Origin of the sequence: Acidaminococcus intestini DSM 21505 (assembly GCF_000425045.1) — a bacterium.
Classification (GTDB): Bacteria; Bacillota; Negativicutes; order Acidaminococcales; family Acidaminococcaceae; genus Acidaminococcus; species Acidaminococcus intestini.
The window spans coordinates 1-57671 of sequence record NZ_AULA01000001.1; the positions used below are offsets into that span (position 1 = coordinate 1).

Consider the following 57671-nt stretch of genomic DNA (forward strand, 5'->3'; position numbering starts at 1 on the left):
TGTATTTACGAACCCATTGGTACAAAAGACTATAGCTCATACCATATTGACAGGCGACAGCCATCATTGACTGTCCGGCATTTACTTGTGAAACCAATTCAAGTTTCTCCTCTGGGGACCATGCCTTGTAATGTGCTTTGTGACACAATGCTCCCGGTCCGCCAGCCTGTTCGATACGATTCCAAGTACGAATCTTGTTACGAAAATTTGCTGTTTTAATTCCTTTAGGTGTTTTTACCCACTTACCTTGACGATAAAGTTCTACACACATCAGCTTAAATTCAGTCGTATAACGCAAAATGTACCCTCCTTACTGGGTGTCCAGTAAAGAGGGTACATTTCATTTTTTTTCACGGTCTTTTTTTATTTCATTTGATCATATCCAGGGACCAAATAATCGGTCAGGTACCCCACCTTGAATTTTCGGGGGTCGTCTTCCCGCAGCAGTTCATTCTGGGTGAGGACGATATCCAGCGCCTGCGGAGTGAAACGGGCTGTACCGCTCATGTGCATGATGATGATGGAACCCTTGCGGACCCTTTGCCGAGGCGTATAGATTCCTGCCTTGATGGCCCCCACCAATTGGGAAAGGCTGTGGGCGGCATAATCCTCGGTACTTTCATAGCCAGAGACCAAATAGGTATAGCCTGTGTTGAAAAGCGCCTTGGCTCCGTTCTCGCTTATGGCAAGGGTGGGCGGACGAAAAAGACGGGAAAGGCTATAGCGGCCGCCGACCTTGACATCCCCTACGGTTTCTGCCAATTTTCGATAGGCCTCAGCCACATTTTCCGCATAGGCTGCTGGATCTTGGGATTCTACGATTTTTCCCTTTTTATCCCGAAAGGCCATGGCGGCATGAAGGTCCGTATGGCTTCCAATGGTATGCCCTTCCTCTGCAATGGCCCGTAATAGATTCGGATTGCTCGGCATGTAGCGCGTAATGATGAAAAAGGTGGCCGGCACCTTATGTTTGCGAAGGACATAAAGCAGCTGATTGATGGTATTGTCCGTCCCCCAATCATCAAAGGTCAGGAAAATGGTCCTTTCAGGAGCCGTCTTGATGACGCCGCTTTTATCGGCTTTGCGGATCACATCCTGATCGAGGCCGTACATCCGGTCCTTATCGTCAACTTGCGGCGCGCCGATATAGTGGGACAAAAAGACCTTGGAAAAATTATGCTGGTCCACAGGGTAAGCAATGGTTCCCGGCTGGAGGGCCTCGGGAATCCGCTCCTTAGGAACGGGATAGGTCCAGCGCTTTGCCGTATCGCGGAGAACATCGCTGACGGAAAGGACTTCGTAGGACGAATCGTTCCGGGGATTTGCTTCCGGTTGGTCCTGGAAGGTTCGGTATGTATTGACGTCGACCTTTTCCTTATGGATCCTTGTCATGACTTTGCCGATAAGGGTGGGATCCGAAAGAAAATCCAGACGGAAATAGAGAATCTGTCCCCGTCCCAAGGAAAAGTCCCATTTTTTGAAGACAGCGTTCATGATTTCATCCGTTGACATGGCGTCTTTGAGCCGGGTCAGGACCACATTGCGTGTCTGTCCCACCAAGGTGAGGTTCATTTCACGAGCGACGTCCTCAACAATGGCTGAGGAAGGGCCATACATTTGCCGCACCACGGTCGGTGTCACGCCATATTCTTTTTGAAGACGCGTCCTTATGCGCTCCAGCTGCCCTTTGACCGCGTCCCGTGTAGGAGCGTCCCCAGGGCGCAGACCTATGCCAATTTCCTGGCCATGGTTCTTGATGAGGCGAATGGTTCCTTGATTTTCCCGCAGTTCACGCTCCGTCACAAAGAAGGTGCCCCGCAGCTTTTCTTCATCCATTCGCTGGAGTACATCGGCTACGGTTTGGGCGTTTTGCAGACCGCCAAAGGTAAAGATGACGGCCTGTTTGGTTGTTGGAATGATGGTTAGTGCCTTTCCGGCTTCGCTTAGGGAAGAAAAGCCAACGCACAGACAGAAAAGGTACAGCAAGATGAGTTTCTTCACGGTTTACTCCTTCCCTCCTTCCCCTGTACGGGAAGCAAGCTGTGAAAGATTGCCGCTGCCCCCGAGGGACCAGAGGAACACGTGGGGATAGCCAGCTTCCAGGGCCGCTTGGCTCCAGGCTTCAAGGGTCGTAACGTCAGCATACCAAACAGTCATGGTGTGTCCATCGGCTTCATAGGAAAAATGGAGGGCCGCGCTGGCTTCATCCCGCTGGGGAACCTTTCCATATTGTTCAGCAAGGGCCGCTGCCGCCTGTTCAGAAAGGAAACGGCCTTCTTTTCCGTCCTTCCAGATTGCGCCACCCATTGAAAAGGCAAGGGCGGCCTCCCCCCTGAGGGCATCCATCTTCTTCATCGTTCTGCGAATAAAGGCCAGATCGGCCTTGGGGCCGGGGCCATTATGGGGACCATGGAGGTTATAGGCCATGACGACATATTCAATGTTCTTCGGGAAAGGGGCACCAAATGGCGCCGACGGTTCCAGGATGACGCGGACCTTGAGATGGCGCCGTGCAGCCTGCGTTTCCAGTTCAGAAAGAAAACGCAGGAAGTGTTCCTGAAGACGGGTATCGCCCTTTTTCCAAAGGGTTTCATAGTCGATTTCGACGCCTGAAAAGCCGTGCTTTTCCGCAAGATCAAGAATGGATACAGCATGCTTTTTGCGGCTCTTTCCGGTTGCAAGAAGGCTGGCTAATTGTTCCGTATCCTTTAAGCGGCTCGTTCCATCTGGGAAAACCACATCATTGACAATGGTAAGATAGGCCCCGTCTGCAGAAATCGCTGGTTTTTGGAACCTTTCAGGGAAAACCAATTCCTTTCGGTCATTAAAATACGCGGCAAAATATGAAATGTCCTGGAGGCGGTCCTGAAGGACCTGGGCTTCTTTTTCCCCTTCTGCCCGGTTCCAATAGGGAATCCATGCCGAAAGGGACAAGTGAGCACTCATGCCTTCCCGGGTGGGACCTACTAGACTCAAAAAGACCATGAAGACCAGAAAGAAAGCCCAGCGGTGTCGATGAAAAGTGATCATAGGGCAGTAAATTCCCCTTTCTTTTAGATATAACGAAGGAACCAATTCAAGATGTCTTCCCAGTATTGCCCGGCTTCATACCGGAACCGGTCAAGGCCAGACAGCTTAAGAGAATAAAGGACCTGCTCCTTTTCGGGATCAAGGCCCGTTTGGGAATGGATAACAAGGTCTTCAAAAGTCGCGTCATACACACTTTCAGCCTGGTTCTTTTGGCTCCAGCTTTCATTTTTCCCCATGTCCGCCCCCAAAAATAGACAACCCGGATCAAGGATCAGGACGGATAGCGGATCAAGGGCTTTCCCATCGAGGGTGATGAGCAGCTGATCATCCTGAAGGGAAAGGGTGAGGCTGTGGCTTTCCCGGGCATTTCGTTCCAGCTTCGGTTCATAGGGAGCAGCCCCCTCCTTGACAGAACGGGCTGGTTTCGCCTTTCGTGCCGCTGCTTTTTGGGCATACCGCTCAGCAGCCTGTCTAGTCGGGGCATAACGGGCAAGTGTCTCATAGTCCTTGACTTCCGCTTCCTTCTGAGCTTCTTCAACAGAAAGACGGGGCCTATCAAGGAGCACATCCACATTTTCCTGCAGGAGCGGTGTATCTTTCCCATGGCGCCGTTCCGTGACGATGAGCCTGCCGCCGCTTAGTTCCACGATAAGGCATCGTGAAAGGTCTTCACTTGCCCGCAGGAACAGCTGCTGACGGCCAAAGGTGTTGCCCGTAAGACGAACGGATAAGCTGAAATTTTGATACGCTTTGCTGCCCAATAGTTCGGTCAGCCCAATGCCATAGGGAGCCGTCGTAAGGATAAGGGAATTGCCCGTGATTTCCGAGGCGCCAGAATAGCGTTTCCACGCTTTTTGGCGCTTTTCGTCACCTTCTTCAAAGGGAATCTTCCCCATGCTTTTCGTATCGGCGGCAACGCGCATCAAAAGGTGATTGACAGGCCATTTTGTACCCGGTTCCAGGCGGGTCAGGTCGTAAGGGCTGCTGTTATGGGCATTGAATGAACTGCCTTCCCGATTGAAATTGATGGTAAAGAGCCGGCGGATCCACTTTTCATTGACCGCGCTCACATCGTCCTGGTTGCCAAATTGGGTGGTGTTGGCATGCATGAGGGCGTAGGCTTCCGGGACAAATCCTAATTCTCGCTGGTACGTATCGCGAAGGTTCATATAATCAAAATCGATCCGCCGCACCATATGCTGGTAGCTTTCCCTTGCATAGCCATCCTTATCGCGGAGATAATCCATGAGGTAATGATTGTAATTGCGTCCCAGGCTGGAACGCAGCATGGAAAACTGCAGCGGCGTCAGCTCGCCCAGATAATTGTGGTAGCGGTCAAAGACGTTGATGAAGTGCAGCCGGTACCCATCACTTCCCATATCCCAGAAGGACGAATCCATGAGGGACTGCATGTCCCGCTTGCTAAGGAACTTGGGATCCTTGGATTCCAGTTTTTCCGCATAGGAAAACATGGTGGCATGGAAATTATATTTTTCCAAGCTCTTTTGGGCAAAAATAGCCGTATCCCGGCGCCCATCCTCAAACATCAAATACAAAGCCCGCGGCGGAAGGCGTTTTCCTTCATGATAATAGGCGGCCACGTCTTTACTGGTGACTGTGACATAGCCGGCTTTCCGAAGGGCCGCCAAATGGTCATTTAAAAGAGGTTCCCCAATAAGGTCCGAGGTTCGCCCCGTCCGGTCAACGCCGCCATAGGAAAGGGCAATGAATCCCGTATTGAGAGTGGAACTTTCCTCATCCTCAGCATAGGGCGTATAGGATTTAAGGAAAAAGAAGGCATAAAAGATCCCCAATAAGACCAAAAGGAGGATAATAAACTGGATCAGGACACGCCGTTTCTTGCGGCGGTCCTTGAGCACCGTATAGGCATGATCTCCAAGGCTCATGGCTTCATCTTCCCTCCTTTTTGGGGTCCTACGTCAGCAGGTGTGGGACGGGTCCCCCAATTGGATTTCCAGAAGGTGAACCAAGCCACGGGCATCTGCCAGAGCAGGACCAGCTCGTAATAGATACAGAACCACAGACCATAAATCCAGGTTGTACTCCGCCGCAAAAAAAGCTGGGCAAGACTCATCAGGGCCGCCATCAGGAACATCCCGACAAAAAAGCCCAAGGGGACAATTCGGTACATGATGGGGACATAGAAGACATTATAGAGCACAATGATGGGAGCAATAATGGGAACCAAAAATCCCATATAGAAGAAAATGGCGGCAAACGGTTCCTTTTTCCACATATAACGAGCCGCAATCAGGGATTCCCGCAGCCAGGACCGTTTCCAGCGCATCTGCTGCCGGAGGAACATGCGGTGGGTATTGGGGACAATGGTGGAACAGATAGCCGTATCCTGATAAGTTGTGCGATGTCCGCGGAGAATAAAGTTCGTCATGCTCCGGTCGTCCCCAAAGGTCGCTTTCTGTCCCAGGAACGTCTGGTGCAACCACGCCTCCTTATGGGCAAGGACAAGATCCTTGCGATAGCACGAAAGCGGTCCTGACAGGCAGGTCACGGCATCAAAGTAGCCTTCCGCCGCTTTCATGATGCGAAAGGCAATATAATAGCGGACAGACTGCATCTTGGTCAGGGAATTGGTATAGGTATTGGCCACGTCAGTCCTACCCGAAACGCCGCCCATCTTTTCGTCCTTGAAGGGTTGGACAAGATTCCTGACGGCATAAGGGTCAAGAAAGGAGTCTGAATCCACAAAGACGAGGAGGGGCTTTGTGGAAAGCTCAGCTCCGCGGGCCATGGCTTCCCTCTTGCCCATATTCTGAGGCTGACGGATCCAGCGGATCCGCTGGTCCGTGTGGAAAAGCTGATCTGATGCGGTCAGGGAATCAATGGTCTTTTGGATCACTTCACAGGAATGGTCCGTGGAATGATCATCGACAACGATGACTTCCAGCTGCTCAGGAGGATAATCTTGGTTGATGGCGCAAAGGATGGTCCGATCGATCCACGTCTCTTCGTTAAAACAAGGAATGATGATGGTGACCCCCGGCGTAAAATCGGGATCCACCTTCATAGGCCGGTAGAGCGCGCCAAAAAGGTAGCGTGATAACAGCAGGGTAGCGGCAATGATGCTATATAAATAAAGAGTCTTGTTGAACCGGAAATAAAGGACCGATTCAGCCCGCATCATGATGATGACAAAGACAACCACAAAAAGGAAAAACGAAGCAAGCCCCAGCATATAGCGGCCGCGTTTTTTATTGGCAAACTCGGCAAGCGTGTCCGCAAACTGCACGCCAATAAAAAGGCCCTCCGCATTCTCTTTATGGAACGATCTAACAACCGTGGCCCCTAGGTCCTTGATTTTCATTTCGTATCCTTCAGGCAGGGTTCCCGGGGTTATTTCAAAAGAAAGGGAAAGCGTTGTTCCTTCAGTCAGCAAGGATTCGTCACAGCCTAGCTCGGCATGAAGAAGCATGCCCGTTGTTGAGATGTCAAGGGCCCGTGCCTTGATACGGTCCTTTTCTACACGGACGGTAACTTCATAATCCACGAGATAGCGCCGTCCCGCAGCATCTTCCCTGATATAGGCACCAAAATCCTCAGGGCCCCGTCCGCCGCCGTTTCCTCTGCGGCGGTCCCGATGGCTGCGCACGCCCGATGCATCCGGCACATGGGATAACAATCGACGGTCTTTTTTCTCCCTCGTGAGGACATCACAATGTTCTTTCACAATCCTTCTCCTACAATCCAACAATCTTAAGGCCCCGCTGTTGAAGGGACTCAATCAAGACCTCTACTTTTTCCGCTAAACTGGCCCCGTCCGAAGCCGCTTTTTCGGGACGGTCCTTGACTGTGGGCGGGTGCTCGATGGGCCCATTTTTCCCGGTTTGGACCTTGGGCTTTTTAGGTCCGCCCACGACGGGAACGCCGCTTTCCACGGCAAGGATGCTCCCCCCACCCACGCCAAGGGCAAATGTTTTGACGTTGTCTTTGGTTGCCATCTGACTGGGGTAAAACAGGAGGGGTGTATCTACATATACGGGAAGACCAGCCGCGGCTGTCCTTACCAGAAGGTCGGCCGTAACCTTCGTTCTTGGGGCCCGCATATATTGCGGAGCTGACCCGGTAAGATCCGTTAGGGCCGTCTGGGCAGCCACAGCTTCCGCCATAAACTTAGCAAGCGGCAGGGTCTCTGCCTGGGCCTGTCCATGGAAGGTAAAGTTTCCCAGCAAATGACCTTCTCCTTTGATCTTGCGCACAAGCTCCTTGTCCATGGCCGCATTTTCCCCTTCTACAAAGAACAAGGCCTTCACCTGATGGCTGCGAAGAACCGCAAGAAGCCGCTCGGTATCCGTCTTGGAGGGCAGTCCATCAAAAACAAGGAGTACCGAAGAAGAGTCAGGACGAGCAAGGAGACGGGCCGGTCCAATGCCCTGTTGATAGCGTTCAACCGCCTTTTTGACGGCGTCTTCCGAAGCCTCGTAGGAAGCAGCCGGTTCAGCCATGAACCGCGTGATGTCCCGGGCATTGAGGTCTTTTACCATTCCCTTGATGACATACATTCCGCCCCCAAGGAAAAGACAAAAGACAAGGCCCAGTCCCACTTTTAGTTTGGTTTCACTTTTCATGGGCACTTCCTTTTATAGACTCCAGTAAAGAAATCCTTTTTCTTCAAAAGCTTTCCGTTCAAACATGCCCTTGACGTCAATGAGGACCTGTTTCTGTCCTGGTTTTGGCCGGCGGAACAAGCTTGCCGCCTCGTCGATCTGCAGCTTTCGGAAGACTTCATGCTGGACCAAAAAAACAATGCAGTCCGCATCATGAACAGCTTCCAAGGGCGTCAGTTCGAGCCCATAAAGACGGCTGACTTCTTCTTTATCGGCACAGGGATCGACCATTTTGGGAGAAAGGCCGCACTTGCGGAATTCCTCATAAACATCGTAGGACCGGGAATTTCGGACATCAGGGCAGTCTTCCTTGAAGGTCATGCCAAAAAGGAAAAGATTGGCCCTGCAGATATCGATCTTGGCCTGCAGAAGCCGGGTCAGGACCTGGCGCACCACAAAACTTGACATGCCATTGTTGATGCGGCGTCCGGCGGAAACAACCTGGGAATGATAGCCCAAAGTTTCGGCCTGGTAGACAAAATAGTAGGGATCGATGCCGATGCAGTGTCCCCCTACAAGACCGGGATAAAAACCCAGAGCATTCCATTTGGTATTCATGGCCTTGATGACTTCCTTGGTCTCAATGCCCATTTGGCTAAAGACCATGGCAAATTCATTCACGAGGGCAATATTGATATCCCGCTGGGAATTTTCGACCAGTTTGGCGGCTTCGGCGACCTTAATGGTGGGAGCGCGATAGATTCCAGCTTCAATGATGGATCCATAGACGTCAGCCACTGCATCCAACGTTTCCCCGTCCATTCCGGAGACAATCTTGACAATGTTGAAAAGCCGGTGCTGGCGGTCGCCCGGATTGATGCGTTCCGGTGAATAGCCAATCTTAAAATCAGGCCCGCAGGCAAATCCGCTTTCTCGCTCCAGGATAGGACGGCAGATATCTTCTGTCACGCCGGGATAGACAGTTGATTCATAAACGACGATACTGCCCCGGGAAAGATGGCGGGCCACAAGGGCCGTTGCCTCTTTGACCGCCGTCAGGTCCGGTGTATTGTCCCCATTGAGTGGGGTTGGGACAGCGATGACAAAAAAACGCGCATCTTTCAGCGCTTCTTCCTGGGCCGTAAACTGGCAGTCCGTTTCCTTAAGGGCTGCGTCCCCTGCCTCCCCTGTCACGTCAACGCCCGCCTTGTAGCGGGCCACCTTTTTTTCATTGGTGTCAAAACCGATGACGTCATAGTGTTTGGCAAATTGGACAGCCAGCGGCAGCCCCACATAACCCAATCCGACGACAGCCAGTTTTGATTTTCTGGCGGTCAGATCGCTGCATAGATCAATAGCATTCATCCTTATTTCCTCTTTTTCCTTTCACTTTGACAGACAAGGCCGCCAAAGACATTCATTTCGTTCCTTCCGTCTTATCCTGATCTTCAGGTTCCTCATTCCCGTAATTCTTGAAATAGTAGGAAAGGCCTGCCCAGAGGGTGCGGCTGCGCGTCCCGTACTGAAGGTCTTCCAAATCATCGTACTCAAGGCTCAGGACCCAGTCGCGGGTCAGCGTGTAGGACAGACCCAGTCCATAGCCCTTGAAGCCATGCATATAATCAGCCACCCCATTCATGGTATGTTCCACGTAAGTTGCCCGCGGCTGGTAGTAATACTTGGCATAGGTATAGAGGTTGCCCTTTTCCCAGCTGTTTTCCTCGCCGCGGCTCAAGGAAAAGACACCGCCGCTGCCGCCGGGCTCTGTTTCATCGTGTCCCAAAAGATACTGGGCTCCCACACGCCACCAGCCACCAAGAGGCATCTCATAACCAAGCATGCCGATGTTCCGGTTGTTGCCCCCATCCATGCGGAACCCGTAGGCCCCTAAAGAGAGTTTGTGCTCTCCTTTTTGGTAAATGGCAGTAAGTGCCGTAACTTCATCGGCCTCATTGACCTTGCCGAAAGCCCCTTCGTAGTACCAGGGATGATGATCGCCATAGGCGACTTGTATGCCCTTGAACCGGCTGTCATAGATATTTCCCTCTGCCAAGGTCTTACCGAAAGCACCGGCCATGACCATGACTTTTCCGACAGCCCCTTTCAGGTAGTACCGATCAAGATCAATGGTCCCGTTCATGCTGTCATCGCCATGGAGGGCCTTCTCGCTTTCAAGCATCCCGATAGCATGCCAGTTATTATCCAGGTTGTAATCCATGTAGATCCTGGCGCGCAGCCGCAGCCGGTCATCAGGGAACTGGATCCGCTTCCGTTCCGGATCGACGGCATGATGGTTGGACGTATCATTGTTATCAATCCGAAGTTCCCCATCAATCTTGAATCTTTTGGATAGATCGACGGCCGGTTCCGGCGTTTCAAGGACGGCGAGGTCCTGAGCGCGTTTTTCCTCATAATAGCCAAGGTCTGCCAGTTCTTCGGCATATTCAGCCTGTTTGCGGGATAGGTCCGTCAAGGTTTCCGTCGGGGCGGACGGGGCTTCTGCCAAATTTTTCCCTTCTTTCAAGATTGCCGCGTCAGTTGATGCAGGAGGAAGAACTCCCAAAGGCGCTTTTTTTGGCGACACAAGGCCTGCCATTTCATCCAGCACCCCATCCCTTCTTGCCGTCAAGGCTGCAAGTTGGCTTCTTGCCGGCTCGAGCCTTCTTTTGATGAGAGCAAGACGGACGCTGGCATCTGTAAGGATTTTTTCCCGATGCGAAGCTTCTTTTTCAAGGGGGGCCATCACTGCTTCATCGCCGCTTTGAAGGGACGCGTAGATCTTCTTTTTTTCCGTCTCTTCAAGCGCTTGCTGAGCTTTTTCATAGGCTGAATAGGCTCGTTTGTATTCCTTTTCAAGGACGCTTACCATGGCCGCTTCCCGGGCCGTAAGGCGCGACAGTTCAGAAAAGGCTGCCAGCTGTTTTTTCACCGCTTCCTGACGGGTCGGGGCATCCGCCTGAGAAAGGGCCAGTCCCACTTGCCGTGCCGTCTCTTTTCGAGTCGGTTCAGCTTCGGCAGCACGGGGCATCGCAAAAGGGAGGCTTAGGAGCACAATCCCCCAAAGGATTTTAGGATAATCAATTCGATATAACCTCACGTTAATTTCCTTCCGTGGTCACTAGGTATCCATAGGTAAGATCCTTCATTTTCTTACGTTTTTTCTTATCTTCGTACATCCGCTGATCAGCAAGTTCCTGCAGGGCATCCATGTCCTCTGTTTCCGAATAGCGGGCAATGCCCACGGATATTCCACCCAGATAGGACCTACCGTCAATGGACAGGGGCGCTTTGAGGGACTGCTGGATTTCCTGCTTGATCCGGCGGATGTCTTCGGATCCAACAATAGGCAGGAGGGCAATGAACTCATCGCCTCCCACACGGGCAACGACCCCATAATGGTTAAAGATCTTCTGCAAACGTTTGACCCCTTCCTGAAGGACCATATCGCCAAACCCATGACCATAGGCATCATTGCAGTGTTTAAAATCATCCAGGTCCATATAGATCAAGATGAAGTCAAGGTCCCACTTTTGATAATTATCCACAAAATGGGACTGTGTTTCCTTGAACCCTTGGTAGTTCAATGCGCCTGTCAAGGCATCTATAACGCTTTTTTTCTTGAGTTCTGCCTGGATCTGGGTGAAACGGGTCACATCGCGGAACCAAGAAAGACTGCCGACAATTCGTCCGCCTTCAATGAGGGGAATCTTGTTCATCATGACCGTGCGGATCATACCTTTGGCCATGCAGTGGACCTTTTCCTCCGAAATGACCGGAATCTGCCCAAGGAGCATTTCCTCTTCCCGGTAGGTGGGGTCAAATTCTACATTCCAGCCCAGTTCCTCTTCCGACTGACCGAGGATATCATCCAGGGAAGAAAGATTGAAATAATGCAAAAAAGCATCATTGGCCCCCAGGAAGCGGCCCCTGACATCTTTCCAGTACACGTTCATTTCCGGTAAATGGAGCATGGCTTCCCAGAGGACCTCTGGCAAAATGGCATCCATCTTATCCAGCTGGGGAGATGGGACCAGCTTGTTTCGCGCCAAAATAGGTTCCATGGGACGAGGCATCTGGACCCCCATGAAATGGCGCAGGTTGACCGTTCCGCAATAGACCTTGACATCAGAAGGCTCCCCTGAGAGCCAGACCAAATGGAGCTGCCAGCCATTGCGATTTTCCTGTTCACTGCTCGTGACCCTAAAAAAAGTGGAAAGATAGCCACATCCTGATTCATTGATGCGAGTGACCAAAGTGGCTAAATCATAAAACTGCAGAAAGCGCTTCCAATCTTCCGAGAAAACGTGCCGCCTTGCCCATTCCCGCAAAAACAAAGGCAGGGGCAGCCGCTCGATTTCATCGATCACGCTCATTCCCACCTTGATCCGATGGACGGTCTGGGTTGTCAGGTTAAGGGCAAAGAAGCTGTCAAAAAGGGAAAAAATCCCATTCATGATGCTCTGGACAGCCGCCTTTCGATCCTTGAAAGCCGACGTGCGGACACCGGTCAGGATGATGAGAAAAGCTTCCGCTCCATTTGACTCATTTTGGGCAATAGGGTCAATGCGCAGGGTACAGACTTCATTATGACTGAGGACCTCAATGGTGATGCCCATTTGCGTATCCTGACACTGCTTAATGGCCTGCAGAAGGTTCCTACGGTAAAAAGTCCCTGCCTGTCCCATATATTCATTGAAAGCCGCGGAATCACGAAATGCCAGCTGCCCTTCCCGCGCCGTAAAGGCCGCGTTCGTTTCAAGAAGGCTCAGCTTCCCCGCCTGATATTCGACGATGCAGGCAGGCAGGGAGGGAAGGACCAGCCGTTCGTCCTTGCCATGGGAAACCGGTTCCGGCATGGCCTGCACCATGTTGCAGCAGCCTACGGCATTGTAATACCGGCAATTGGATGCCGTTTCATCCGTATCCCAGATGGCAAGATCCAGCAGTTGGGCAAACGGGATGGGCCGGCTGTAGAGATATCCCTGCATCCGTTCACAGCCCACGCTTTGGAGATACTCCAACTGCGCTTCGGTTTCAACCCCTTCTACAAGAGTCTTCATCCCCAGCTGCTTGACCATGGCAATGAGGGCCCCGATGATGAAGTTTCCCCGGTTGATATGGGCACTGCCCACAAGAAAGCGCAAGTCAAACTTGACCAGATCCACATCCAGATCCTTGAGGAGACTCAAAGAGGAAAAACCGCTTCCAAAATCATCCATCCAGACTTCATAGCCATGATCCCGCAGATCCTTGATCTGGTCCTTGAGGACTGATACATCATCACAGAAATCACGTTCCGTAACCTCCACGCACAGAGCATGGTCCGGCACGTGATATTCTGCTCGGAGCCGGTCGAGCTCCCTGCGGATCTCACAATTCTGGAAATCACTGCGGGAAAAATTGATGGAAATGGGCAAATTGACATCGGGCCGGAGCTGAAGGTCCTCATAAAGACGGCAGACTTCTTCGGCAACATAAAGATCCAATTTGGTGATCAGCTGTGTAGCCTCAAGCGGTTTGATGAAGATAGAGGGCAGCAAATGGCCATACTGGGGGGCATCCCAACGAGCCAAGGCTTCTGCCGCACAGGCCTTACAGGTCAAGGTCCGGATAATGGGCTGGAAGAAAACCTTAATATCGTGGTTTTTCAGGGCCTCTTCCAAATGGGTCACCACATAGTGATCAATGGCCAAATGTTTTTGAAGGTCTTCGTCATATTCCCGGTAAACCGCCTGATAGTCCTTTTTGATATGGGCACAGGCTGCTTTGGCATAATCCGAAGCGGTAATGGGGCTGATCTGGGGATTGGAAACAATGAATATGCCTGCCTTTAAGTCAAGCTGATTGTTGCTGCGCAGGGAAAGCGCCTTCTTATGGAGATGGATCAGCCGCTCCCGCACATCCGGGACCCCGGTCACAACCGCAAACTGTATGGAGGCACCGCGCGTAATCAGGGCATCGGGAAAGGTCTGATGGATCAGGGCAGACACTTCCGTGAGCAAATGGGCCCCTTCACTGATATCCCCCTGCATATTGATGAATCGAAAATTTTCAAGATCAAGGAAAATGTAGCAGGCCTTCTTCCCCTGCTGGAGAAGTTCCTTTTGGAGCTGTTCGGCCTGCATCCAGAAATCACTGGTACTGTCCAGACGATTTCCCTGCGCTTCCTTTAATTTGGCAATGTCGTATGCTTGAACATTCATAGGAACACCTTCTTCTTCAAAGACACGGCACTTACTATTTCTGGCCGAGGGGCATCATGACGAGGGTCCCATAATAAGGAGACGTCATCTTCATGGAAATCAACATCTCTTCCTGGAGAAACTGGCTCTTGATGCGAAAGGTTACATTTTCCTTTTCATTGGCCATTTTATGGATATACGCCCACAGGGGCTGATCCGGAGCCTTGAGCAGCGGCATGATGGAACGATTGGTCCAGCGTTCAGGACGCATGTTAAAAAGGTCGGCAAAGGCCTGGTTCACGACCTTGATGCGAATGTTTTTAATTGCCCCCACGCTATCACGTTCCACGGCGAAGACAAAAAATGGCGAAGGCACGGTATCGCAGTTGATGCGAAGGGACAGTTCCTCCGCGCTGTTTTGATGGTATACGGGGGCCTCCTGTCCCATTTTTTCATAGAATGCCCTTTTCTCCTCGTACATACGGCGGTCGGCTTTTTCTTTCAAGACGGAAAAATCCATCGAAAACTGCGGAACCCATACAACGCCCACGGCAAGATTGATGCACCGGGACGCCATGAGCATACGGATTTCCCTGACCTTTTCCAGAAAGGACGCTTCCTTGATGCCATCATCGAGAATGATGAATTCATCCCCACCAACGCGAAACACCTGCTTTTTATCAAAGACCTGGATCAAGGTCCCCGTAACCCGGGTCAAAAGGTCATTGCCCGCCTCATGGCCATAATTATCATTGATCTTCTTAAGCCCCGAAACATCAGCAAAAATGACACCCAAGCTTGTTTCATCCGATAAATGGTCGAGGGCGGAAAGAAGCCGATTGAAATTGCCTACCCCGGTCAAGGGATCTGTATAACCGAGAACCTGGAGCCGTTCAATGAGCTTCCAATTGTAAAGAAGGGTCGAGACAAAAAAACCAAGCAGCCGAACCGATTGTGAACTGTCATGGTGCGGCTTATCCGGGTCCTTATCAAACCCGATGATGCCAATGATGTTGCCATGACGCTTCAAAGGGGCCGCATAGGCCTTTTCCGTCTCTACGACCTCTTGTGTCCAAATATGGGGAAAACGGGCTTCAATCTGGGAGGCCGTGAAGACTTGATGCATTTCCCGCTCTGAAACAGCGGAAACCTTCCATTCATAGGTCATAATAAAACTGTCAGGACCAATCTTTTCCAAAATATAGACCCGTTTTCCATCAAGATGCTGACTGAATTGGGTCATCAAGTTTTGGAAGGATTCCTCCGGACTGTTTCCATCATCATAGAAGGGATCCTGATTGATACTGACGCCATAAGGTGACCATATGTGGTTTTGTGAAGCCATGATGCCGTTTTCCTCGCTTTCTCCCCCACAATGAGGGTAAATAACCTAATCAATTGCTGTTTGTTGCCAATATTTCCCGCTCATTTCCATTAAAAACAAGCAATATAGTCGTATTATACATGATGAAATATCCTTATGACAATAAGGCTCATCTAGACGCTGCCAAGATAATCCGTTCCATCACAGGTTACATTTATAATCATTATTAAGTGGAAATTTTTGATAAATACCAATTCTTATTGGCGGAATTTTTTCTGATTTGGGATGAAACGGACCCTTTCCCATATAATGGGGACCTCACTTGATAGAGTACAAAAAATAAGACTATTTTCTTGAAAATTCTTTATTAATAAATGTTCTATGAAGACAGTCATTGTTTTTATCAAGAAATCATAAGGATGAAACAGATTGAAATTTTTCACAAAAATTTCACATTTTTCTTTCCCTATGGGGCTTTCCCCTAAGACACAGAAAAAGGACGGGAAGAAAGGCATTCCCCGTCCTTTTTGATGCATTATCCCTGTGCCGCAACCGGCGCATGGTTCATGATTTTTTCTCCTCCCAGAAGCCACTGGATACATTCCAGGAGGGTTTGGGTCATATTCACAACCCAAAATTCGCCTGCTTCCGTCAGGTCATATTGGATTCCATTAAAGTGCCATAATCCGTATTCTTCCCACAGGTCTCCCAAGTGGGAGAGGCTCACAAGACGCGGATCAAGCGCCATGAGGGCATCGAGATTTAGATGGCACTGATTCATCTCTCCTTGGACGCGGGCTTCATAGGCCGCAAAAGGGGAAACTTCAGAAAGGAACATAAAAGGTTTCACTCCCCTTGCCACCATACCTTCATAGGGCCCCAATACGCGGTGAAGCATGGTCGATACGCCGTCCACATGACCGCCGGCGCCGCAGCCAAAAGGAAACAGATGGGTTCCGCTGCGGGCAAGGGTATTGTACAGGCTCCGTTCCCGATTGTTTTTAGCCCAGTGGCAGTGGCTGATCCGCTTGCAGCCCCATTGGGCCATATAGCGTCTTCCTATACGGAACATCTCCGTCTGCATGAGGGTTGTGGCCGCCGGCGAAAGGCGACCTTCTTCGATGCGCTTATGAAGGTCGCTATTTTCAAAGACGTCAAGCTGGTAGAGGTCCGCCCCATCGACACCGCTTTCCACAAGATGGTGCAGGTCTTCCTGCCACACGTCAAGGGTCTGGTCTGGCAGGCCATACATGAGGTCAATGATGACGGCGCACTGATTGTAGGCGCTGAGCTTCTGGAGCCGCTTCATGACTTCTTCTCCCGTATCGATGCGGCCCACTTGCTGACGAACCTTCGTGTCAAAGGACTGGACACCCAGGGAGATGCGGTTGACGCCTTCTTCCATCCAGACATCCATTTTTTCTTCCACAAGGTCATGGACGCGCCCTTCGAGGGTAAGTTCATAGTCGTTGGCAAGGGGCAGGGTCTTACGGATAGCGCGCAATAAACGCCGGATGTTGGAGGGAGATAGACTTGTCGGTGTGCCGCCGCCAATGAAGACGGACTGGATGGGCGCACTTTGAAGCCTCGGTTTATCGGCATCCTGAGCAAGTTCCATAAGGAGATGGTCCACATAACGATCCTCGACGGACATATCCGTCCCGTTTTGAAAGAAGCCGCAGTACAGGCATTTGGTCTTGCAGAAGGGGATGTGAAGATAGGCCATTTGCAGCGGATTTCCTTCTACGGGACGCTCCATGAGGGCATTCCAACGCGCCTGAGCCTTATCGGGCGGAATCATGCGCCCCTTGAGGCCGGCGTGGACAACACGCTTATGGCGGAAAGCCCCTTGCAAGGGATCTGCCGCCTTTTTACCAAACTGCAGGATCCGTTCCTCTTCCGGCAGGGCTGCTATATAAGCAGCTAGATCTTTGACCGTCATTTCCGTCCCTCTTCCACCATGAGCTGGATTTCATGGGCAAAATGAGCGGCATCGCTCAAATCCTTTTCATCAGGATGGGTGGAGGCGGCCTTGTGACGGGCTTCATTTTTGGGATTCTTCCCATGGATATTGTCACTGGGGAACATGCGGTACATCGCTTCAATAAGCTTGGGATCTACTTTGCCCTGACAGATGAATGCGCCTAGGGGTTTTTTCCCATCCGGCAGACAGGCGGCACCCTGTTCCAAACTTTTCATAGCATGGGGGCTCTTAGGGTCGGCGCCCAAGGTTGCAAAAAGGGCAATATAGGGATTGTCAAGGCTTTTTAGGATAGTGCGGCTTGCTTCATCGGCGGTTCCCTTATCGACCCAGTAGCCCATGAAGACACAGTCATAGGAAGTGGTGCCCTCGGGCAGGCTTTCCTTGAGGTCCTTGATATCAACGCAGGGCGTGCCTTCCGGCAGGGCCTTTTGGATGGCTCGGGCCACCATGCGCGTATTTCCTGTGCGGGAGGAATAAAGTACAAGATAGTTCATGGTAAAACTCCTTTTCATCAGAAGGTCAATTCTACGCCCGCTCTCCAGATACGGCCGCAGATGGAGAAGTTGTCATCATTGGAGAAGTGTTTATCAAAAATGTTGTCCACACCGGCATAAAGGTGGGTGTTCTTGCCAAGGTCCTTGGTGACGACGAAGTTCGTCGTGCTGTAGGTGTAATTTTTCCCATCGCCGTTGAGATAATCCTGTACCACTGGTTATAACGTGTCATGGTCCAAGGATTATCCTTGCCCGTCGTATAGAAAAGTTCGGCGAGACCGTTCATGCGGGCATTGCCTGTAAGGCGCTTGGGTGAGCTCATTTTTAGCATCCAGATAGGTCATGGAAAGCTTGGCATGCCAATGATCATCGAAGCGGTAGGTCACTTCACTTTCAAATCCCTTCATGGCGTCCTTGTCAATATTGATGTACTGGTAGCGGACAGTCCGTCCGAAGCGGCCCTGGTACTGCGAGGAGATAAGGTCATCGATCTTGTTGTGGAAATAGGTGACCTTCGCCCCCGCCTTATCTTTTTCTGCCTCAAACCCGATATCGAAGGTCCTGGTTTTTCCGGGTCAAGATGTTCATTGCCCCAAACCTGGACCTGCATGCGGCCCATGTTGCGGTCCATATGGGAGTACAGCTCAAAGATGGACGGAGACCGGTAGCCGGCGCCATAGTTTGTCTTGATCCGGCTGTTTTTGCTCATGGCATAGGTAAGGCCCGTCCGCGGAGAAAGTTCCCCGCCAAAGCTGTCGTGATGGTCATAGCGAAGGGACGGGACAAAGAACAGTATATCCGTCAGGTTCCATTCGTCCTGTACGTAGAAGGCATAGCTTTTCACATCGGCCGAGCCATATGGCTTGGTCATGCCTAGATAGGTTTCTTCTGTCCGCTTCCCGGCACCTGTGCCAAGGCGCGTGCCGCCGGCCTTTTGTTTGCGGTACTCACCGCCATAGGTCACGGTATGATGCTCATCGACATGATAGGTATTCTTTGCTTCAACAACGTATGTTTCGTACTTGCTGTGGTCAAAGTCCCGCCAGACGCCGGGCGTCTTTTTTCGGGATTCCTTGCCCAAGCGGTTGTAGTCGTTCTGGAACTCATAATCATTTTTGCTGTGATAGCCGTCGTATTTGACGAAATAACTTTGGCGATTGTTATCATACCATTCCGTCATATCATCGCGGGCGGACGCGCTCATCGCCGTAGGATCACCTTCGGAAAAGCTCCCATACTGTTCCTTCATATAGGACGCCCCAAAAGAAAGGCCCCGCGTTTCATCAAACTGGCAGCGGCCCTTGAAATCGACATAGCGCCGCGGTCCATACATGTTGGAGTCGCCGTCCCGGTCCGATTTTCTTACTTCTGTAAGATTGTAATTGACGTCAAGGTTCAATTTCCCCACCTTGCCCGTCAACACACCGCCGTACAAAGCTTGTTCCCGACCGCCCAACCAAGTGCCGACATAACCGCCGGCTTTTTTGTTCTTTTTGATGATGATATTGATGACGCCGCCCATAGCATTGCTGCCGTAAAGGCCGGATCCAGCGCCGCGCATGACTTCGATGCACTCCACCTCATCAAGGCTCATGCGATTGAGCTCATACACATTCATGGTACTTCCCGAATCCTCTCCGGCAAGGCGTCTGCCGTCAATAAGGATGAGGGTGGACGAGGTTCCCATGCCGCGAATGGAGACCTGGTTTCCGGTCATGCCCGCTTCCATGACATTGAGCCTGGTAAGGGGCTTTAGCACGTCACGCACATTGTAAGCACCGCCCTTTTTGATGTCTTCTTCCTTGATGACCGATGTCGTCATGGGCACTCAAGCTTAGTTTTTGTCGCTGTAACGACCGTTTCCCCAAGGTCGTACGTGGAAAGGGGCTCCCCGCCTGCAAAGGCATTCGTTGTAATGCCCATGAAAAGGGCCAGGAGAACGCCTGCATAAACCTGGTTCTGTTTGTTTTTTCCCATATCTATAATTCAAAAATCCTTTCTCCTCAAGTATGTATCATTTCAAATCATAATACACTTCATGAAGTGTGCTTGTTTTATCCTTGGGCTGCCCTTCGTGCTGCGGCGACACAAGGTAAAGACGCACCCCGGGCCGGTGCTTCCTGACATAGGCTGCCGTTCCTAGGCCGTCTTCCATATGGAAGGAGCCTGTCACATGGAACATAACAGCATCAGGATAGGCGTCAAGGTAAGTCATGAGCGCTTCGGCCATCACGGCATCCTTGATGCACTGGGCTTTGTAAAAAGCCTCCTTTCTTGTCGTGCCAAGGGGCATAACGCCCGCGTTTTGCTTCATAACACGGCGGAACTTTTCCCGGTATTCCCCCGTTAACGGTTCAAGGTCTTTGGGCAGGTACTGGGCGTCTTCCAGAACCAGGCCGGTTGCACTGCCATGTTGGACCACATGGGAAGCGACGCGGCGCGGCACATTGGCCGCAAGGACGGGAAGCCCCTTCTTTTTGGCAAATTCCACAAGATGCCTGTAATCCCGCTCATAGTTGGGCCACGGCCGGCTGACTTTCAGGAACTCCATTTCCGTCATACGACCGGCAAGGTAGGCATCAAGAGACGCCTGCACGTCCTTTTCAAACATTTCCAACGATAGGACCAAGCGATCCGGAACAAGGCGGTAAAGTTCCGTCAAAAGTTCAAATTCCCGTTTGTGGGAAAGGGCATTTGTATGTTCTTCGCCAAAAAATATGATCCCGCTTTGGGCAGCTTCCTGGGCCACCGTGCCAGCCGGCAGGGCCATGCCCGCCTTGGAAAGGTAAAGACCAGGCGCAGCGTCGAGGTGGTGACTTGGGGGAATCCCCATAAGGAGCGGCAGAAAGCCAAGGACCATCATCCATTTTCTTTTCATAGGGTTCTCCTTAGTGTAGGGCAAAGACAAAGGTCTTCGAGGCATAACAGCGGACGGCATAGCCTTCCTTATAAGCCGGGGCAAAGGCATAAGTGTAGGCTGCCGACAGGGCCGCCTTATCCATAACGCCATAGCCGGAACTTTGGATGACCGATGCCGCTTCGACAGCGCCATCTTTTCCGACCACCATCTGGACAGTGACGCGTCCTTCGATGCCGCGGCTGCGCATGGCCTCGGGATAGTTGGGGGCGCTTCCGGAAAGAAGCGTCGGTGATACATCGGGCTGGATGGCGTCCGTATCAAAGGAAGGTCCACCGGAACCAGAACCGCCCGCTTCGCCTGCGCCGTCACCCGTGCCTTCTTCCATACCCGTTCCTGCACCGGAACCCTTCTCCGAACCTTCGCCGCTTTCCGCTCTGTCATTGGATACATCAAAAGAAGCAGAAGCATCCTTGGAAATGGACGGCTGCAGGATCTTTGCAGAAGGAAGGGCGGTACTTTTTTCTGTCACCATGTCATCACTTCTTGCCGGCAGGGGCGGAAGGTTCTTCGTGCGAAAAGGGGCAGCCGCTGGAGGCGCCCCGCCCTTTCTCCCACCGCTTAGGCCTACCATGTAGATGGGACCTTTTCCTTTTACATGAGTCATGAGGCCTTGATAGGAAAGGACGCTAAAAATGCCAAAACAAAAAAGGTGAATCAGGATTGACGCCATGAGGCTTCGGTCCTTTGCATAAAGCACCATGCTTATCTCCTTTCTGCCGCCATGCCAACACGGGTAATGCCCGCTTCTTTCAAGAGGTCGAGCACATCAAGGATCTTTTGGTAATTCGTTTTTCCGTCCCCGTAGACCACAACGGACACATTGCGGTCCTTGATTACGGCCTTGCGCCCCCACAGGAGAAAGGCTTCCTTCGTAAGGGGCTTATCTTCAAGGAAAAGTCTGCCATCGGGCAGGACCGTCACATGGTAAAGGCTCTTTGTATCGACTTCGACCTGGGAAGCTTGGGGCAGCTTCACAGGGAGGGTCTTCACTTCGTTCATGTTCATAGTACTGACGATAAAAAAGACGAGGAGGAGAAAACTCATATCAATCATGGGGCTGATCATGATGCCCACAGAAAGGTTCTTTCTTTTTTTCAGACGGATCATAGGGACCTCTCCTCTTTTCGCAGCACGCAGGGACATTCACATTTCTTGCGTACAGCCTCCAAAAGGGTGTTGCTCATTTCTTCGATGCTCAGCGTAATGCTCTTCATGCGCCGTTCGAAATAACCGAGAATGCAGACAGCAATGATGGAAATGACAAGGCCAAAGACCGTCGTAATGAGGGCCTCAGCAAGACCTGCCGTTACGGCCATGGGATCTTGACCGCGTTCAACAAGTTTGGAAAAGGACCCCATCATGCCCGTGACCGTTCCCAAAAGGCCTAGGACAGGGGCCAAAGTGATGATGATATTGAGCAAAGCCAAGTTCTTCTCAAATTTATCCATGGCACGTTCTGCCCGGTAAGAAATGAAGTTTTCCAGGTACTCGTAATTTTCATGCTTATCCATGACGATGGTAGCAAGTTTTGCGATTTCTCCTTCCGTACTATCGGCAAGCTTCTTGGCCCCTTCCCAGTCGTTATTTTCAACGAGGGTACAAAATTTTTCCGTAAAAACCTTTCCGCTGTCTTTTTTCTTAAAGAACAGATAGCGGTTGATGCCAACGGTTACGGCTGCAATGGAACAGACAAGGAGCGGGTACATGACCCAGCCTCCGCGAACAAAATAACTTAAACCGGATGCAAATGGCTGCATCGTTTCATCCCTTCTTTCCAAGATGCTGACGGGAACGGTTCCGCCGCTTTGGCTGCGGCTGGTTCTGTTCCTTTGTCCAAAGTTTCCAAAAAAGTCCTTTTTTCTCGATTAGGTTCTCCAGTGTACCTTCTTCCGCAATGCGCCCGCGTTTCATGACAAAGATCCGGTCTGCATGGCGGATCGTGCTCAGGCGATGAGCCACAATGAGGGTGGTACGCCCGCGCTGAAGACTCTCCATGGCCCGTTGGACCTGGGCTTCTGTCACGTTGTCAAGAGCGCTCGTTGCTTCGTCAAGAATGAGGATGGGCGACGCGCGAAGAAACGCCCGGGCAAGGGCAATGCGCTGCCGCTGCCCGCCGGAAAGGCGGACGCCCCGCTGCCCCACAGCCGTGTCATAGCTTTGGGGAAAGCGCCCAATAAAGGATGCGGCATGGGCCCTTTCGGCCGCTTTTTGAACGGCCTCCATACCAGCAAAAAGGTTCCCATAGGCAATATTTTCCGCAATGGTTCCGGAAAAAAGGAAGACATCCTGGGAGACAAAGGCTATGGCCTTGCGAATGCTGTCACGGGAATAATCCGCCACATCCTTGCCGTCAAGATAGATATGCCCTTTGGTAGGGTCATAAAAGCGCAGGAGAAGACTTAAGAGGGTCGTTTTTCCGCTGCCCGTTTCACCGACAAAAGCGATGGTCTCCCCTTTCCGGATCGTAAAGGACAAGTCATGGAGTACATCGGGCAGTCCTTTATAGTGGAAGGAAACATGGCGGAACTCGATGGTGCCATGCGGGGCTTCAAGGGGCGGGAGATTCTTGCCGCTTTCTTCTTCCACCCTGATGAGCTCATAAAAGCGGCGGAAGCCAGCCATGCTCTTTTGATACGCTTCAACAAAAAAGACGAGCTTCATGGCAGGCTTGATAAACACGCCCACATAAAGGAAATAAGCCACAAGGTCGGCAATGGTCATAGCACCACGGCGGATTTCAAAAACGCCCATGAGGAGGATGGCAAACTGGATGAGGTGCGTAAAGAGGCTGATGCTGGAACCAAAATAAGCACCAAGAAAAAAGGTTTGTTCCCGGGCCCTTAGGTAGGCATCGGCCACCTTTTGGAAAGCCTCGATGATATGATGCTCAGCACTGTAAGCGCGGATCATGCGGATACCGCTCAGGTTTTCTTCGCCCAAGGCGGACAGGTGTCCAAATTCCCTTCGGTTCCGTCCATATTGGTTCCGGAGCTTTCCGCTAATGACGATGGTATGGACGACCTTAAAGGCCATGAGGACAATGACGACAAGGCCCAAGGGGCGATTGAGATATAAGAGAAGGATGATCGTCCCTACGGCCGTCACAAGGCTCACGGCAAAATCGCCGGGAATGCGGCTTACAAGGTCACCGGCTTCACTGATGTCTCCCATGAGGGTTGCCATAAGTTTTCCCGTCCGGCTGTAATCAAAAAAGGCAAAAGATAAGTGCGTCAGATGTCGGAAGAGGGTCATACGCAGGTCATTTTCCACACGGGCGCTGAGCTTTCCCCCATAATAGGAACCAAGGAGGGAAAAGAGAAAGACCGCCCCTTCCACAAGGGCAAGAAAGCCAATCTTTCGAAAAAGAACAGGCCAGCTTTGCAGGAACACCCCTTCTTCAAGAAGGTCCCGAACCCCCAGAGGAAAGACAAGTTCCAAAAGACCGCCCAAAGCGGAAATAATGACAAGGAAGAAAAACCAGCCCTTATATGCCGTAAGAGAGCGAATAAAATAGACAATCACGATAGACTCCTTACAGCAGATCTTCGTAGACGAGGACGGGACAGGCTTTTCCTTTGATGGGAACAAGGCGGCAATCCACTTCATAGACGTCCTTCATCATTTTTTCCGTAATGACTTTTTGGGGCGGTCCTTCCGCGTATTTTTTCCTATCCTTCAGCACGACGATGCGATCGCTGACATTCATGGCCTGAGACAGGTCGTGAAGAACCATGACGACGCCCATGCCAAGGGTCCTGTTAAGTTCCTTTACAAGGCGCAGGATTTCAAGCTGGTAGGAAATATCAAGGAAAGTCGTTGGTTCATCCAAAAAAAGCAGATCCGGTTCCTGGGCAAGGACCATGGCAATCCAGACGCGCTGGGCTTCCCCACCGGAGCAGCTCACAAGAGGTTTATCCCGAAGGTCCCAAACGCCCGTTGCTTCCATAGCGCGGCAGATGGCCTTCTCGTCTTCTTCCGTAATCGTTTGGTGCCACGCCTGATAAGGCACGCGGCCAAAACTCACGAGATCCTTTACGACAAAGCCTGGCGGTGCGATATGGTGCTGGGGCAGGACGCCCACCATCTGGGCAAATTCGCTGTTTGGAATCTCATCAAGATTCTTGCCGCAGCAGGTGATGCGGCCCTTTTGGGGAGAAATGAGGCGAGTCAAGGTCTTTAAAAGGGTGGATTTGCCTGATCCATTAGGACCAACGAAAGTTGTGATTTCCCCCTTCCTTACGGTCATGTCAAAGTCCTTGAGAATAAGGCGCTCTTCATACCCAATATCAAGTTTGGTTCCACTGATAGCAAACATTAGAAACGTTTCCTCCGAAGCATGTATAGGAAAAAGGGTCCCCCTGTCATGGCCATGATGACCCCGACAGGGATCTCCATGCCCGGCACGAGCATGCGCCCCACCGTGTCAGCCAAAAGCAAGGTCACGCTTCCCATGACGGCCGCCACTGGCACAAGGTCCTTATAGTTCGGGCCGACAAGCATGCGGGCCATATGAGGCACGACAAGGCCAACAAAACCAATCATACCGGCGACAGCAACCGTAGCCGCCGCCAAAAAGGCGCCTAAGGCGGAAAGCAGGATGCGGGTCTTGTTCACATCGACGCCAAGGCTTCGCGCCACGTCATCACCAAGCTGCAGGAGGTTAGCCCCGCGTATGGCAAAAAAGGCAAGGACGGTGCCAATGCTCACGTAAATGGCCACCGTTTCCACGTGCCCCCAACTGCGTCCCGAAAGGCTCCCATTCAAAAAACCCAGAACGTTTGCAAGATTATCGGAATTCAGGAGCTGCAGAAAAGACGTATAGGCACCAAGAACGGTATTCACGGCAACGCCGGAAAGAACAATGCGCACTGGGTCGATGCCGCGGCGCCAGGCCATAAGGTAGATCAAGACGCAGGCAAAAAGGGCGCCCACAAAAGCTACAAGCGGCACAAGAGAAAGCCAACGGGGGAAAAGGAGCATGACCGACGTTGCAGCCGCTGCTGCCCCTGCAGAGACCCCGATGATGCCTGGATCGGCCAAAGGGTTTCTCATAACAGCCTGAAGCAGGGCCCCAGCAAGGGAGAGGGCCATGCCAATCATGATGGCCAGAAGGACACGAGGCAGGCGAAGCCCAACAACAATGACGCGGGCCATGCGATTTTCTTTAAAGAAGCCTTCGAGGATTTGTCCAGGCGGAATATAGGTGCTGCCAATTCCCAAGGCAAGAACGGCAAGAATGCCAAGTGTGATGAGAAGCGCCAAAAATACGAAACCAGTCCGTTTCTTCATTTGCCCGCTCCCGGAACTGCATCCAGCAGGCTCACAAGGTCTTTGATCTGTTCCACTTCTTCAAGGCCGCCAGAAACAGCAAAGCGGCGTGGTAAATAGACCAGCTGACCGTTTTTGACAGCACGGAATTCGTTCCAATAAAAGGGTCGGGCCGCAAATTCTTTTTCCATGAGGACTTTTGTCTCGTCTCCGCCGCCCATGGCGCTCACAAATACAATGAGATCAGGATCATAGCTCAAGGCTTCTTCTTCCTTCAGCGGAACCATGGGACCGGCGCCCTTACCGACGACATTCTTAAAGCCCAATAGGGAGAACATGGAGCCCACCGTGCCGGCTTCGTTCTGCACGTAAAAGCGAGGCGGTGCCCCTTGGAGGATGAGGACCTTTTTCCCGTCATAGCGACTGCGGGCTTCCTTCATCATTTCTTCTGCTTTTTCAAAGCGATTCCGGATGGCGTCCTTCTTGCCTGAACCATCGTCAAAAGCATTGGCCAGGATAAGGGTCATGGCCTTCACATCTTCATAGGTGACGGTCGGCCCGGCATCGACATAATAGACAGGGATCTTTTCTGCTTCGAGCTGCTTTCCATACGTATCTTTAGCATGGACGCCAACAATGACAAGATCTGGTGAAAGGGCGATGACAGACTCTAGGTCAATCTGGGAACGCATACCGGTTTGGAAAAGCGTGGCCTTTTCCTTGATTGCCTGGGGCCAAGCCAGGATCTTTGTATCAGGGACACCAACTTGGTTTACGCCCAGTTCATAAAGGGCAAGGACAGGAGAATTGGTCAGCGTCACAACCCGTTTGGGCCTCTTTTCAAGGCACAAGGCATCTGGAAAGCCTTGTTTCTGCAGGCTTTCCGGATAGGAAAGGACGAAGGGGGCTCTTCCGCTTGAGGATTCGGAAACGGATTCCTTTAAGGAGCAGCCAGCAAAAAGAAAGGTACAGAGGCAGCAAATGAGGGTTATGATTCGTTTCATTAATTAGTTTCTCCTAACTATAAAATGAATTAGCTCTATAATTATCAAATTCTACCTTGATTTTAAATTAGTTGTAACTAACTTAGGCTAGTATAGCATAGTCATTCAACGCTCGTCAACATTCACCGCGATGAGAAACAGGAAAAGGACCGGGAAAAGTCCCAGTCCTTTGGTCTTGTTAGAAGGTGAATTCCACGCCGGCCCGCCACGTGCGTCCATTGATGGAATAAGCATCCGTATCAGGGAACTGCTTGTCAAAGATGTTGTCCACACCTGCATAAAGGTGCGTGTTCCGATTAAGATCCTTGGTAACGACAAAGTTTGTTGTACTGTAGGTATAGTTCTTTCCTTCACCGCTTAGATAATCCCGATACCACGTATTGTAGAGGGTGGCACTCCAGGGTTTTTCCTTACCCGACAGATAGGTCAGTTCGACAATGCCATTGTTGCGGGCCCGGCCCGTCAGGCGGGTATTGGTTTCACTGTTTTTCGCATCGAGGTAGGTATAGGTTGCTCTGGCGCTCCAGTGATCATCAAAACGGTAATTGTATTCGCCTTCAATTCCATTCATTTCCATCTTGTTCACGTTGACGTATTGGTAGCGCGTGGTCGACCCAAAGCGCCCGATGAGCTGGGTATCGATGAGGTTATCAATCTTGTTGTGGAAGTAAGAGAGTTTCCCGCTGCTCTTGCCTTTTTCCGCTTCGATGCCAATATCAAAGGTGCGGGATTTTTCCGGTTCCAGTGCATCATTCCCCCAGACCTGATAGGAGAAGCGGCCGAAATTGTGTTCCATGCGGGAATAAAGTTCGAAGATGGTCGGTGCGCGGTAGCCGAGACCATAGTTCAGTTTGACCCGTGCCGCATCACTAAATTCATAAGTTAGGCCGGCCCGCGGGGAAAGTTGGGCGCCGAAGCTGTCGAAATGATCCCAGCGTACGGAAGGAACGAAGAAGAGCTTCTCCGTCAGCTGCCATTCATCCTGGAGGTAGGCGGCATAGGAATCCATGCTCTGTTCGGAGTAGATACTGGAAAGCCCCAAATAGTTTTCTACCCGGTTGTGACCTTCAATGGTGCCAAGACGCGTTCCCCCAACTTTCTGATGGCGGTATTCGCCGCCAAAGGTGATGGCATGGTCCTCATTGGGACGATAGGTGTTCTTTGCTTCCGTCACGGTCGTTTCATACTTGGCATGGTCAAAGCCCGTCCAATTGCCGCCCCGCGACGTGCGGGATTCCTTACCCAGCCGGTCATAGTAGACCTGGAATTCATAGTCGTTTTTATCATCAAAGCCAAAGTATTTCACATGATAGTCCTGACGGTTATTGTCGTACCAAGTCGTCGAATCAGGCGTCCCCGACGTAAAGGTGCGATACTGTTCCTTCAGGAAGGAAACCCCTGCTTCAATCCCGGAATGGTCGTCAAAACGATAGGTGCTGTTGAAATTGAGATACCGGCGCGGACCATACATGTTGGTGCTGCCGTCCGTATCGATTTTGCGTACATCGCGCACGTTAAAGTCCACATTCATATTGAACTTACCCACGTTGCCCGTGGAAACGCCGCCATAAACGGATTGTTCCCGGCCGCCCAAGTCCGTTCCGACATAACCGCCGGCTTTCTGGTTTTTCTTCGTGATGATGTTGATGACGCCGCCCATGGCGTCACTCCCATAAAGAGCGGAGCCAGAGCCGCGGACAATCTCAATGCGGTCAACGGAGTGGATGTTCATGCGGTTCAGCTCATAGACATTCATGGTTTGCCCTGAATCCTCACTTGCCAGGCGCCGCCCATCCACAAGGATCAGGGTGGCATTCGTACCCATGCCGCGCAGGGAAACATTGTTGCCGACCATGGCGGCTTCCTGCACGTCAAGCCCGTTTACGAGCTTTAACGCATCGCGGACATTATAAGCCCCTTTTTCTTTCATTTCTTCCTGGGTGATGACTTCCGTCGACATAGGCACTTTCTTTTCTTCAAGTTTGGTCTTGGTCGCCGTAACAACTGTTTCTCCTAGGTCATAGGTCGGCAGGGACTGACTTGCACAAGCCGTACGATACGTACCAAAAAGCAAGGAAAATAAGACGCCAAGGGTGAGTATCCGGTTCATTTTATACTGGTTCTGCATCAAAGGCTCCTCCATCCTGGAATGATTGTTCTTACCTGCTCCATCTTCCATCATCTGTAAAAGCGTTGCAGGTCGCGCTCGTTCCCTCTTTATAGGGAACACCAAAAAGGCATAGTTAGTTTATACTAATATAAGCCGATAAGAGTCTCCTTGTTTCCTCTCGTTTTACTAGCTGCATAGTTAGTTATAACTAACCTTGCATACTATAGCATGTCTTTTTCGTTCCGTCAACCATTTTTATGAAGAAATGATGAAAAAAAAGAGCCGCACGAGGCGGCTCCTTACGAGCTATCCGTTATTTCAGTTCATATCCGGCTTTTTCGATGACGGCCCTTGCAGCCTCATGGTCAAGCGGAGCAGAAAGGACAACTTGAACTTCACCCGTTTCATGGGAAGGCATGGCACTTACTACAGAAGGCAGGCTTTCGAGGGCTTTTTTCACCCGGCCTTCACAGTGGGCACACATCATGCCCGTTACATGAAGGGTCTCTTTTTCCTCTCCTGCACTCATGATTCCTCCATAGCGATAACCGGCCTTTATTACAGCTGCTTCGGCGGCTTTTTCGTCAAGGGGCGCCGAAAGTACAATATGGACCTTATTTTGCGTATGGTCCGCCACAGCACTTACTACGCCGGGCAGGGCTTCAAGAGCCTTTTTCACATGAGCCTCACAGTGACTGCAGGTCATCCCTGTCACGACAAGATCTTCTTTCAGGGCAGCGCTCGGCACTTGTTCCGCCGCTTTTTTCTTCTGGGAAGCGGCTTTTTGAACGGAGACAGGCCCCACTTCTACATGGTACTTTGCCTTATCTCCCGAAGCATCATGGATCTTCGTAAGGTTCAGACGCAAGGCATTCATGCAGACCGTAAAGCTCGACAGGCTCATAGCAGCGGCGCCCACCATGGGGTTCATCTTAATGCCGGGGATGAGACCCGCGGCAAGAGGAATGCAGATGACATTGTAGAAGAAGGCCCAGAAAAGATTTTCGTGGATGTTCCTGACGGTACTGCGGCTAAGACGCACGGCGGCGGAAACGTCGGTCAGTTTGCTGTTCATGAGCACGATATCGGCCGAATCAATGGCGACATCGGCACCGGCACCGATGGCAATACCAATATCAGCACGGGTAAGGGCCGGCGCGTCGTTGATGCCGTCACCCACCATGGCAACCCTGCCATATTTCTGGAGCTCACGGATGACCGTTTCCTTTCCATCGGGCAGCACACCGGCAATGACACGGTCCACACCGGCTTCGCGGCCAATGCTTTCTGCCGTCTTTTCATTGTCCCCTGTTAGCATGACTACGGTAAGGCCCATTTTCTGCAGTTCCTTGATGGCCTTGGGAGAATCTTCCTTGATGACGTCAGCGACAGCAATCATACCGATAACAGTCCCATCAAGGGCAAAAAGAAGCGGTGTCCGGCCTTTTTCGGCCAGCGCTTCAGCCTGCCTTTCCAAAGATGGATCCAGACGGGCACTTCCTTTTATATAGCTAAGACTGCCGCCAAGAAGGACAGAGTCTCCTTTTTTTGCCGTCAGGCCATTGCCGGGGAGGATGGAAAAGTCATCGACGGCTTCTGCGGCAAGCTTCCGGGAAAGGGCTTCTTCCACAACGGCTTTGGCAAGGGGATGTTCGGATTTTTGTTCCAGGTCATAGGCAAGCTGGAGGAGGGTCCTTTCCGTTACGCCTGCAGCGGGAACAAGGTCTGTGACTTTCGGCTGTCCCTTGGTAATGGTTCCCGTCTTATCAAGGGCCACAATGCTCACTTTCCCCGCGATTTCAAGGGATTCACTGGTTTTAAAGAGGATGCCATTTTTGGCGCCGACACCATTTCCCACCATGATGGCAACCGGCGTTGCAAGACCCAGGGCACAAGGACAGGCCACCACGAGAATGGCGATGCCGCGGGCAATCGCCTCTCCAAAGGAAGCTCCGACAAAGAGCCAGCCTGCGGTGGCAATCACGGCAAGGGCAATGATGGTCGGGACAAAGTACATGGAAACTGTATCGGCAATACGGGCTATAGGTGCCTTCGTCGCCGACGCGTCGCTCACAAGCTTGATGATCTGGGACAGGGTCGTGTCCTCACCGACGCGAGTGGCACGGCATTCCAGGTAGCCCGATTGGTTTGTTGTGGCCGTCTGCACCTTATCACCGGGCTTTTTGTCAACGGGCAGGCTTTCCCCCGTCAGGGCCGCTTCGTTGACAGCACTGGTCCCTTTGATGACATCCCCATCAACGGGGATGTTTTCCCCCGGACGAACAACAAAAACATCGCCAATCTTCACTGTCTCGATGGGAACGGTCGTTTCCTTGCCATCAATAAGCAAGGTGGCTGTCTTAGGCGCCATCTTCATGAGGCCCTTGAGAGCGTCCGTCGTGCGGCCCTTGGAAATGGATTCCAAGGTCTTTCCCACCGTAATGAGGGCAGGAATCATGGCGGCCGATTCGAAGTAAAGGTCCTGCATATAACGCATCATGAGTTCCTGCTGCGCCGCACCATGCGTGCCAAGGTACGTGATATCATACAGGACATAGAGGCTCCACAGGAAAGATACACCCGAGCCCAAGGCAACAAGGGTATCCATGTTGGGGGCCAGATGCTTCATGCTCTTGAAACCGCTGATGAAAAAGGCGCGGTTGATGAACATAACGATGAGAGCAAGGAGCAGCTGCGTAATGCCCATGCCGTAAAGGTTCCCATCAAGGAAGGCTGGCAGCGGAAAATGGAGCATATTGTGCCCCATGGTCAGATACATGAGGACGAGCAGAAAACCAATGGAATAGACGAGACGCCGCTTCAGTTTAGGCGTTTCCGTATCCTTTAAGGCGTCATCAGAAGCAGGCTTTGCGCTCGTACCGTCCGTCCCTTTGGGAGACGCACCATACCCTGCATCTTCTACAGCCTTGATGATGGCTTCATTCGTCGCGTCCCCTTCGACGCCCATGCTGTTTGTTAAAAGGGAGACAGACACACTTGTAACGCCGGGCACGCCGGCGACGGCCTTTTCTACGTGGGCCTGACAGGAAGCACAGGTCATGCCCTCGACCTTGAATTGTTTCATTGAGGATTCCTCCTTTGATTCTCATCTACTATACCCTACCATGGTATTGTTTTCATCCTTATCTTACTCGACAGGTCCCTATTTGTCAATGGGAAAGACTACTTTTTTGCTAGAAATTTGTCATGACTAACTAAAAGGAAAAGAAAAAGTCCTGCCAGGTCATGCCTGCAGGAGCTTTTCTTCATATTCCCCAAGGACGGCAAGCAGTGCCTCCTCGGTCTGGGCCTGATTGATGGTATTGCGGTAATAGGCGCTGTGCGGCAGCCCTGTTAGGTACATGGCACCGTGGTGCCGCATTTCCCGGACGCCGACGCGCTCGCCTTTAAAAAGAATGAGGTCGTGGAGGTGGCGGCGAATCATGGCAAAGCGTTCCTGAACGGAAACAGGAGAAATCGCTTTTCCATGCAAAAGGGCCTTCACGTCCCGGAAGATCCAGGGATTGCCTTCGGCGCCACGAGCAATCATGACACCGTCGCAGCCCGTTTCTTCCTTCATGCGCAGAGCATCTTCGGCGTGGAAGATATCACCGTTGCCAAGGACGGGAATCCCGACACTTTCCTTGACGGCGCGGATGATGTCCCAATCTGCCTTTCCTTGGTAGAACTGGGCCCGCGTCCTGCCGTGGACACAAACAGCGCTGACGCCGGCCTTTTCTGCCATTTGGGCAATCACAGCGGCATTTTTATGGGCCTCATCCCAACCGGCCCGGAACTTAACCGTTACGGGGATCGAAACGGCGTCCACAAGGGCGGCGAGAATGGCATAGACCTTGTCCGGGTCCTTCATGAGAGCGGACCCTTCGCCATTTGAAACAATCTTATGGACGGGGCAGCCCATATTGACATCAATCATATCGGCGCCGCGTGATTCAACAATCTTTCCTGCGGCGGCAAGTTCCGACGGAACGGAACCAAAAAGCTGAATCGCCGTCGGATGCTCCTTGGGATCGATAGTGAGCATGGCAAAGGTCTTTTGATTCTTATATAAAAGGGCCTTGGCACTCACCATCTCAGATACCGTATAGTCCGCCCCATTTTCCCGGCAGATGACGCGAAAGGGCAGATCCGTCACTCCTGCCATGGGCGCCAGGACGACGGGGAAAGGGGGCATTTTGAAAGAAAACATACCTTCCTCCATGGATAAAAGAAGCGGCGTTTCCGCTTATGGAAAAACGCCGCCAGAACTTGCTCTATTGTTTGCGGTTCATCTTGTGAAGGATCAGGAGTCCTTCCAAGGTCAGGAACGGTTCGACGACGTCGACAAGTTCCGATTCGGAAGCCATGAGCTTGCCAAAGCCGCCCGTGACAACGACAAAGGCCTGCCCGCCCAATTCTTTTTTCATACGCGTAATGATGCCGTCCATTTGGCCAACAAAACCAAAGATGACACCGCTGCGCATGGCATGGATCGTATCATGGCAAATGGCCATTTTCGGTTTGATCAGTTCAATGCGGGGCAGCTTGGCCGCTTTTTGGAAAAGGGCTTCCGTTGAAATGCCAATGCCCGGAGCAATGGCACCACCCAGATATTCCCCATCAGGACGGAGGGCACAGAACGTCGTTGCCGTACCAAAGTCAATAATGATGAGGTTGCCTTTATCGCCATACATATGGTGGGCAGCCACCGCATTGACGATACGGTCCGCACCGATTTCATTGGGATGGTCATAGTCAAGCTTAAGGCCCGTGTTGCAGTTACTGGTAACAACAAAGGGCGTAATGCCGAAATAGCGTTTGCACATATTGCAGAGAGGCACCAGAAGGGGCGGAACAACGGTGGAAACGATGATGTCCTTGACGGCCTTCATATCGACACCGCCAGCCTGGAACATGCTGCCTAGGATAATGCCGAATTCATCGCTTGTCCGAGAACGGCTGCTGGACAGTCTCCAGTGAGCAATCCATTCCTTTCCGTCGTGCACGCCAACGACGATGTTTGTGTTGCCAATATCCATTACCATTAACATGAGATGAGTTTCCTCCTTGGAAAGTTGCGGGTTTTGATGGAATTGTGCATATGGCAGCAGGGGTCCTTCACGCCGTACCGCCTGCCGCATAAACGACTACATTATACCAAAGATAAGGAACTTTGCAAGAAGCGATTCAGTGCCTTGGCAAAAACATAGGCAAAAGCGGCGCCTTTCGGCACTTGCTTTGCCTATCATTGTTAACCTCTTATTGATACTTGCCCTTTCCTTGGGCGGGGCGAATGGAAACATCACCGGCTAGGACCCGCTCCACATGCCCATTTTCGCGGCGCACCAAAAGGGCCCCTTCTTCATCGATGTCCTCAGCTTTTCCTGTATAGGTCGTGTCCGGGGCGATGACCTTCACCATACGTCCCAAGGTCACGGAATAGCGGCGCCATTCATCGAGAATGGGGCCAAAGCCTTCCTTGAGGACCGTCTCATAGCAAGTCTCCAGATGATCGAGGACCTTAGCCAAGAGGGCCACCCGATCCGTTGGTTTTTCTGCCACATCATCGATGGAAACGGCAGACTCCCGAAGGGCTTCAGGGACCATGCTTTGGGGAACGCAGACGTTGATGCCGATGCCAACGACAAGATAGTTGATGTGACCAAATTCAGCACTCATTTCCGTCAGGATGCCTACAAGCTTGCGTCCTTCAAGCAGAATGTCATTCGGCCATTTGATTTCGGCCTTGACGCCGCACAATTCACGCACAGCGCGGACCACCGCAACGGCAGCAAGAAGGGTCATCTTGGGGGCTTCCTGAGGCAGGAAGGTTGGTTTTAGCAGCAGAGAGAACCAAAGTCCCTTTCCATAGGGACTGAACCAGCCCCGAGCCAGACGTCCTTTCCCTACGGACTGTTCCTCAGCCACGCAGACCGTCCCATCAGGAGCGCCCTGAAGAGCCATTTTCTTTAAGAGATCGTTCGTAGAGGGAATGACGTCTTCATAGGCCATGTTTCGGCCGATAAACCGTGTATGGAGATGGCGGGAAATTTCCTCGGGAAGGAGCTTATTCGGAACGCTCACGAGAACATAGCCCTTTTTGGTATAGGCCTCGATTCCATAGCCCATTTTCTTGAGGCTCTGGATATGTTTCCAGACCGCCGTTCTTGTAATGCCAAAGTGATTGGCCAGGTCCTGGCCCGATACGGGCTGGGGTGATTTTTCCCGCAGAAGGTTCAAGATTTCACTGCGCATGCATCATCTTCCTTTCTATCTGACCCGTAAAGGAAAAGGCGCCTGCGGCGCCTCTTCCCCTGTTTCCGTCTATCAACCAAGGGGCTGGGAATCATCCTTGGGAAGGGGGCCTTCCTGACGAGCAGAAGGAGGATTTCCTTCCGGCAGTGTCTCCCCTTCCAGCTTTACAGGATCCATTGGGGAGCCCTCCTTTGAGGACGCCACTTCCCCTTTTTCAAGGATCCGGCCATATTCCACAAGTTCCTTGATTTCATGCTCTTCCAAGGTTTCCCGCTCAATAAGCGCCTGAGCAATGAGGTGAAGTTTATCGATATTATCTTGCAGGAGCTTGACTGTCCCTTCATAGGCTTCATCAATGAAACGGCGGATTTCACCGTCGATTTCGGCAGCAATCTTTTCGCTGTACATATTTTCATGACCAATATCACGGCCCAGGAAAACTTGTTGCTGGCGATGGCCAAAGGTGACAGCGCCCAGACGTTCACTCATGCCATATTCACAGGTCATCTGGCGGGCCAGTTCTGTAGCGCGCTGCAAATCATTGCTAGCGCCGCTTGAAATCTCATGAAGGACGAGGGCTTCCGCCACGCGGCCGCCCAAAAGGACCTTCAGTTCATCCAAAAGCTCACTGCGCGTAGCATAATAACGGTCTTCTTTCGGAAGGCTCAGGGTATAGCCGCCAGCTCTTCCACGGGGAATGATCGTAACCTTGTGGACGGGATCCGTGTGATCTAGGAGCATACCCACCAAGGTGTGACCTCCTTCATGATAGGCCGTAAGGCGTTTTTCATTGTCGCTGATGACGCGGCTGCGTCGTTCCGGTCCCATCATGACCCGTTCCGCCGCTTCTTCCAGGTCACTCATGGTGATGGTCATCTGGTTATGACGGGCTGCAAGAAGGGCCCCTTCATTGACGAGGTTGGCAAGATCTGCGCCCGTAAAGCCCGGTGTACGGCGGGCCAAGACTTCCATATCGACATTGCTGTCGATGGGTTTGCCTTTGGCATGGACCTTAAGGATGGCAAGACGGCCCCGAATATCAGGACGGTCAACAACAATCTGACGGTCAAAACGGCCCGGACGGAGCAGAGCTGGATCAAGGATATCTGGACGGTTTGTGGCGGCAATCATGATGATGCCTTCATTGGCACCAAATCCATCCATCTCGACAAGGAGCTGGTTCAAGGTCTGTTCCCGCTCGTCGTGACCGCCGCCAAGGCCAGCCCCGCGCTGACGGCCGACCGCATCGATTTCATCGATGAAGACGATGCAGGGTGCGTTCTTCTTGGCTTGGTCAAAGAGGTCACGAACACGGGAAGCCCCGACCCCAACAAACATTTCAACAAAATCAGAACCAGAAATGCTAAAGAAAGGCACGCCCGCTTCCCCGGCAACAGCTTTTGCAAGGAGCGTCTTACCGGTACCAGGGGGCCCATACAGGAGGACACCCTTGGGAATCTTGGCCCCGAGCTGGTTATATTTCTGCGGGGCCTTGAGAAATTCCACCACTTCCCGCAGTTCCTGTTTGGCTTCGTCAGCACCGGCCACATCCCGGAAGAGGACGCGGCTCTTGCCGTCGCCATAGAGCTTTGCCTTGCTCTTGCCAAAGCTCATGACCCGGCTGCCGCCGCCCTGGGCATTGTTCATCATGAAGAACCACAGGACGACAATGACGATCATGGGCAGGACACTGGTAAGGATGCTGCTCCAGAAAGAAGGCTGGGGCGGCAGTTCGGCCTTGATTTCCACATCGCGGCTGCGCAACGTGTCAACCATCTTGTCATCGCGGGGTGCAACGGTCGTAAATTCGGAGCCATTCTTGAGTCTCCCCTTGATAACGGAATTATCGACGATGGTGACGCTCTGTACATCATCCTGCTGGACTTCCTTCATAAAATTGCTGTAGCTCATATCGTTCTTCGGAGCATTGGATGCATTGTAGTAATCATAGATCCAAAGGCCGAGGATAAAGACGAGCAGGTAGAAAAAAATGTTTCTAAAGAATCTTGTCACGGTATCCTCCTCTCCCAAAAGATCTGGGATCTTCTGGGATCTATTTATTTTTCATAGACGGAACGCTTCAGGATGCCAACATAAGGAAGCGTACGGTAATCTTCATTGTAATCAAGGCCAAAGCCGACAACAAATTCATCGGGAATGACAAAGCCGTAATAATCAGGCACCATTTTCACAAGGCGCCGTTCCTTTTTATCAAGCATGGCCGCAAGGCGAATACTCTTGCAGTTACGGGTTCTGAAAAGTTCACGGACGGCTTTTAGGGTCAGTCCGGAATCGACCACATCATCAACGATGAGGACGTTTTTTCCAGCAAGGTTCCGGGACGTATCGAACTGGATGTCGACCTTCCCCGACGTGGACGTCCCTGACCCGTAGGATGAAACTTTCAGGAAATCAATCTGAGTGGGAACGCTCAAATGCTGCGTCAGTTCCATCATAAAATAGGAAGCCCCTTTTAACAGGCCAATGACGAGGAGTTCTTCCCCTTCATAATCCTTGCTGATTTCTGCAGCCATTTCGGCAATGCGCGTCTTGAGGGTCTTTTCATCGATCAAGACTTTTTCAATATTGGGATGCATGTCTTTGTTTCTCCTTTATCTCCAGTTTCTTTTCCCTTTGAGCGGCCCGATCAGTTTCATGGCGTCCGGCCATCAGGCGACCGTTGATATAGATGAGCCGTACATGACCGGGTACGTCAAGGCTCTTTCCGCTGATCCCCTTTTCAATGAGCCGCAGGATCTTTTTCACATGATCAAATCCCAGTTCCTCTCCACCGACACCTTTGACCGCCAGACGGATGACGCGGCTTTTGATGGCCAGATCAAGCTTGTCAAAGGTCGGTCCTACATCGATATCGTAGGTTCCAAAGATGTTGCGGGAAAAGGAGTCCAGATATTTTTGAGCCATTTTTTCAAGATAAGCCTCATCACTTTGGGCTACAGCAGCCGCCTGCACGAGGGCTGCCTTGATACGGGGATTTTTAGTTGCAAGAAGAGGCAAAAGCTCCAAGCGGACCCAGTTGCGCAAAAGGGCAGGATTACCGTTTGTCGAATCCGTTCGGTACGAAAGCCCTTCTTCCTTGCAGTACGTTTCCATGTCCTTCCGGGTTGCAGCAAGAAAGGGTCTGGCAATGTATCCGTTGACAGGCAGCATGCCTCTAAGCCCCCGCGTTCCCGTCCCTCGGACAAGATTCATGAGAATGGTCTCGGCCTGATCATCTTCATGATGGGCTACAAAAATTCCTTGGGCCCCTACTTTTTTACGGTAGGTTTCAAGTGCCTCATAGCGCAGACGCCGGGCTGCATCTTCCAAGGAGAGGCCCTCTTTTTCCTTGAGGGCCTGGGGATCGATATCAAATTGGGTATAGGATAAGTCCCTATCCTTGCAGAAAGCTGAAACAAAACGGGCATCTTCATCGGCTTCTTCGCCCCGCAGATGATGGTGGACATGGGCCACAAGGACCGTCACGTCATCTTCTTCCGCGGCTTTTGCCATAATATCCGTAAGCGTCAGGGAATCGGCACCGCCCGAGCAGGCGGCAATGACGGTTCCTCCTTCTTGCCATAGGCGAGAAGTCCGAACCATATTCATCAGGCTCTCTTCGAGCACACTCATTTCATCACCTCAAAACCAAAGAAGGGGCTGTCAAATAAGAACAGCCCCTTGAAACCCGCAACCGCTTCATGCAGTAAGGATCTCGGGTCTTTATCCAGGAAGCGCCGTTCAGTCACCTCGACGGGCGCCGCGGCCTCCCCTTTTGGATTCCGTATTCCGTTTTAAGTCCAGGAGACGATCATCACTTTCCTTGAGGAAACGGGACAACTTATCCTCGAAGCTCATCGGTCCCTGCGGACGACCTGCACCACCTGGGCGGCCTTCGAACTTGCGTTCCCCGCTAAAACGTCTTTCTCCTGGTTTTCTATCACCATGATGTTCACCCGGTTTGCGGCCTTCGAATTTACGGCCTTCAAACTTCCTGCCTTCCCCGCCATGTTCATTTTTCTGTTCCGCAGGGGGCATCAGGGCCTTCATGGACAGACCAATCTTACCTTTTTCATCAATAGAGACGACCTTGACCGTCACCTTCTGTTTCACCGTCAGGAAGTCATGCACGTCCTTGACAAAGACATTGGAGACCTCAGAGATGTGAATCAATCCTACTTTGTTTTCAGGGAGCTCCACAAACGCTCCAAAATTCGTGATACCGGTAACAATGCCGTCAACGACTGCACCTTTTTCCAAAGCCATAAGTCAAAGAAATCCTCCTTTAGGGTTGTGTTACGTTAACCATTATACCGTTGTTTGGAAAGTTCCGTCAAGTCCCTTTCTTCCTATGCTTGAGGCCTTCCTTCCCGTTAGGAAGCAAAAAAAGAAGGCCCCCATCCGTAAGCGGGCCCCCCTATTTTTTCTTTTCATCCACGATGAAGAGCGGAACTTCATTTTTCCCCACCATGTTATGTTCATCGCGGGCAACCTTTTCTACATATTTGGGATCATGGAGATTGCTGCGTTCTTCTTCCAAACGTTCATTGTCCTTTTCGATGGCCTTGATCTTTTCACTGCTCTTGACGGTCTCCTTGCGGACAAGGTAAAGGTCATAGGCTTGTTTTCCAAGCTGGTACAGAGAAATGACAGCAATCAGGATAATGACCAGTCCCAGCCCCCGAAGAGCCAATTCCTTGGCACTTTTCAGCTTTTTCCGTTTGCCTTCAGACATGGTGATGTCTCCCCTCGCGATTCCATACAAAAACGAGCCCGATACCAATCGGCATCGGGCAATCATGCAAAATTATTTGTTGACGGCGTCTTTGAAAGCTTTGCCAGCCTTGAAAGCAGGAACAGTAGCCTTCTTGATTTTGATGGTTTCGCCGGTGCGAGGATTCTTGCCGTTGCGAGCTTTGCGTACCCGAGCTTCGAAGGTACCGAAGCCAATCAGCTGAACCTTGTCTTTTTGAGCAATGGCTTCTTTAACGGTATCAATAAATGCGTTTACAGCCTTTTCTGCGTCTTTTTTAGGCATAGCAGTCTTGGACGCAACTTCAGAGATTAATTCACTTTTGTTCATAAGTAAGTCCTCCTCAATACTGATTGCGCCTTTCGGCGCTTTGGCTACCGTTATGGTATCACAAACAGTATGAAAATGCACGCTTTTTTTTGGAAAAAGCTAGATTTTTTCCCGTTTTACCGACTTCCAAAGCAAAATCATCTCGTCAAGGGATAAATTTTCCCATTTTTTATTTTTTTCGGAAAGAATTTCTTCCATTTTCCGAAAGCGTTTTTCATATTTGACATTGGCTCGGTGAAGGGCTGTCTCCGGTTCAAGTCCCAGTTTCCTTGCATAGACGGAGAGGGCAAAAAACAGATCTCCCAATTCCTCTTCTACATGGTCCTTATTTTTGGACAAAATAGCTTCTTTCAATTCGTTTTCTTCCTCTTTGACCTTCTCATAAGCGCAATCTGCATCGGGCCAGTCAAATCCTCTGCGGCTAGACCGTTCACTGAGCTTATAGGCCCGCATCAGGCTCGGCAGGTCTCGGGCAATGCCATCAAGGGCACTTTTGCGTTCCTTTTTCTCTTCTGCTTTGAGGGCATCCCAATTCTTGAGAAGCTCCTCCGCGCTTCCGACCGTAACCGTACCATAAACATGGGGATGACGGTGGATGAGTTTCCGGGACACATCCGTAATGACGTCCTGCATCGTAAAGGCCCCCACTTCTTCTGCCAGACGGGCATGGAAGACCACCTGAAAAAGGACATCCCCCAACTCTTCCCGGATGCCTTTTACATCGCCATCATCGATGGCTTCAAGGAGCTCATAGACTTCTTCCACAAGTTCCCGGCGCATACTCTTATGATCCTGGGCCTGATCCCAAGGACAGCCTCCAGGGCTGCGCAGCGTCCGTACGACATCCATAAGCGGTGTCAGGTCCATGACACCCTCTTCTTTTTTCTTATCCATGGTGTCTCCTTTTCTTTTTAAGCACGTGGAAGGGAACCTCTCTCAAAACCAGAAGCAGGAGCCCGTAAAAGAGGGCACCGGCATCAACGGCTCCCAAGGTGCTCGTTACGAGACCCAGCTTCACCAGTAGGGTCCTATTTACCCAAAGGACGGCGCCGCCCATCAAAAGGGACGCCAATAGAGCGCGCAGAAACGTCTTTACGGGCAAGACAATCCTTTCCAGTCGGTAGGCGGCCGCAAGATTCATCATGGCGGAAAGGGCAAGACCGAGGTCCGTTGCCAAAGCGGCGCCGATAACATTCCAACGAGGCTGTGCGGCAAGGACCCAAAGAACCCCAACCTTGACGGCAAGGCCAAGGAACATGTTCACCATCGGGATCTTAGGCCGTCCCAGTCCCTGCAGGATGGCGGCAGTCACCTGATGCAGGCCCAGGAAAAAGACGGACGGGGCCAGAGCGGAAACAACGGGGCCTGCTGCTTTCATTCCATAAAGAACCTGGGAAACGGGCGTCCCTAACAGGTACATACCCACGGCCGCGGGAAAGGTAAAAAGAATGAGGATGCGCAGTGCCGTACGGGCCTTGTTCCGTACAGCGTCACAGTCGCCCAGGGCATGCGCTTCCGAAATGGCAGGCACCGTTGACCAGGCAAGGGAATTGGTCGGAATGGTTCCCATATTGACAAGAGGCATGGCCATTCCTGTAAGATAGCCCAAAGCCGTCGTCGAAGCCGCCACCGTAAAGCCAGCTGCAAGAAGACGGTCCGGCACGAGGATGATTTCCACAAGACCAACAAGGGGAATCATCAGGGTAGAAAGGGTCACAGGAAGCGCGAGGCTGACCAGTTCACGGAGGATAAAAGGCACCGAAATGGGTTCCTTAAGGGTCAAGTCCCTGCCCTCCCGCTTCCAGGCATGCTGCTGGCGCCGGTAGCAGAAAAGAAGGAAGAGCAGCCCAATCAGGGCCCCCGGAGCTGCTCCAAAAATAGCCCCGCCTGCCGCCATGGCAAGGCCCTTCGGGAGCAGCCACACCGAAAGGACCAGCATAAAGGCGACGCGGAAGAATTGTTCCAAAATCTGGGAAAGTGCCGTAGGCCGCATTTCCTGAAAGCCCTGGAAATAGCCCCGCAACCCTGCAAGGGGCACGGTCAAAAACAGGGCAGGCACGCAAAATAGCATGGGGACGAAGGCCCGTTCATCCTTGATGAGACCCGCTGAAAATAGGCAGGGGATCAGGCCATAGGCGGCAAGGCTTACGGCAAGACCCAAAAAGACCAGGAAAGGAAAAGACACCGTGACGACGCGACGCACACTTCCCCACTCCTTTTGGGCCGCATAACGGGCCACGATCAAGCTCATGGCGGCAGGGATACCTGCCGCGACAATGCCCACAAGAAGATTATATAAGGGATAAGCGAGTTGATAGAGTCCGATTCCTTCCCCGCCCAACAGGCGGGACAAAAAGATCCGGTTTACGGAAGCGAGGATTTTGACCATAAGTCCTGCTGCCGTCAGGATCAGGGTTCCTTTTACAAAGCGATCGGCCATAGGGTTCCTCCTTGTCAGTTCAGCAGGCGGGGCAGGTTCTTTTCGAGAAAAGTCAGGGCGTCGCTGACAGGGCCTGTTGTCCGCAAAACGAGCTGAGGCACGGGGTTAAGGCTGAAAGTAAGACGCGGCACATATTCCTTCACAAGGTCACGAATGACATCGGGATTGGCCTTGCTGTGCGGGTTGAAGCGAATCGTCAGGGAACCGGGGCGTGCGGTGACGGCATCCACTACAAGGTCTCGGCACAGGGCCCGGATGGCAGCCACCCGCCACAGCGTCACGAGTTCCTTGGGCGGGGTTCCGAAACGGTCGATGATTTCATCCATGAAATCCTCCCGTTCTTCATACTTCATGCTGCCAAGACGGCGGTAGATTTCTAGTTTGTAGCGCGGGTTGTCGATGAAGTCATCCGGGATGTACGCATCAAGCTTCATATTGATGGTAGGGTCGTGAAGGACCTCTTCCGGACTCTTGCCTTCCTGGAGAGCTTTGATTGTGTCTTCCAGCAGGCGGCAGTAAAGAGCAAACCCTACACCGGCAATCTGGCCATGCTGCTCTGCCCCGAGAAGGTTCCCCGCGCCGCGGATCTCAAGGTCCCGCATGGCAATCTTGAAGCCAGCGCCAAGTTCCGTAAAATCGCGGATGGCCTGAAGGCGTTTTTGCGAGACTTCAGACAGGGCCTTATCCTTTTTATAAAGAAAATACGCATAGGCAAGGCGCGAAGAGCGTCCCACCCGTCCTCGCATCTGATAAAGCTGGGAAAGGCCAAAGTTTTCGGCCCCATCGATGATGATTGTATTGGCAAGGGGCACATCAAGTCCATTCTCGATGATGGTCGTTGAAAGCAGGACATCATAGTCCCCTTGGTAAAAGCCGACCATGACTTCTTCCAGTTCATCTTCCGTCATGCGGCCATGGGCTACACCAATAGACAGACCAGGAATCATTTCCCGCAGACGGTGGGCAATGCGGTCCAAGGCCTCAATCCGGTTATGGACATAGTAGATGCGGCCGCCACGGCGGATCTCCCGTTCAATGGCTTCTTTAACCATGCCATCATCGTATTCTGCCACATAGGTTTCTACTGGCAATCGGTCTTCCGGAGGTGATTCGATGACGCTCATATCCCGTCCCTTTACCAAGGCCAAATGGAGGGTCCGCGGAATAGGCGTTGCCGACAGGGTAAGGACATCGATGCCAGAACTCCACTGCTTGATTTTTTCCTTCTGGGCCACACCAAAACGCTGTTCCTCATCGATGATGAGAAGGCCCAGGTCCTTGAAGTGGACATCGGGCTGAATCAGGCGATGGGTGCCGATAACAATGTCAAGATCCCCTTTTGCAAGCTTATCCAGTGTATCCTTCTGCTCCTTACGGCTGCGGAAGCGACTCAGCATTTCAATTCTTACACCAAAGGCATCCATGCGGTTTTGAAAGGTGATGAGATGCTGCTGGGCAAGAACCGTCGTCGGGGCCATGACAGCCACCTGCTTGCCGTCCATGACCGCTTTGAAAGCTGCCCGGATGGCAACTTCCGTCTTGCCGTATCCCACGTCGCCGCACAAAAGACGCTCCATGGGAACAGGCTTTTCCATATCAGCCTTGATTTCTTGGATGGCTTTAAGCTGATCTGGCGTTTCCTCAAAAGGAAAACGGTCCTCAAATTCTTTCTGCCAAGGCGTATCCGGGGCAAAAGCATGTCCCGGCGTAATCTTTCGCTGGGCATAAAGGCGCAGGAGCTCCGAAGCAAGGATGGTGATAGCTTTTTGGGCCTTTTTCTTGGCTTTTTGCCAATCAGAGCGGCCCATACGGGATAAGCGTGGCGGCGTTCCTTCGCTGCCGATGTATTTATGGAGGAGCCCTACCTGTTCAACAGGCACATGAAGTTTGTCACCCTGGGCATATTGGAGCTTAAGGTAATCCCGATGGATGCCATCTATAACAATGGTCTCGACCCCTAAATAGCGGCCTATGCCCTGTGTATCATGGACGACATAGTCGCCTGCCTTGATATCCGTAAAATAAGTCAAGGCGGGACCGGCACCGCGAATTTTTTTCTTCTGCCGCCGCTCTTTGCGGGAACCGAAGATATCGGCTTCCGTTAGCAGGAGCCAGTTCTCATCCCAGAAATGAAATCCATGGGACAGGCCACCCTCAAAGACGGCTCCTCCCTTTTCCGGGATGAGGCTGCCTTTTTGGACAAAGGTCATGGGGAGCCCTTCATTTTGAAGATGTTGGGCCGTCCCAAACGCTTTGTCCCGGGTTCCCATCATGATGAGGGGATGGATGCCTTCTTTGATCCATCCTTTGAGATCCTTGATGAGAAGATCCCAGCTGCGGTTATAAGGCGCCGCAGCGCGCACCTTGATGGCAAGTCTGGGATAGGCCTGATAAAGGGGCTGGGAAAGGGCGCTCACAACAAGGAGATGACTCTTTTGGGAGCGCTCCAGCAGTTCCTTTTCCGAAAACAGCTGATCCTTGAATTCCCGGTTGTCAAGATAGGATTTCTTGGCTTCCTCAAAAAACGCGGAAGCTTCATCAAGGACAAGAAGCTGGTCAGGCGATACGTAATCAAGCAAGCTGGATTCCGCTTCCTTTTCGCCAGAAGCAATGGGCATGATATCAACCTTTGTGAGGCCGCCGATGCTGCGCTGGTCCTCCAAGGAAAAACGGCGGATGGCGTCGATGGTTTCATCAAACCATTCAATCCGGACCGGATCCTTGGCATTAATGGGAAAAATGTCAAGGATGTCACCGCGAACGGAAAATTGGCCCAAGGTTTCGACTTGATCCGTGCGTTCATATCCCTCTTTAACTAGGCGCTCTATGAGCTTGTCACGATTTTTTTCATCCCCATGGGTCAAGGTGATGCTGTCCCGCAGAAGGCCATCAGGCCTTGGCAGTTTCTGGATGGCAGCTTCTGCCGTGACAAAGATGATGGCGGCTTCTTTTTTGAGAATCATCTCAAGGGCAGCTGCCCGTTCTGCCATGACCTCTTCATTGCGTGTATCGATTTCACCATGGATGAGTCCAAGCGGATAAAGTTCACGCATGGCCTGATCCGGATAGAACGGGGTCAGTTCACGGCGCAAAAGACGCACGTCTTCCCTTCGAGGGGTCAGGATGATCAACGGATCCGAGGCCTTACCAAAGGTTTGAAGAGCGCACAAAAAGCCGGCTTTGATGGATCCTGACAGGCCGGTCACTGTCAAAGGGCCTGAGGCCTTTTGCCAAGCTTGGATTCCTTCTTTTGTTGTCTTTTCCCGCCCTAATAGGCGGATCAATTCATTCATCATGTTTGCTATCCATTTCCTACACAAAACAAGGAATCAAAACAAAGCGGGGCCGCACCGCATGACAGGGTCATGAGATGCCGCTCCCGCTTCTGGATTTCCTATAAGATTACAGTTTGATATTGATGTTGCTGCGATCAAAGGTGTGGACAGCATCAACGAAACGGACCGTGCCCGTTGCATAGCGCATGGAAATCGTATGGGTACGAGCGCCGTTTCCGAAGAAGTTGACGCCGTGGAGCAGATCACAGTTCGTGATTCCTGAAGCGGTGAACATAACGTCATCACCCTTTACCAGATCATCAATGGTGAGGATTTGCTTCACATCGGAAATGCCCATCTTATGGCAGCGTTCTTCCTGTTCTTCATTTTCCGGGCAGAGGCGGGCCTGCATATCGCCACCCAAGCATTTGAGTCCAGCTGCAGCAAGAACACCTTCCGGGGCACCGCCGCGACCGATGTACATATGGATACCGGTTCCTTCGATTCCTGCATTGATAATTGGATCGACGTCCCCATCGCTGATAAGACGGATCCGAGCGCCAGCTGCCCTCACTTCTTCAATGATCTTGCGATGACGTGGACGGTCAAGGGCAACAACCGTAAGGTCACCGACTCCGCGATTCAGGGCCTTGGCAACCCGTTCGAGGTTAGCGGAAACGGGATCATCGATGTTGATGCAGCCTTTGGCACGGGGACCGACAGCAATCTTGTCCATGTACATATCAGGCGCATGGAGCAGGCATCCTTTCGGAGCAATCGCAATAACGGCAATGGCACCGGGCTGTCCTTTAGCAACAAGGTTCGTGCCTTCAACAGGGTCGACAGCGATATCCACTTCAGGGCCGCCGGCACCGACATGTTCCCCAATGTAGAGCATCGGAGCCTCGTCCATTTCGCCTTCGCCGATGACGACGGTCCCACTGATGTTTACCGTATCAAACATCTTGCGCATAGCATCGACGGCCAGTTGGTCAATGCCGTTTTTATCCCCACGGCCAACGCCTCTGGCGCTCGCAATGGCTGCAGCTTCCGTTACGCGTACAAATTCCATGGATAATTCTCTGTTCATCATTACGCCTCCATTATCTTGTTGGGCTGGATTTTCTAACATCTGCCAGCCGTCTCCCTCCTTATGAGGGAACCTGCTTCATGGGGTGCAGCCTGCCGCATCCCCTCTTATCACAACAGGAGGGCAGGAAAGGATTTTCCTGCTTCTGTCATAAACTCAATGCTTCTGGTTTTTCAAGGCAGCCGCAATGAACGCTTTAAACAGCGGATGCGGATTGGTCGGACGGGATTTCAGTTCCGGATGGAACTGGACCCCAACATACCAAGGATGTTCGCTTTCCGGCAGTTCGACAATTTCCGTCAGTTTGCCGTTAGGCAACGTCCCAGCCTGAACCAGTCCATGGGAGAAGAGTTCTTCCTTAAGGTCGTTGTTGACTTCATAGCGATGACGATGGCGTTCGCTGATGAGGTCGGTTCCATAAGCTTCTTCGGCATGGCTGCCGGCAATGAGCTTACAGGGGTACTTCCCAAGACGCATGGTTCCACCCTTGATTTCAACGCTCATCTGTTCCGGCATGAGGTAAATCACAGGATACGGCGTAGCTTCATCAAATTCCGTGCTGTTGGCCTTCTTCATACCGCATACGTTGCGAGCATATTCGATGACAGCGCACTGCATGCCAAGGCAGATACCAAAGAAAGGAATCTTGTGTTCCCGGGCATACTGGGCAGAACGAATCATGCCCTCAATTCCGCGGTCACCAAAGCCGCCGGGGATAAGGATCCCATCAATGCCCTTGAAGATTTCGTCAAGATTTGCTTCCGGGCTTTCCACATCAACCGCATTGATGTATTCGATTTCCACATCGGCATGGTTGTAGAAGCTGGCATGCTTCAAGGCTTCGACGATACTGATGTAAGCATCGGGCAGTTCGACGTATTTTCCTACGACGCCGATTTTCGTCTTGTCCTTGTGGGGGGCCATGATCTTGTCGACCATGTCCTTCCATTCCTTCATGTCGCAGGGACGGTCTTCCATGTTGAGTTTCTTGAGGACGACCTTGTCCATGCCCTGTTCCTGGAGCAGGAGAGGCACTTCATAGATGCTCTTTGCCGTCAGGGCTTGGAAGACAGCATCCGTATCCACATCGCAGAACATGGCAATCTTTTCGCGCATTTCCTTGCTGACTTCATGCTCACTGCGGCAGACGAGGATATCCGGGGTGATGCCGATGCTGCGCAGTTCCTTTACGCTGTGCTGGGTCGGTTTGGTCTTCAGTTCGCCGGCAGCAGCAATATAAGGAACCAAGGTGACATGGATGTAGAGGCAGTCATTGCGGGGTACATCCTTCTTGACTTGGCGAATGGCTTCAAGGAAGGGTTCACTTTCAATATCCCCTACAGTCCCGCCAATTTCCGTAATGACAAAATCCGCATTTTCTTCGCGGCCTACGCGGTAGACCCGTTCCTTGATCTCGTTGGTAATGTGAGGAATGACCTGTACCGTACGGCCCAGATAATCACCGCGACGTTCCTTGTCGATAACAGATTGGTAGATCCGGCCAGCCGTAACGTTGGAGTTGCGAGTCAAGTTGATATCGATGAAACGTTCATAATGGCCCAGGTCAAGGTCCGTCTCCGCGCCGTCATCGGTGACGAAAACTTCACCGTGCTGATACGGGCTCATCGTACCGGGATCGATATTGATGTAAGGATCGAATTTCTGGATCGTTACCCTATAGCCGCGGCTCTTGAGGAGACGGCCCAAGGACGCTGCCGTGATGCCCTTACCCAAAGACGAAACAACACCGCCCGTTACGAAAATATACTTGGTCATGTTTTTCCTCCCTTATCTGTTGTTGCTATAGAAAAATTACATATGGTCCGGTGCGGAAACACCGAGAATCATCAAACCATGGCGCAGCGTATGGCGCGTGGCCATAATAAGGGCCAAACGAGCCTGCTGAAGTTTTGGATCGACGCCCAGCACGCGGCACTGATTATAAAACGAATGGAAAATACCGGCAAGTTCATAGACGTAATGGGCAATCTTATGGGGTGCCCGTTCAGCCGCTGCCGTTTCCACCAAATCCTCATAGTCACCCAGTTTCTTGATGAGGTCGATTTCCACTGGTTCCCCAAGAACTGACAGGTCACAGTGAGGATCGAGGGCAATGTGTTCCTCTTCCATCTGCTTCAAGATGCTGCAGATACGGGCATGGGCATACTGTACATAGTACACCGGGTTATCATTGGAATGTTCCGTTGCCAAAGTCAGGTCAAAGTCAAGCTGACTGTCCATGCTGCGCATGATGAAGAAATAGCGTGCAGCATCCGTTCCGACTTCTTCAATAAGCTCATTGAGTGTGACGGCCTTGCCCGTCCGCTTGCTCATCTTGACCAGTTCGCCATTGCGATAGAGGCTGACCATTTGAAGGATGAGAATCTCCAAATGGCTTGGATCGTACCCCAAGGCTTCCATGGCCGCTTTCACGCGGGTGATATAGCCGTGATGATCGGCTCCCCATAAGTTGATGATACGGTCAAACCCCCGCTGAAATTTATTTTGATGATAGGCAATATCGGCGGCAAAATAGGTCGACACCCCGTTGTCACGAATGACAACACGATCCTTATCATCCCCGAACTTAGTGGAACGGAACCAGAGGGCACCGCCTTTTTCGTAGACGTAGTCCTTTTTCTGGAGGGTATCCACGGCTTCCTTGATCTTACCCGCGTCGTGAAGGCTCTGTTCGCTGAACCACACATCAAACTTGCAGTTAAAGGCCTCCAGATCTTCCCGCAAGGCTGCAAGCTTTTCATCCTTGGCAAGAGTCTGGAAAGCGGAAAGACGCTCTGTTTCTTCCATATGAAGGAACTTATCGCCATATTTTTCTTTGATGCGCCGGGCTGTGACGATGATATCTTCTCCATGGTAGCCATTTTCCGGGAAAGACACTTCTTTTCCAAAAAGCTCCAAGTAGCGAGCATTGACGGAAAGGGCCAGGTTATGCATCTGGTTGCCTGCGTCATTGATTAAGTATTCCCTCGTCACATCGTAACCGGCAGCAAGCATAAGGTTAGCCAGGCTCGACCCAACAGCGGCCCCACGGCCATGCCCCACATGAAGGGGGCCCGTCGGGTTAGCACTCACAAATTCGATTTGGATCTTTTCACCAGCCTTTTTGGGAAGGTTCCCATAGCTCTCCCCTTTTTCAAGGATCCTTGCGAGCCCTTCATAGAGCCAGTCTGATTTCAAATAGAAATTGAGGAAGCCCGGACCGGCCACTTCCATCTTTTCGACGGCACTGCAGTCCAGGTATTTTACGACAGCGTCAGCAATCACGCGGGGCGGGCAATGAAAATTGCGGGCTGCCTGAAGGGCAAAATTTGTTGCAAAATCGCCAAAAGCTTTTTGGGGCGGTACCGTAAAGACCAGGGGAACCATTTTCCCTTCTTTCAAGGTGCCGGCCTGGATGGCCTTTTGGACCGCTTCGCTGACGGCCTCAGTGAGTACTTTCTTGATGTCCACTCTTATGTTCCTCCTCAACAACAATCGATAGCCGAAGGGATCCATTCGGCTGGCGGTCGATTTCCATATCATATTCCAAGGTCAGGTCCCATCGTCCCTCTCCCCGCTTCATTTCCAACTGACGGGTGAAGACGCACATGGGCAGGGAAAAATACGGTGTCCGATATTGAAACAGCGTATTGCGGCCTCGTTCATAATGCTGTCTGTGCTCAAAACGGCCATGGCGAATGATAGTCAGCGCCTGTTCTGACCATTTCAAGGTCGTTGTCGTTTTATCCATGCCCGTCAGCTTGCTTTCTTCATAACGGACATAGGTCACGCCGCCCTTTTCGGTCATCTTCCCGAAGGCAATGAACGTGGACGGCCCTTCTGGATCATTTTTGTTCCAGCTGACAATCGTCACCTTGACAGGAACCATGATGCCTCCTCTTTCCTACAAACAAAGTAGAGGGATTGCTCCCTTGTGCCGGTGCTGGGTCCAGCGCTAGCAAGAGCAAGCCCTCAAAAAACTCCATATATGACTGCGTGTTCCCATAGGTGGGAAGGGATTCCTGACTGCGAGGGGTACCCTGTTCCAGCTTGTTACGGGCGGCTTGTCCGTACAGGAACGGATGAGCTACTATCCTGCCGGTCCTAGCCAACCCAAAAATCACAAATATATGACATTATAATATAAATAGGGCCGAGAAACAAGGGGGCCCCTCCCGTTTTTTTGGTCAGTCAAAAAAGCGGATTGCTTTAATGCTGTGACGCAGTGATGCAAAAACTGCCATCTCTTGTATTTGGCCTGGGACTGATTGCCACATTGCGGTAAATGTGTTGCTGCAGACGCGTTTCTTCCTCACGTTTTTTTAGAATCATGCATAAAAAAAGACTGCGAAAAATGAATCGCTCATTTTTCACAGTCTATCGTGTCAAGCTTCATTTTGAAGGGTCCTTACCGCTTCATCGTAATGATCAGTCATTTCCTTGGGCGGTTCCCGGTCAAGAAGGCTCACCACAACAATGGCAGCAAGGGAAAGAATGAAACCAGGGATGATTTCATAAAGGCCCGTGGAGGCAAAGAAATTTTTCCAGATAAGGACGGTCGACCCGCCGACAATAATTCCTGCCAGGGCACCCTTTGTTGTCATACGGCGCCAGTAAAGGGAAAGAATGACCAGCGGTCCAAAGGCAGAACCAAAGCCGGCCCAGGCATAGGACACAATGGTGAGAATCATGCTGTTTGGATCCAGGGCAAGGATCAGGGACAGGACGGAGACAACAACAATCATAATACGGCTTACCATGACAAGTTCCTTCGCCGTAGCCTTCTTATGGATGAGAATCTTATAGAAATCCGTCGTAAAGCTTGAGGCGGCAACAAGGAGCTGACTATCCGAAGTGCTCATGATAGCGCCCAGGATACCCGACGTGATGATTCCCGCAATAAAGGGATGGAAATAACGGCCGCTCATGTGCATAAATACCGTTTCAGCCGCACTGCCCTTGAGGCTGTCCCCCAGTTCGACGCGGCCTGTGAGACCTACGAGGACAGCCATAGCAAGGGAAACGACGACCCAGGTCACGGCGATGTGGGTGGCCTGTTTGATGTTCTTGGAAGAACGGATGGCCATGAAACGGACCAGGATATGGGGCTGTCCAAAGTAGCCCAAGCCCCAGCCCACAAGGGAAACGATGGCCGTCAAACTGAGTACACTGCCATCGGCCCCTTCAATCATGCTAAAGTAGTTTGAACTGATGGCATTAAGGCGGGTTATGGTAGGCCCCACGCCGCCAATGTAATACATAGCTGTTACAGGCACGATTAGAATGGAAAAGAACATGAGAAAGCCTTGGAACAGGTCCGTCCAGCAGACGGCCGCAAAACCTCCCATCAAGGTGTAAAAGACCACGATGCCGGCCGTCAAAAACAGCGCTGTGTGATAATCCATTCCAAAGGCCGTGTTAAAGAGTTTGCCGCCAGCAACAAAGCTTGACGAAGTGTAGATCAAAAAGAAGATGAAAATGAAGAAGGCTGACGCAATACGCAGGCTCTTTTTGGTATCCATGAAACGGTTGTCAAAATACTCCGGAAGCGTAATGGAGTTATTCATGACCTGGGTAAAGACACGCAGCCGCCTTGCTGTCACGGCCCAATTGGCCCAAGTGCCTAAGATGAGACCAATGGCAATCCAAAAAGCAGAAATGCCCGCCATATAGGCATAGCCAGGCAGTCCCATGAGCATCCAGCCGCTCATATCCGAGGCTTCCGCACTCATGGAGGTAACCCAAGGGCCCAGGGCCCGTCCGCCTAAGGCGTAGCCTTCCATATCCTCATCTTTTTTAAATGTTACAAGCCCAATGGTCACAAGAATGGCAAAATAAAGGACCAGGGCAATCAAGATGTACCAGTTGATCTGCACAGCGCCACTTCCTTCCGAGATTATGTTCACCATTATATAATAAAGGGCGAACTTCATGCAAACGGATTTTACAGTCCAAACGGCTGATTCATAAAGAAGAAGACACCGCCCTATGGGCTCACAAGGTCCCTTGCAGGAAGCCGGAAAAAGAAAAAGGGAACAACAGGGCAAACCCCTCTTGTTCCCTTTTTCACTTCTATACTTTCACTTTTTTACAAGGAAAGATTCTTCCCGCGACAGGGGATCAGAAAGGTCCATCTGACCGAGGACCTCGACCGGTTTGCCGTCCACGAGAAATTTGACTTTTTTTACGTCCTTGAATTCCGTCAAGGTATTGACAACGGCGTAGACCATCATGGTGTTGTCATAGTCATTGTGCCGCCTTGATAGGAAGACATCATTGAAATCGACGGAAGCAATCCCATCCTTAACGGTAACATCCTTGACGCTCAGTCCCTTTGGAAATGTAGTTTCTTCCTTGGGGGCTTTTTCAACAAGCCGTTTCAAAACGACAAGATAGGGATTTTTCTCATGGGCCCCGATTTCAACTTCAACGGCCTTGAGCTTTTCCGTGCCCTTGCCATCAGCGCGGTAGATGACCCGTTTGACCGTCTGGGTCTTCTGCTCCTGCGTAACGGCCGTATTTTGAGACGCGGAAGGTTGGGTTCCTGGTCCTTCACAGCCGCTTAAAAGGCTGGTTGCAAGAACGAGGGAAAGAGCAGCAGTCAGTGCAGCAATGCGATGTTTCATCTTCCTCAACCTCCCCGATGCTGATTATAGAAATCTTCGATCCCATCGGCAATGGCCTTGGCGATCTTCTTTTGGAACCAGCTGTTATTGAGCAGCTTTTCTTCCCGTTTGTTGGTCAAAAAGAGCATTTCGACCAGGGCCCCTGGCATGGTGCTGCGCTTATTGACGTAGAAATTGGCGTAGCGCACACCGAGATCTTCGAGGTCTCCCGTCTTTAGCAGCTCATCTTGGATGCATTGGGCAACCTGGATATCATATTTGGTCTTCGGATGATAGTAAGTGGAATAGCCGCCGACACTGGTATTGACACTGGCGTTGATATGGAGGGAAATGAACAGGTCAGATTTATTTTCCTCTGCCACATCGACACGGGCCTGCAGTTCCTGTACGTCCGTTGCATCAGGTCCATAGACATCAACGTCGGTCGTACGCGTCATATAGACGATGGCTCCTTTGTCTTCAAGGTACGCTTTCACCATCTTTGAAATGGGAAGGGTAATATTCTTTTCGTAGACACCCGTCACAAGACCATGGGTACCCGGATCCGTACCGCCATGTCCAGGATCCAAGGTAATGCGTTTGCCTTCAATCCCGCCCACAACGGAATAACCAGATCCCTGCGTACTTGGGCGCCAGGGCTTCTTTTCCAAGGACGAAGATTTCTTTTTCGTGTCAAAGGTCTTACGGCTCGGACCGGCAATGACGTCGATGACGGAGCGGGTCGGCCGCTTGTTGACAGAATCGCGCTTTAGATTGAAGGTCTTGTAATCCCCTTTATCCAGTTTCCGTTTCATATGGATCCGAACCAAGGTCTCCGACCCTTTAGGTTCAAGGACAACCTTACTGACATAGGGCGCATTCTTGGGGACATAGGAACGGGACACGCTTGAATTGAGCCGTGCGCCGACCGTAACCTGCAGTTCCTTTTCAATGAATTCGGAACGCATGCGGGCAGGCGTTGTTGTTTCAAGGACCACGCGGAGCTGGCGGTCAGGACTGACACCATAGGCAACTTTTGTAATTCTTGGGGCTGCGTGCACTACCGTGGCACCAACAAGAGCCAGAAGGGCGCAGCTCATGAGCAGGATTTTTTTTAACACGATGGGACCTCCCTTTATACCCGTCGATTTTACCACGATATGCCTTCCCTTGCAAATCAAAGAAGACAAGCCGCGCCATTTTAAACAATCGGTTCACGCATGACGCAGCACTTTCTGGATGGCTGAGGGAAGCTTATCCAGCAGGTCTCCCGCCTTCATGCCGACTGTTCCCTCCCCTTTGGCAAGATCACCGGCAAGACCATGAACATAAACTCCGGACAGAGCTGCAGCAGACGCCGTATGGACCTGTCCCAAAAGGCCTGCCACGGTCCCTGTCAGGACATCGCCGGAGCCGCCGGTTGCCATGCCTTCATTGCCCGTAGAATTCACAAAGAGTTCACCGTTTGGCAGGGCAATCAGCGTCGGCGCGCATTTAAGGACAACAATGGCATTCCATCTTTTGGCACCTAGACGAGCGCATTGGATTGGGTCATCAAGGACATCGGCCGTAGGAATTCCCAAAAGACGCGCCATCTCACCGGGATGGGGCGTCAGGATCTTATTAGGGAGACGAAGCAGCAGCGCGTCTTCACCGGCTAGGGCATTGAGGCCATCCGCATCGATGACAAGGGGCATGGGAAGCTGCTGAACAAGGCTTCTGACAAATCGTACCGTTTCCGGTGCTTTGCCTAGGCCGGGGCCAATGGCAACGACATCACTGGATAAAAGTTCCTGTACGGAGGCTTCCACGTCAAGGGGGTCAAAGGTCTTGACCATGACTTCCGTACTTTTGATGGCAAGAGGCTCCCAGGCTGCTTGTTCCGTATAAACGGTCACAAGTCCCCCACCAGCACGAACGGCAGCTTTGCTTACAAGCTCCGCCGCCCCAATATAACCGCGGGAGCCTGCTACAAGGGCAATGCGTCCATTAGTTCCCTTATGGGCGTTTTTGGGGCGATGGGGCAGCAGGGGCGCAACAAAAGCGTCATCAAGCAGGGTCATGGTGCTTTTTGCCTCTTCTTCCACCTGTTTGGGCGTGCCGATGGTATGCACCTTGACCGCACCTGCATAAAGGGCACCGGGATAAAGATAAAGACCGGGCTTGGGGGCCACCATGGTCACTGTAAGGTCCGCCTTGAGGGCAAGGGCGGCTTTTCCCGTATCGGCGTCAACGCCGCTTGGCAGGTCGATGGCAAGGATAGGAACAGTCAGCTCCTTAAGGGCGCGTACAAAGGAAAGGATGGGCTCCCGGAGGCTGCCATGAAAGCTCGTTCCTACAAGGCCATCTAAAAGGAGATCTGCCTGTCGAGCCGCTGCAAGGGCCTTTTGGGGCTCTTTTTCCCATACAAAGCGGGGAAAAGCAAACCCCTCCGTCATTACAAGTTCTGCCTGAGCAGCCTTTCCCATCTGTTCCGGCTCAGCCGTAAGGATAAGGGAGCAGGAAGCGCCAAAACGCGACAAAAAGCGCAGGGCCGCCAGCCCGTCACCGCCATTATTTCCTTTGCCGCACAAAAGGACTATCCGTTTTCTTGCAGCGCCGCCCAAAAAGGCACAGGCTTCTTCGGCTACGGCGCGGCCGGCATTTTCAATGAGCACCGTCTCAGGAAAACCCATGTCTTTAATCAGACGGGCATCCACATCTTTCATGGCCTCTTTTCCTATGAGTTTCACCCTTATCCCTCCAATACCACTTGTGCGATGGCAAGATCCTTCGTATGACTGATGGAAACATGGACCTTATTGACGCGACGGTTCATGGCCGTAATGAGGACCGGCCCCAAAAGATGGACCTGAGGCACCCCCGTGGCATCAGGCAGGGTCTCAATTTTTTCAAACTGACCAGGCAGGATGCCTGTTCCAAGGGCCTTGCCCACCGCTTCCTTCACGGCATAGCGTCCGGAAAAAGATTCTGCCGCATGGCATTTCTTGCTTTCGCAGTACGCAATTTCCTCGTCCGTAAAGATTTTTTCCTTGAAGCCTTCCTGCTGGAGGGCCTTTTCTATCCGGCTGACCTCAACAAGGTCAACACCAATACCAATGATCATCATGGAACTCCTTTTTCAGATAGTTATTTGGACCGCTGGGCCGCCTTCCATTGAAGGATCTTTTCCAGACGCTCCTTATAGCGCACTTCAAACCCCTCTTCTGTAGGGTGGTAGTAACGCCGTCCCTTAAGGGAATCAGGCAGGCAGTCCATGGCCGCGATCTTTTCCTTTGTATCATGGGCATAAATGTAGCCTTTGCCGTATCCCGCTTCCTTCATGAGGGCGGTCGGAGCATTGCGGATGACAAGCGGAACCGGTTCCTGCAGATGATGCAGCGCGTCTTCCCGTGCTTCAATATAGGCAAGCTCCATGGCGTTGGACTTAGGGGACATAGCCATATAGATGACCGCATGGGCCAAGTTGACGGAGCACTCAGGCATCCCGATGAAATGACAGGCCTCATAGGCAGCAACGGCCACTTCAAGGGCCCGGGAGTCAGCAATCCCGACATCCTCACTGGCAAAGCGAACAACGCGGCGGGCAATGTATAAAGGATCCTCCCCCGCCTCCAGCATGCGGGCAAGCCAATAGACAGCGGCATCGGGATCGGAATTGCGCATGGATTTGTGGAGGGCGGAAATGAGATTATAGTGCTCCTCCCCAGATTTGTCATACAGGAAGGATTTTTGGCTCGTGCACTCTTTTAGGGTCTCTTCCGTCACATAGATTCCATCTTCCCTTGCGTCCCCATTTAGGACGACCATTTCCAGCGTGGACAGGGCACTGCGGGCATCCCCGCTGGCAAATTCCGCGACAATGCGGAGCTTGTCATCATCCATATGGATATGCTGGTCTCCCAAGCCCCGGGAATCGGTCAAGGCCCGTTTCAAAAGGGCCATGATGTCTTCTGTCGTAAGCTCCTTGAGAACAAAAACCTTGCAGCGGGACAAAAGGGCACCATTTACTTCAAAGGACGGG

Annotated in this window: 46 protein-coding genes and 1 pseudogene (1 of these 47 running past the window's edge); all 47 read right to left on the bottom strand. The window is 51.8% G+C overall.

Features of this window, described 5'->3' with window-relative positions:
* A partial coding sequence (locus H503_RS0100005) for a transposase (RefSeq protein ID WP_026385352.1) occupies positions 1-298 on the bottom strand: 298 nt, incomplete at its 3' end.
* A gap of 65 nt (positions 299-363) precedes the next feature.
* The gene (locus tag H503_RS0100010; RefSeq protein WP_009014834.1) at positions 364-2001 is read right to left on the bottom strand and encodes a polysaccharide deacetylase family protein; all 1638 of its coding nucleotides are present in this window, start codon (positions 1999-2001) and stop codon (positions 364-366) included.
* Positions 2002-2004: 3 nt separating this feature from the next.
* Entirely contained in the window at positions 2005-3030 is a 1026-nt protein-coding gene (locus H503_RS0100015; protein WP_009014835.1) for a glycosyl hydrolase family 18 protein, read from the bottom strand.
* A gap of 23 nt (positions 3031-3053) precedes the next feature.
* The gene (locus H503_RS0100020; RefSeq protein WP_009014836.1) at positions 3054-4937 is read right to left on the bottom strand and encodes a polysaccharide deacetylase family protein; all 1884 of its coding nucleotides are present in this window, start codon (positions 4935-4937) and stop codon (positions 3054-3056) included.
* Positions 4934-6736, bottom strand: coding sequence for a glycosyltransferase (locus H503_RS0100025; RefSeq protein WP_016459607.1), 1803 nt, complete (start codon positions 6734-6736; stop codon positions 4934-4936). Before H503_RS0100025 ends, H503_RS0100020 begins: the two co-directional genes overlap by 4 nt.
* Before the next feature lie 10 nt (positions 6737-6746).
* Complete coding sequence (locus tag H503_RS0100030) at positions 6747-7634, bottom strand: polysaccharide deacetylase family protein (protein ID WP_016459608.1); 888 nt, start codon at positions 7632-7634, stop codon at positions 6747-6749.
* 12 nt (positions 7635-7646) lie between these two features.
* Positions 7647-8978 carry a nucleotide sugar dehydrogenase gene (locus H503_RS0100035; protein WP_009014839.1) on the bottom strand — a complete coding sequence of 444 codons (1332 nt, stop codon included), beginning with the start codon at positions 8976-8978 and terminating at the stop codon, positions 7647-7649.
* 52 nt (positions 8979-9030) lie between these two features.
* Positions 9031-10710: a porin family protein gene (locus H503_RS0100040; RefSeq protein ID WP_026385354.1), complete on the bottom strand. Its 1680-nt coding sequence runs from the start codon at positions 10708-10710 to the stop codon at positions 9031-9033.
* A 1-nt stretch (position 10711) separates the two neighbouring features.
* Positions 10712-13816, bottom strand: coding sequence for an EAL domain-containing protein (locus H503_RS0100045; RefSeq protein WP_026385355.1), 3105 nt, complete (start codon positions 13814-13816; stop codon positions 10712-10714).
* A gap of 34 nt (positions 13817-13850) precedes the next feature.
* Positions 13851-15140, bottom strand: a complete 1290-nt coding sequence (locus tag H503_RS0100050) for a GGDEF domain-containing protein (protein ID WP_026385356.1) — start codon at positions 15138-15140, stop codon at positions 13851-13853.
* Between the two features lie 514 nt (positions 15141-15654).
* Positions 15655-17061: a heme anaerobic degradation radical SAM methyltransferase ChuW/HutW gene (hutW, locus tag H503_RS0100060; RefSeq protein ID WP_009016394.1), complete on the bottom strand. Its 1407-nt coding sequence runs from the start codon at positions 17059-17061 to the stop codon at positions 15655-15657.
* A complete protein-coding gene (locus tag H503_RS0100065; protein ID WP_009016393.1) occupies positions 17058-17597 on the bottom strand; it encodes a flavodoxin family protein in 540 nt (179 codons plus the stop codon). Before H503_RS0100065 ends, hutW begins: the two co-directional genes overlap by 4 nt.
* A 17-nt stretch (positions 17598-17614) precedes the next feature.
* Positions 17615-17812, bottom strand: a complete 198-nt coding sequence (locus H503_RS12620; RefSeq protein WP_009016392.1) for a TonB-dependent receptor — start codon at positions 17810-17812, stop codon at positions 17615-17617.
* Positions 17813-17839: 27 nt separating this feature from the next.
* Positions 17840-19419: pseudogene (locus tag H503_RS0100075) on the bottom strand (TonB-dependent receptor plug domain-containing protein).
* Positions 19416-19574: a hypothetical protein gene (locus H503_RS12630; protein ID WP_014128315.1), complete on the bottom strand. Its 159-nt coding sequence runs from the start codon at positions 19572-19574 to the stop codon at positions 19416-19418. Before H503_RS12630 ends, H503_RS0100075 begins: the two are co-directional and overlap by 4 nt.
* Positions 19575-19611: 37 nt before the next feature.
* Positions 19612-20475, bottom strand: coding sequence for a ChaN family lipoprotein (locus H503_RS0100085; RefSeq protein WP_009016390.1), 864 nt, complete (start codon positions 20473-20475; stop codon positions 19612-19614).
* Positions 20476-20485: 10 nt separating this feature from the next.
* On the bottom strand, positions 20486-21217 hold the full coding sequence (locus H503_RS0100090) for an energy transducer TonB (RefSeq protein WP_014128314.1): 732 nt from the start codon (positions 21215-21217) through the stop codon (positions 20486-20488).
* Between the two features lie 2 nt (positions 21218-21219).
* The gene (locus tag H503_RS0100095) at positions 21220-21624 is read right to left on the bottom strand and encodes an ExbD/TolR family protein (RefSeq protein WP_009016352.1); all 405 of its coding nucleotides are present in this window, start codon (positions 21622-21624) and stop codon (positions 21220-21222) included.
* Positions 21621-22274: a MotA/TolQ/ExbB proton channel family protein gene (locus H503_RS0100100; protein WP_009016351.1), complete on the bottom strand. Its 654-nt coding sequence runs from the start codon at positions 22272-22274 to the stop codon at positions 21621-21623. Before H503_RS0100100 ends, H503_RS0100095 begins: the two co-directional genes overlap by 4 nt.
* Positions 22275-22278: 4 nt before the next feature.
* Positions 22279-24039 carry an ABC transporter ATP-binding protein gene (locus H503_RS11700; RefSeq protein ID WP_009016350.1) on the bottom strand — a complete coding sequence of 587 codons (1761 nt, stop codon included), beginning with the start codon at positions 24037-24039 and terminating at the stop codon, positions 22279-22281.
* A gap of 10 nt (positions 24040-24049) precedes the next feature.
* Positions 24050-24832 (bottom strand): ABC transporter ATP-binding protein, encoded by a 783-nt coding sequence (locus H503_RS0100110; protein ID WP_009016349.1) that lies wholly within the window; start codon positions 24830-24832, stop codon positions 24050-24052.
* Complete coding sequence (locus H503_RS0100115) at positions 24832-25806, bottom strand: FecCD family ABC transporter permease (RefSeq protein ID WP_009016348.1); 975 nt, start codon at positions 25804-25806, stop codon at positions 24832-24834. Before H503_RS0100115 ends, H503_RS0100110 begins: the two co-directional genes overlap by 1 nt.
* Complete coding sequence (locus tag H503_RS0100120) at positions 25803-26789, bottom strand: ABC transporter substrate-binding protein (protein ID WP_009016347.1); 987 nt, start codon at positions 26787-26789, stop codon at positions 25803-25805. The genes H503_RS0100115 and H503_RS0100120 overlap by 4 nt, the downstream gene beginning before the upstream one ends.
* Positions 26790-26967: 178 nt before the next feature.
* Complete coding sequence (locus H503_RS0100125) at positions 26968-28917, bottom strand: TonB-dependent receptor plug domain-containing protein (protein ID WP_026385359.1); 1950 nt, start codon at positions 28915-28917, stop codon at positions 26968-26970.
* A gap of 295 nt (positions 28918-29212) precedes the next feature.
* Positions 29213-31984, bottom strand: coding sequence for a heavy metal translocating P-type ATPase (locus tag H503_RS0100130; RefSeq protein ID WP_026385360.1), 2772 nt, complete (start codon positions 31982-31984; stop codon positions 29213-29215).
* A gap of 159 nt (positions 31985-32143) precedes the next feature.
* Complete coding sequence (gene dusB, locus H503_RS0100135; protein WP_009016043.1) at positions 32144-33109, bottom strand: tRNA dihydrouridine synthase DusB; 966 nt, start codon at positions 33107-33109, stop codon at positions 32144-32146.
* Positions 33110-33173: 64 nt separating this feature from the next.
* On the bottom strand, positions 33174-33950 hold the full coding sequence (locus tag H503_RS0100140) for a type III pantothenate kinase (protein WP_009016044.1): 777 nt from the start codon (positions 33948-33950) through the stop codon (positions 33174-33176).
* Positions 33951-34158: 208 nt separating this feature from the next.
* Positions 34159-35154, bottom strand: coding sequence for a biotin--[acetyl-CoA-carboxylase] ligase (locus H503_RS0100145; RefSeq protein WP_009016045.1), 996 nt, complete (start codon positions 35152-35154; stop codon positions 34159-34161).
* A gap of 72 nt (positions 35155-35226) precedes the next feature.
* Positions 35227-37167: an ATP-dependent zinc metalloprotease FtsH gene (gene ftsH / locus H503_RS0100150; RefSeq protein ID WP_009016046.1), complete on the bottom strand. Its 1941-nt coding sequence runs from the start codon at positions 37165-37167 to the stop codon at positions 35227-35229.
* Positions 37168-37211: 44 nt separating this feature from the next.
* Complete coding sequence (gene hpt / locus H503_RS0100155; RefSeq protein ID WP_014128304.1) at positions 37212-37751, bottom strand: hypoxanthine phosphoribosyltransferase; 540 nt, start codon at positions 37749-37751, stop codon at positions 37212-37214.
* On the bottom strand, positions 37735-38787 hold the full coding sequence (gene tilS, locus H503_RS0100160) for a tRNA lysidine(34) synthetase TilS (RefSeq protein WP_009016047.1): 1053 nt from the start codon (positions 38785-38787) through the stop codon (positions 37735-37737). The genes hpt and tilS overlap by 17 nt, the downstream gene beginning before the upstream one ends.
* A 108-nt stretch (positions 38788-38895) precedes the next feature.
* On the bottom strand, positions 38896-39420 hold the full coding sequence (locus tag H503_RS0100170; protein ID WP_014128302.1) for a S1 RNA-binding domain-containing protein: 525 nt from the start codon (positions 39418-39420) through the stop codon (positions 38896-38898).
* A gap of 151 nt (positions 39421-39571) precedes the next feature.
* Positions 39572-39889 carry an FtsB family cell division protein gene (locus tag H503_RS0100175; RefSeq protein ID WP_014128301.1) on the bottom strand — a complete coding sequence of 106 codons (318 nt, stop codon included), beginning with the start codon at positions 39887-39889 and terminating at the stop codon, positions 39572-39574.
* A 72-nt stretch (positions 39890-39961) separates the two neighbouring features.
* The gene (locus H503_RS0100180) at positions 39962-40237 is read right to left on the bottom strand and encodes an HU family DNA-binding protein (RefSeq protein ID WP_009016050.1); all 276 of its coding nucleotides are present in this window, start codon (positions 40235-40237) and stop codon (positions 39962-39964) included.
* Between the two features lie 99 nt (positions 40238-40336).
* Positions 40337-41131, bottom strand: a complete 795-nt coding sequence (mazG, locus tag H503_RS0100185) for a nucleoside triphosphate pyrophosphohydrolase (RefSeq protein WP_009016051.1) — start codon at positions 41129-41131, stop codon at positions 40337-40339.
* Positions 41124-42677 (bottom strand): putative polysaccharide biosynthesis protein, encoded by a 1554-nt coding sequence (locus H503_RS0100190; RefSeq protein WP_026385361.1) that lies wholly within the window; start codon positions 42675-42677, stop codon positions 41124-41126. The genes mazG and H503_RS0100190 overlap by 8 nt, the downstream gene beginning before the upstream one ends.
* Positions 42678-42691: 14 nt before the next feature.
* Positions 42692-45973 carry a transcription-repair coupling factor gene (gene mfd / locus H503_RS0100195; RefSeq protein WP_009016053.1) on the bottom strand — a complete coding sequence of 1094 codons (3282 nt, stop codon included), beginning with the start codon at positions 45971-45973 and terminating at the stop codon, positions 42692-42694.
* A 106-nt stretch (positions 45974-46079) separates the two neighbouring features.
* Positions 46080-47042 (bottom strand): class II fructose-bisphosphatase, encoded by a 963-nt coding sequence (gene glpX, locus H503_RS0100200; RefSeq protein WP_016459615.1) that lies wholly within the window; start codon positions 47040-47042, stop codon positions 46080-46082.
* Positions 47043-47198: 156 nt separating this feature from the next.
* Positions 47199-48818: a CTP synthase gene (locus H503_RS0100205; RefSeq protein WP_009016055.1), complete on the bottom strand. Its 1620-nt coding sequence runs from the start codon at positions 48816-48818 to the stop codon at positions 47199-47201.
* A 36-nt stretch (positions 48819-48854) separates the two neighbouring features.
* Positions 48855-50513: an arginine--tRNA ligase gene (gene argS, locus H503_RS0100210; protein WP_009016056.1), complete on the bottom strand. Its 1659-nt coding sequence runs from the start codon at positions 50511-50513 to the stop codon at positions 48855-48857.
* The gene (locus tag H503_RS0100215; protein ID WP_009016057.1) at positions 50488-50931 is read right to left on the bottom strand and encodes a YwiB family protein; all 444 of its coding nucleotides are present in this window, start codon (positions 50929-50931) and stop codon (positions 50488-50490) included. Before H503_RS0100215 ends, argS begins: the two co-directional genes overlap by 26 nt.
* 496 nt (positions 50932-51427) lie before the next feature.
* Positions 51428-52918, bottom strand: coding sequence for a sodium/proline symporter PutP (gene putP / locus H503_RS0100220; protein ID WP_009016058.1), 1491 nt, complete (start codon positions 52916-52918; stop codon positions 51428-51430).
* Positions 52919-53122: 204 nt separating this feature from the next.
* A complete protein-coding gene (locus tag H503_RS0100225; RefSeq protein ID WP_009016059.1) occupies positions 53123-53668 on the bottom strand; it encodes a GerMN domain-containing protein in 546 nt (181 codons plus the stop codon).
* Positions 53669-53673: 5 nt separating this feature from the next.
* The gene (locus H503_RS0100230) at positions 53674-54768 is read right to left on the bottom strand and encodes an N-acetylmuramoyl-L-alanine amidase family protein (protein ID WP_016459616.1); all 1095 of its coding nucleotides are present in this window, start codon (positions 54766-54768) and stop codon (positions 53674-53676) included.
* A 93-nt stretch (positions 54769-54861) separates the two neighbouring features.
* Positions 54862-56379, bottom strand: coding sequence for an NAD(P)H-hydrate dehydratase (locus tag H503_RS0100235; RefSeq protein ID WP_009016061.1), 1518 nt, complete (start codon positions 56377-56379; stop codon positions 54862-54864).
* Between the two features lie 2 nt (positions 56380-56381).
* On the bottom strand, positions 56382-56756 hold the full coding sequence (gene acpS, locus H503_RS0100240; RefSeq protein WP_009016062.1) for a holo-ACP synthase: 375 nt from the start codon (positions 56754-56756) through the stop codon (positions 56382-56384).
* A gap of 20 nt (positions 56757-56776) precedes the next feature.
* A protein-coding gene (locus tag H503_RS0100245) for a replication-associated recombination protein A (RefSeq protein WP_016459618.1) crosses the window boundary here: on the bottom strand, positions 56777-57671 show its 3' portion. 428 nt of this gene lie beyond the right edge of the window; the window shows 895 of its 1323 coding nt (coding positions 429-1323); its start codon lies off the right edge, out of view — the gene reads right to left on this strand; the stop codon is at positions 56777-56779.

What these genes read in the sequence shown, in the direction of transcription:
- H503_RS0100015 (WP_009014835.1), bottom strand. Translation starts at nt 3,030, where the DNA reads ATGATCACTTTTCATCGACACCGCTGGGCTTTCTTTCTGGTCTTCATG.
- H503_RS0100020 (WP_009014836.1), bottom strand. Translation starts at nt 4,937, where the DNA reads ATGAGCCTTGGAGATCATGCCTATACGGTGCTCAAGGACCGCCGCAAG.
- H503_RS0100030 (WP_016459608.1), bottom strand. Translation starts at nt 7,634, where the DNA reads ATGAAAAGTGAAACCAAACTAAAAGTGGGACTGGGCCTTGTCTTTTGT.
- H503_RS0100035 (WP_009014839.1), bottom strand. Translation starts at nt 8,978, where the DNA reads ATGAATGCTATTGATCTATGCAGCGATCTGACCGCCAGAAAATCAAAA.
- H503_RS0100045 (WP_026385355.1), bottom strand. Translation starts at nt 13,816, where the DNA reads ATGAATGTTCAAGCATACGACATTGCCAAATTAAAGGAAGCGCAGGGA.
- H503_RS0100050 (WP_026385356.1), bottom strand. Translation starts at nt 15,140, where the DNA reads ATGGCTTCACAAAACCACATATGGTCACCTTATGGCGTCAGTATCAAT.
- hutW (WP_009016394.1), bottom strand. Translation starts at nt 17,061, where the DNA reads ATGACGGTCAAAGATCTAGCTGCTTATATAGCAGCCCTGCCGGAAGAG.
- H503_RS0100065 (WP_009016393.1), bottom strand. Translation starts at nt 17,597, where the DNA reads ATGAACTATCTTGTACTTTATTCCTCCCGCACAGGAAATACGCGCATG.
- H503_RS12630 (WP_014128315.1), bottom strand. Translation starts at nt 19,574, where the DNA reads ATGGGAAAAAACAAACAGAACCAGGTTTATGCAGGCGTTCTCCTGGCC.
- H503_RS0100085 (WP_009016390.1), bottom strand. Translation starts at nt 20,475, where the DNA reads ATGAAAAGAAAATGGATGATGGTCCTTGGCTTTCTGCCGCTCCTTATG.
- H503_RS0100090 (WP_014128314.1), bottom strand. Translation starts at nt 21,217, where the DNA reads ATGGTGCTTTATGCAAAGGACCGAAGCCTCATGGCGTCAATCCTGATT.
- H503_RS0100095 (WP_009016352.1), bottom strand. Translation starts at nt 21,624, where the DNA reads ATGATCCGTCTGAAAAAAAGAAAGAACCTTTCTGTGGGCATCATGATC.
- H503_RS0100100 (WP_009016351.1), bottom strand. Translation starts at nt 22,274, where the DNA reads ATGCAGCCATTTGCATCCGGTTTAAGTTATTTTGTTCGCGGAGGCTGG.
- H503_RS0100110 (WP_009016349.1), bottom strand. Translation starts at nt 24,832, where the DNA reads ATGTTTGCTATCAGTGGAACCAAACTTGATATTGGGTATGAAGAGCGC.
- H503_RS0100115 (WP_009016348.1), bottom strand. Translation starts at nt 25,806, where the DNA reads ATGAAGAAACGGACTGGTTTCGTATTTTTGGCGCTTCTCATCACACTT.
- H503_RS0100120 (WP_009016347.1), bottom strand. Translation starts at nt 26,789, where the DNA reads ATGAAACGAATCATAACCCTCATTTGCTGCCTCTGTACCTTTCTTTTT.
- H503_RS0100125 (WP_026385359.1), bottom strand. Translation starts at nt 28,917, where the DNA reads ATGCAGAACCAGTATAAAATGAACCGGATACTCACCCTTGGCGTCTTA.
- H503_RS0100130 (WP_026385360.1), bottom strand. Translation starts at nt 31,984, where the DNA reads ATGAAACAATTCAAGGTCGAGGGCATGACCTGTGCTTCCTGTCAGGCC.
- dusB (WP_009016043.1), bottom strand. Translation starts at nt 33,109, where the DNA reads ATGTTTTCTTTCAAAATGCCCCCTTTCCCCGTCGTCCTGGCGCCCATG.
- H503_RS0100140 (WP_009016044.1), bottom strand. Translation starts at nt 33,950, where the DNA reads ATGTTAATGGTAATGGATATTGGCAACACAAACATCGTCGTTGGCGTG.
- H503_RS0100145 (WP_009016045.1), bottom strand. Translation starts at nt 35,154, where the DNA reads ATGCGCAGTGAAATCTTGAACCTTCTGCGGGAAAAATCACCCCAGCCC.
- hpt (WP_014128304.1), bottom strand. Translation starts at nt 37,751, where the DNA reads ATGCATCCCAATATTGAAAAAGTCTTGATCGATGAAAAGACCCTCAAG.
- tilS (WP_009016047.1), bottom strand. Translation starts at nt 38,787, where the DNA reads ATGAGTGTGCTCGAAGAGAGCCTGATGAATATGGTTCGGACTTCTCGC.
- H503_RS0100170 (WP_014128302.1), bottom strand. Translation starts at nt 39,420, where the DNA reads ATGGCTTTGGAAAAAGGTGCAGTCGTTGACGGCATTGTTACCGGTATC.
- H503_RS0100175 (WP_014128301.1), bottom strand. Translation starts at nt 39,889, where the DNA reads ATGTCTGAAGGCAAACGGAAAAAGCTGAAAAGTGCCAAGGAATTGGCT.
- H503_RS0100180 (WP_009016050.1), bottom strand. Translation starts at nt 40,237, where the DNA reads ATGAACAAAAGTGAATTAATCTCTGAAGTTGCGTCCAAGACTGCTATG.
- mazG (WP_009016051.1), bottom strand. Translation starts at nt 41,131, where the DNA reads ATGGATAAGAAAAAAGAAGAGGGTGTCATGGACCTGACACCGCTTATG.
- H503_RS0100190 (WP_026385361.1), bottom strand. Translation starts at nt 42,677, where the DNA reads ATGGCCGATCGCTTTGTAAAAGGAACCCTGATCCTGACGGCAGCAGGA.
- mfd (WP_009016053.1), bottom strand. Translation starts at nt 45,973, where the DNA reads ATGATGAATGAATTGATCCGCCTATTAGGGCGGGAAAAGACAACAAAA.
- glpX (WP_016459615.1), bottom strand. Translation starts at nt 47,042, where the DNA reads ATGAACAGAGAATTATCCATGGAATTTGTACGCGTAACGGAAGCTGCA.
- H503_RS0100205 (WP_009016055.1), bottom strand. Translation starts at nt 48,818, where the DNA reads ATGACCAAGTATATTTTCGTAACGGGCGGTGTTGTTTCGTCTTTGGGT.
- H503_RS0100215 (WP_009016057.1), bottom strand. Translation starts at nt 50,931, where the DNA reads ATGGTTCCTGTCAAGGTGACGATTGTCAGCTGGAACAAAAATGATCCA.
- H503_RS0100225 (WP_009016059.1), bottom strand. Translation starts at nt 53,668, where the DNA reads ATGAAACATCGCATTGCTGCACTGACTGCTGCTCTTTCCCTCGTTCTT.
- acpS (WP_009016062.1), bottom strand. Translation starts at nt 56,756, where the DNA reads ATGATGATCATTGGTATTGGTGTTGACCTTGTTGAGGTCAGCCGGATA.